General features: G+C 69.5%; 58 protein-coding genes (1 of these 58 only partly in view). 27 read left to right on the plus strand and 31 right to left on the minus strand.

The window, feature by feature from the left end; translation table 11 throughout:
- Positions 1–43: 43 nt before the first annotated feature.
- From IPZ69_RS11955 to IPZ69_RS11965, 3 genes are read right to left on the minus strand one after another with little or no spacing between them, the layout of a single operon-like run.
- Positions 44–1,675: a solute symporter family protein gene (locus IPZ69_RS11955; RefSeq protein WP_235454049.1), complete on the minus strand. Its 1,632-nt coding sequence runs from the start codon at positions 1,673–1,675 to the stop codon at positions 44–46.
- A 3-nt stretch (positions 1,676–1,678) separates the two neighbouring features.
- Positions 1,679–2,107 carry a DUF485 domain-containing protein gene (locus tag IPZ69_RS11960; RefSeq protein WP_235454050.1) on the minus strand — a complete coding sequence of 143 codons (429 nt, stop codon included), beginning with the start codon at positions 2,105–2,107 and terminating at the stop codon, positions 1,679–1,681.
- 21 nt (positions 2,108–2,128) lie between these two features.
- Positions 2,129–2,449 carry a hypothetical protein gene (locus IPZ69_RS11965; protein ID WP_235454051.1) on the minus strand — a complete coding sequence of 107 codons (321 nt, stop codon included), beginning with the start codon at positions 2,447–2,449 and terminating at the stop codon, positions 2,129–2,131.
- 396 nt (positions 2,450–2,845) lie between these two features.
- Here IPZ69_RS11965 and IPZ69_RS46925 point away from each other — a divergent pair, with 396 nt between their 5' ends.
- Entirely contained in the window at positions 2,846–5,635 is a 2,790-nt protein-coding gene (locus tag IPZ69_RS46925) for a LuxR C-terminal-related transcriptional regulator (RefSeq protein WP_308407448.1), read from the plus strand.
- A gap of 86 nt (positions 5,636–5,721) precedes the next feature.
- Here the strand turns inward: IPZ69_RS46925 and IPZ69_RS11980 are convergent, their stop codons facing one another.
- From IPZ69_RS11980 to IPZ69_RS12005, 6 genes are all read right to left on the minus strand, one after another.
- Positions 5,722–6,645 (minus strand): SGNH/GDSL hydrolase family protein, encoded by a 924-nt coding sequence (locus IPZ69_RS11980; protein WP_235454052.1) that lies wholly within the window; start codon positions 6,643–6,645, stop codon positions 5,722–5,724.
- Positions 6,646–6,928: 283 nt separating this feature from the next.
- Entirely contained in the window at positions 6,929–7,201 is a 273-nt protein-coding gene (locus tag IPZ69_RS11985; protein ID WP_235454053.1) for a hypothetical protein, read from the minus strand.
- Positions 7,202–7,407: 206 nt separating this feature from the next.
- Entirely contained in the window at positions 7,408–8,067 is a 660-nt protein-coding gene (locus IPZ69_RS11990; RefSeq protein WP_235454054.1) for a response regulator, read from the minus strand.
- 212 nt (positions 8,068–8,279) lie between these two features.
- Entirely contained in the window at positions 8,280–8,690 is a 411-nt protein-coding gene (locus IPZ69_RS11995; RefSeq protein WP_235454055.1) for a hypothetical protein, read from the minus strand.
- 248 nt (positions 8,691–8,938) lie between these two features.
- A complete protein-coding gene (locus tag IPZ69_RS12000) occupies positions 8,939–10,027 on the minus strand; it encodes a polyprenyl synthetase family protein (protein ID WP_235454056.1) in 1,089 nt (362 codons plus the stop codon).
- 721 nt (positions 10,028–10,748) lie between these two features.
- Positions 10,749–11,654: an aminoglycoside phosphotransferase family protein gene (locus IPZ69_RS12005; RefSeq protein WP_235454057.1), complete on the minus strand. Its 906-nt coding sequence runs from the start codon at positions 11,652–11,654 to the stop codon at positions 10,749–10,751.
- A gap of 467 nt (positions 11,655–12,121) precedes the next feature.
- On the opposite strand from IPZ69_RS12005, the gene IPZ69_RS12010 reads away from it, so the two are divergent.
- Positions 12,122–13,156, plus strand: a complete 1,035-nt coding sequence (locus IPZ69_RS12010; RefSeq protein WP_235454058.1) for a sulfotransferase family protein — start codon at positions 12,122–12,124, stop codon at positions 13,154–13,156.
- A gap of 275 nt (positions 13,157–13,431) precedes the next feature.
- Here the strand turns inward: IPZ69_RS12010 and IPZ69_RS12015 are convergent, their stop codons facing one another.
- Complete coding sequence (locus IPZ69_RS12015) at positions 13,432–13,914, minus strand: NUDIX hydrolase (protein WP_308407450.1); 483 nt, start codon at positions 13,912–13,914, stop codon at positions 13,432–13,434.
- A gap of 119 nt (positions 13,915–14,033) precedes the next feature.
- The gene (locus IPZ69_RS12020; protein ID WP_374293263.1) at positions 14,034–15,104 is read right to left on the minus strand and encodes an alpha/beta fold hydrolase; all 1,071 of its coding nucleotides are present in this window, start codon (positions 15,102–15,104) and stop codon (positions 14,034–14,036) included.
- A gap of 410 nt (positions 15,105–15,514) precedes the next feature.
- Here IPZ69_RS12020 and IPZ69_RS12025 point away from each other — a divergent pair, with 410 nt between their 5' ends.
- The gene (locus tag IPZ69_RS12025) at positions 15,515–15,667 is read left to right on the plus strand and encodes a hypothetical protein (protein ID WP_235454061.1); all 153 of its coding nucleotides are present in this window, start codon (positions 15,515–15,517) and stop codon (positions 15,665–15,667) included.
- 79 nt (positions 15,668–15,746) lie between these two features.
- On the opposite strand, the gene IPZ69_RS12030 is transcribed toward IPZ69_RS12025, so the two are convergent.
- The 4 genes from IPZ69_RS12030 to IPZ69_RS12045 form a co-directional block, all read right to left on the minus strand.
- Entirely contained in the window at positions 15,747–16,157 is a 411-nt protein-coding gene (locus IPZ69_RS12030; protein WP_235454062.1) for a hypothetical protein, read from the minus strand.
- A gap of 184 nt (positions 16,158–16,341) precedes the next feature.
- Positions 16,342–17,106 (minus strand): SDR family NAD(P)-dependent oxidoreductase, encoded by a 765-nt coding sequence (locus tag IPZ69_RS12035; protein ID WP_235454063.1) that lies wholly within the window; start codon positions 17,104–17,106, stop codon positions 16,342–16,344.
- Between the two features lie 129 nt (positions 17,107–17,235).
- Positions 17,236–17,844: a TetR/AcrR family transcriptional regulator gene (locus IPZ69_RS12040; protein ID WP_235454064.1), complete on the minus strand. Its 609-nt coding sequence runs from the start codon at positions 17,842–17,844 to the stop codon at positions 17,236–17,238.
- A 75-nt stretch (positions 17,845–17,919) separates the two neighbouring features.
- A complete protein-coding gene (locus IPZ69_RS12045; RefSeq protein WP_235454065.1) occupies positions 17,920–18,507 on the minus strand; it encodes an ArsR/SmtB family transcription factor in 588 nt (195 codons plus the stop codon).
- Between the two features lie 120 nt (positions 18,508–18,627).
- Between IPZ69_RS12045 and IPZ69_RS12055 the strand changes: the two genes are divergently transcribed.
- On the plus strand, positions 18,628–19,575 hold the full coding sequence (locus tag IPZ69_RS12055) for a DUF2218 domain-containing protein (protein WP_308407451.1): 948 nt from the start codon (positions 18,628–18,630) through the stop codon (positions 19,573–19,575).
- Between the two features lie 240 nt (positions 19,576–19,815).
- Here the strand turns inward: IPZ69_RS12055 and IPZ69_RS12060 are convergent, their stop codons facing one another.
- On the minus strand, positions 19,816–20,082 hold the full coding sequence (locus IPZ69_RS12060) for a DUF6959 family protein (protein WP_235454066.1): 267 nt from the start codon (positions 20,080–20,082) through the stop codon (positions 19,816–19,818).
- A gap of 75 nt (positions 20,083–20,157) precedes the next feature.
- Positions 20,158–20,829: a TetR/AcrR family transcriptional regulator gene (locus IPZ69_RS12065; RefSeq protein WP_235454067.1), complete on the minus strand. Its 672-nt coding sequence runs from the start codon at positions 20,827–20,829 to the stop codon at positions 20,158–20,160.
- 59 nt (positions 20,830–20,888) lie between these two features.
- On the opposite strand from IPZ69_RS12065, the gene IPZ69_RS12070 reads away from it, so the two are divergent.
- The 3 genes from IPZ69_RS12070 to IPZ69_RS12080 all read left to right on the plus strand — a co-directional run bounded on the left by IPZ69_RS12070 (position 20,889) and on the right by IPZ69_RS12080 (position 24,260).
- Positions 20,889–22,511 carry an FAD-binding oxidoreductase gene (locus IPZ69_RS12070; RefSeq protein ID WP_235454068.1) on the plus strand — a complete coding sequence of 541 codons (1,623 nt, stop codon included), beginning with the start codon at positions 20,889–20,891 and terminating at the stop codon, positions 22,509–22,511.
- 118 nt (positions 22,512–22,629) lie between these two features.
- The gene (locus IPZ69_RS12075) at positions 22,630–23,808 is read left to right on the plus strand and encodes a PP2C family protein-serine/threonine phosphatase (RefSeq protein ID WP_235454069.1); all 1,179 of its coding nucleotides are present in this window, start codon (positions 22,630–22,632) and stop codon (positions 23,806–23,808) included.
- A gap of 137 nt (positions 23,809–23,945) precedes the next feature.
- Complete coding sequence (locus IPZ69_RS12080) at positions 23,946–24,260, plus strand: hypothetical protein (protein WP_235454070.1); 315 nt, start codon at positions 23,946–23,948, stop codon at positions 24,258–24,260.
- Between the two features lie 33 nt (positions 24,261–24,293).
- Here IPZ69_RS12080 and IPZ69_RS12085 read toward each other — a convergent pair whose 3' ends face one another.
- Positions 24,294–25,328 carry a helix-turn-helix domain-containing protein gene (locus IPZ69_RS12085; RefSeq protein WP_235454071.1) on the minus strand — a complete coding sequence of 345 codons (1,035 nt, stop codon included), beginning with the start codon at positions 25,326–25,328 and terminating at the stop codon, positions 24,294–24,296.
- Between the two features lie 117 nt (positions 25,329–25,445).
- Here IPZ69_RS12085 and IPZ69_RS12090 point away from each other — a divergent pair, with 117 nt between their 5' ends.
- Both IPZ69_RS12090 and IPZ69_RS12095 read left to right on the plus strand, forming a co-directional pair.
- Positions 25,446–26,342, plus strand: a complete 897-nt coding sequence (locus IPZ69_RS12090; RefSeq protein ID WP_235454072.1) for an alpha/beta hydrolase — start codon at positions 25,446–25,448, stop codon at positions 26,340–26,342.
- A 253-nt stretch (positions 26,343–26,595) separates the two neighbouring features.
- The gene (locus IPZ69_RS12095) at positions 26,596–27,702 is read left to right on the plus strand and encodes a serine hydrolase domain-containing protein (RefSeq protein WP_235454157.1); all 1,107 of its coding nucleotides are present in this window, start codon (positions 26,596–26,598) and stop codon (positions 27,700–27,702) included.
- A gap of 245 nt (positions 27,703–27,947) precedes the next feature.
- Here IPZ69_RS12095 and IPZ69_RS12100 read toward each other — a convergent pair whose 3' ends face one another.
- Positions 27,948–28,667 carry a DinB family protein gene (locus IPZ69_RS12100; RefSeq protein WP_235454073.1) on the minus strand — a complete coding sequence of 240 codons (720 nt, stop codon included), beginning with the start codon at positions 28,665–28,667 and terminating at the stop codon, positions 27,948–27,950.
- A 508-nt stretch (positions 28,668–29,175) separates the two neighbouring features.
- Between IPZ69_RS12100 and IPZ69_RS12105 the strand changes: the two genes are divergently transcribed.
- The gene (locus IPZ69_RS12105; protein ID WP_235454074.1) at positions 29,176–29,721 is read left to right on the plus strand and encodes a hypothetical protein; all 546 of its coding nucleotides are present in this window, start codon (positions 29,176–29,178) and stop codon (positions 29,719–29,721) included.
- 100 nt (positions 29,722–29,821) lie between these two features.
- Here IPZ69_RS12105 and IPZ69_RS12110 read toward each other — a convergent pair whose 3' ends face one another.
- The 3 genes from IPZ69_RS12110 to IPZ69_RS12120 all read right to left on the minus strand — a co-directional run bounded on the left by IPZ69_RS12110 (position 29,822) and on the right by IPZ69_RS12120 (position 34,458).
- Positions 29,822–32,050 carry a TIGR03767 family metallophosphoesterase gene (locus tag IPZ69_RS12110; RefSeq protein WP_235454075.1) on the minus strand — a complete coding sequence of 743 codons (2,229 nt, stop codon included), beginning with the start codon at positions 32,048–32,050 and terminating at the stop codon, positions 29,822–29,824.
- Between the two features lie 573 nt (positions 32,051–32,623).
- Positions 32,624–33,286: a response regulator gene (locus IPZ69_RS12115; RefSeq protein ID WP_235454076.1), complete on the minus strand. Its 663-nt coding sequence runs from the start codon at positions 33,284–33,286 to the stop codon at positions 32,624–32,626.
- A complete protein-coding gene (locus IPZ69_RS12120; RefSeq protein ID WP_235454077.1) occupies positions 33,283–34,458 on the minus strand; it encodes a sensor histidine kinase in 1,176 nt (391 codons plus the stop codon). Before IPZ69_RS12120 ends, IPZ69_RS12115 begins: the two co-directional genes overlap by 4 nt.
- 208 nt (positions 34,459–34,666) lie before the next feature.
- On the opposite strand from IPZ69_RS12120, the gene IPZ69_RS12125 reads away from it, so the two are divergent.
- Positions 34,667–35,587 carry an ATP-binding cassette domain-containing protein gene (locus IPZ69_RS12125; protein WP_235454078.1) on the plus strand — a complete coding sequence of 307 codons (921 nt, stop codon included), beginning with the start codon at positions 34,667–34,669 and terminating at the stop codon, positions 35,585–35,587.
- Positions 35,584–36,438, plus strand: a complete 855-nt coding sequence (locus IPZ69_RS12130; protein ID WP_235454079.1) for an ABC transporter permease — start codon at positions 35,584–35,586, stop codon at positions 36,436–36,438. The genes IPZ69_RS12125 and IPZ69_RS12130 overlap by 4 nt, the downstream gene beginning before the upstream one ends.
- A 42-nt stretch (positions 36,439–36,480) precedes the next feature.
- Here IPZ69_RS12130 and IPZ69_RS12135 read toward each other — a convergent pair whose 3' ends face one another.
- Complete coding sequence (locus tag IPZ69_RS12135) at positions 36,481–37,869, minus strand: MFS transporter (protein WP_235454080.1); 1,389 nt, start codon at positions 37,867–37,869, stop codon at positions 36,481–36,483.
- Between the two features lie 98 nt (positions 37,870–37,967).
- Here IPZ69_RS12135 and IPZ69_RS12140 point away from each other — a divergent pair, with 98 nt between their 5' ends.
- The 3 genes from IPZ69_RS12140 (at position 37,968) to IPZ69_RS12150 (ending at position 39,540) form a co-directional block, all read left to right on the plus strand.
- Positions 37,968–38,561, plus strand: a complete 594-nt coding sequence (locus tag IPZ69_RS12140) for a helix-turn-helix domain-containing protein (RefSeq protein ID WP_268834508.1) — start codon at positions 37,968–37,970, stop codon at positions 38,559–38,561.
- Between the two features lie 360 nt (positions 38,562–38,921).
- Entirely contained in the window at positions 38,922–39,092 is a 171-nt protein-coding gene (locus IPZ69_RS12145) for a hypothetical protein (RefSeq protein ID WP_235454081.1), read from the plus strand.
- Between the two features lie 25 nt (positions 39,093–39,117).
- Positions 39,118–39,540 carry an SCO4402 family protein gene (locus IPZ69_RS12150; RefSeq protein WP_235454082.1) on the plus strand — a complete coding sequence of 141 codons (423 nt, stop codon included), beginning with the start codon at positions 39,118–39,120 and terminating at the stop codon, positions 39,538–39,540.
- A 21-nt stretch (positions 39,541–39,561) separates the two neighbouring features.
- On the opposite strand, the gene IPZ69_RS12155 is transcribed toward IPZ69_RS12150, so the two are convergent.
- From IPZ69_RS12155 to IPZ69_RS12175, 5 genes are all read right to left on the minus strand, one after another.
- On the minus strand, positions 39,562–40,038 hold the full coding sequence (locus tag IPZ69_RS12155; protein ID WP_235454083.1) for a MarR family winged helix-turn-helix transcriptional regulator: 477 nt from the start codon (positions 40,036–40,038) through the stop codon (positions 39,562–39,564).
- Positions 40,038–40,268: a hexameric tyrosine-coordinated heme protein gene (locus IPZ69_RS12160; protein WP_235454084.1), complete on the minus strand. Its 231-nt coding sequence runs from the start codon at positions 40,266–40,268 to the stop codon at positions 40,038–40,040. Before IPZ69_RS12160 ends, IPZ69_RS12155 begins: the two co-directional genes overlap by 1 nt.
- Before the next feature lie 139 nt (positions 40,269–40,407).
- On the minus strand, positions 40,408–40,836 hold the full coding sequence (locus IPZ69_RS12165; protein ID WP_235454085.1) for a hypothetical protein: 429 nt from the start codon (positions 40,834–40,836) through the stop codon (positions 40,408–40,410).
- Positions 40,837–40,882: 46 nt separating this feature from the next.
- Positions 40,883–41,251: a cupin domain-containing protein gene (locus IPZ69_RS12170; RefSeq protein WP_235454086.1), complete on the minus strand. Its 369-nt coding sequence runs from the start codon at positions 41,249–41,251 to the stop codon at positions 40,883–40,885.
- Positions 41,252–41,350: 99 nt separating this feature from the next.
- A complete protein-coding gene (locus IPZ69_RS12175) occupies positions 41,351–41,806 on the minus strand; it encodes a group III truncated hemoglobin (protein ID WP_235454087.1) in 456 nt (151 codons plus the stop codon).
- A 117-nt stretch (positions 41,807–41,923) separates the two neighbouring features.
- Here IPZ69_RS12175 and IPZ69_RS12180 point away from each other — a divergent pair, with 117 nt between their 5' ends.
- The 7 genes from IPZ69_RS12180 (at position 41,924) to IPZ69_RS12210 (ending at position 47,017) form a co-directional block, all read left to right on the plus strand.
- Entirely contained in the window at positions 41,924–42,622 is a 699-nt protein-coding gene (locus IPZ69_RS12180; RefSeq protein ID WP_235454088.1) for a helix-turn-helix transcriptional regulator, read from the plus strand.
- Positions 42,623–42,990: 368 nt separating this feature from the next.
- Complete coding sequence (locus tag IPZ69_RS12185; protein WP_235454089.1) at positions 42,991–43,443, plus strand: DUF5707 domain-containing protein; 453 nt, start codon at positions 42,991–42,993, stop codon at positions 43,441–43,443.
- Positions 43,444–43,528: 85 nt separating this feature from the next.
- On the plus strand, positions 43,529–43,762 hold the full coding sequence (locus tag IPZ69_RS12190; protein WP_235454090.1) for a hypothetical protein: 234 nt from the start codon (positions 43,529–43,531) through the stop codon (positions 43,760–43,762).
- Positions 43,763–43,852: 90 nt separating this feature from the next.
- The gene (locus tag IPZ69_RS12195) at positions 43,853–44,461 is read left to right on the plus strand and encodes a TetR/AcrR family transcriptional regulator (protein WP_268834499.1); all 609 of its coding nucleotides are present in this window, start codon (positions 43,853–43,855) and stop codon (positions 44,459–44,461) included.
- Positions 44,458–45,327 (plus strand): phytanoyl-CoA dioxygenase family protein, encoded by an 870-nt coding sequence (locus IPZ69_RS12200; protein WP_235454092.1) that lies wholly within the window; start codon positions 44,458–44,460, stop codon positions 45,325–45,327. Before IPZ69_RS12195 ends, IPZ69_RS12200 begins: the two co-directional genes overlap by 4 nt.
- Before the next feature lie 84 nt (positions 45,328–45,411).
- Positions 45,412–45,954 carry a hypothetical protein gene (locus IPZ69_RS12205; RefSeq protein WP_235454093.1) on the plus strand — a complete coding sequence of 181 codons (543 nt, stop codon included), beginning with the start codon at positions 45,412–45,414 and terminating at the stop codon, positions 45,952–45,954.
- Between the two features lie 91 nt (positions 45,955–46,045).
- Positions 46,046–47,017, plus strand: a complete 972-nt coding sequence (locus IPZ69_RS12210; protein WP_235454094.1) for an RNA-binding protein — start codon at positions 46,046–46,048, stop codon at positions 47,015–47,017.
- A gap of 30 nt (positions 47,018–47,047) precedes the next feature.
- Here IPZ69_RS12210 and IPZ69_RS12215 read toward each other — a convergent pair whose 3' ends face one another.
- A complete protein-coding gene (locus IPZ69_RS12215) occupies positions 47,048–47,755 on the minus strand; it encodes a hypothetical protein (protein ID WP_235454095.1) in 708 nt (235 codons plus the stop codon).
- A 178-nt stretch (positions 47,756–47,933) separates the two neighbouring features.
- Between IPZ69_RS12215 and IPZ69_RS12220 the strand changes: the two genes are divergently transcribed.
- Positions 47,934–48,404 carry a hypothetical protein gene (locus IPZ69_RS12220; RefSeq protein WP_235454096.1) on the plus strand — a complete coding sequence of 157 codons (471 nt, stop codon included), beginning with the start codon at positions 47,934–47,936 and terminating at the stop codon, positions 48,402–48,404.
- Positions 48,405–48,536: 132 nt separating this feature from the next.
- Here IPZ69_RS12220 and IPZ69_RS12225 read toward each other — a convergent pair whose 3' ends face one another.
- Positions 48,537–49,217, minus strand: coding sequence for a DUF4232 domain-containing protein (locus IPZ69_RS12225; protein ID WP_235454097.1), 681 nt, complete (start codon positions 49,215–49,217; stop codon positions 48,537–48,539).
- 187 nt (positions 49,218–49,404) lie between these two features.
- Between IPZ69_RS12225 and IPZ69_RS12230 the strand changes: the two genes are divergently transcribed.
- The 3 genes from IPZ69_RS12230 (at position 49,405) to IPZ69_RS12240 (ending at position 53,738) form a co-directional block, all read left to right on the plus strand.
- A complete protein-coding gene (locus IPZ69_RS12230) occupies positions 49,405–50,370 on the plus strand; it encodes a nitronate monooxygenase (protein ID WP_235454098.1) in 966 nt (321 codons plus the stop codon).
- A gap of 320 nt (positions 50,371–50,690) precedes the next feature.
- On the plus strand, positions 50,691–52,679 hold the full coding sequence (locus IPZ69_RS12235; protein ID WP_268834511.1) for a galactose-binding domain-containing protein: 1,989 nt from the start codon (positions 50,691–50,693) through the stop codon (positions 52,677–52,679).
- 111 nt (positions 52,680–52,790) lie between these two features.
- On the plus strand, positions 52,791–53,738 hold the full coding sequence (locus IPZ69_RS12240; RefSeq protein WP_235454100.1) for a YhjD/YihY/BrkB family envelope integrity protein: 948 nt from the start codon (positions 52,791–52,793) through the stop codon (positions 53,736–53,738).
- Between the two features lie 42 nt (positions 53,739–53,780).
- On the opposite strand, the gene IPZ69_RS12245 is transcribed toward IPZ69_RS12240, so the two are convergent.
- A complete protein-coding gene (locus IPZ69_RS12245) occupies positions 53,781–54,458 on the minus strand; it encodes a GAP family protein (RefSeq protein ID WP_235454101.1) in 678 nt (225 codons plus the stop codon).
- A gap of 366 nt (positions 54,459–54,824) precedes the next feature.
- Here IPZ69_RS12245 and IPZ69_RS12250 point away from each other — a divergent pair, with 366 nt between their 5' ends.
- On the plus strand, positions 54,825–54,981 hold the 5' portion of the coding sequence (locus tag IPZ69_RS12250) for a ferredoxin (RefSeq protein WP_235454102.1). Its footprint extends 71 nt past the window's final position; the window shows 157 of its 228 coding nt (coding positions 1–157); it begins with the start codon at positions 54,825–54,827; the stop codon falls past the right edge of the window.

Raw genomic sequence — 54,981 nt, forward strand, 5'->3', positions numbered from 1 at the left:
TTGGAACGAGCGTGTGTATGGGTCGGGGCGGTCATGGGAGGCCTCACCGCGCCCCGATTCCGGTGAGGGAGCGGACCTGGAGGTCCTTGAACCGGTCCTCGTCGCGCTCTTCGGCGGGCGAGAGCACGGTGCCCAGCCAGCCGAGGACGAAGCCGGCCGGTATGGAGACCAGACCTGGGTTCTCCAGCGGGAACCAGGCGAAGTCGAGGTCCGGCAGCATGGCCGTGGGCCCGCCGGACACCACGGGTGAGAAGATCACCAGGCCGAGCGAGGTGGCCAGGCCGCCGTACACGGCGAACAGTGCTCCCCGGGTGGTGAACTTCCGCCAGAACAAGCTGTACAGCAGCGTCGGCACGTTGGCGGAGGCCGCCACCGCGAAGGCGAGCGCGACGAGTGCCGCCGTGTTCAGCTTGTCCGCGTACAGGCTCAGGACGATGGCGATCGCTCCGATCACCACCGCGGCCCAGCGGGCCACGGCCACTTCGCTGCGCTCGTCGGCCTCCCCCTTGCGCAGGACGTGGGCGTAGAGGTCGTGGGCGAAGGACGCCGACGAAGCCAGGGTGAGTCCCGCGACCACGGCGAGGATGGTGGCGAACGCGACCGCCGAGACGACGGCGAGCAGCACGGCTCCCGTGGTGGAACCCGAGCCGTCGCCCAGGTACTTGGCGAGCATCGGAGCCGCCGTGGTCCCGGCGGGGTTGGAGGCGGCGATCGTCTTGGGACCGATCAGCGCGGCGGCGCCGAAGCCAAGGGCGATGGTCATCAGGTAGAAGGCGCCGATGATGACGATGGCCCAGTTGACCGAGGTACGGGCGGCTCGCGCCGTCGGGACCGTGTAGAAGCGCACGAGGATGTGCGGCAGGCCGGCGGTGCCCAGTACGAGTGCCAGGGCCAGGCTGATGAAGTCGAGCCGGGTGGACAGGTTGGCGCCGTACTTCAGTCCGGGTTCGAGGAAGGCGTGACCGTGTCCGCTGGCGTCCGCCGCCCCGCCCAGCAGAGCCGACAGGCTCCAGCCGAATCGGTGCATCACCAGGACGGACAGCAGAGCGGCACAGGCGATCAGCATGACGGCCTTGATGATCTGCACCCAGGTGGTACCGCGCATGCCGCCGACACAGACGTAGAGAACCATCAGGGCGCCGACGCCAAGGATGATCCATCTCTTCGTACCCTCGCCCGAGGCCCCGAGCAGCAGCGCGACCAGGGACCCGGCGCCGACCATCTGCGCCACCAGATAGACGACGGACACCACGATGGTCGACACTCCGGCCGCGGTACGCACGGGACGCCGGCGCATGCGGAAGGCGAGGACGTCCGCCATGGTGAACCGCCCCACGTTGCGCAGGGGTTCGGCCACGAGCAGCAGGGCGACGAGCCAGGCGACGAGGAAGCCGATGGAGTAGAGGAAGCCGTCGTAGCCGAAGAGCGCGATGGATCCGGTGATACCGAGGAACGAGGCGGCGGACATGTAGTCGCCGGAGATGGCCAGTCCGTTCTGGAAGCCGGTGAAGGAGCTGCCACCCGCGTAGAACTCGGCTGCGCCCCCGCTCCTGCGGCCGGCCCATACCGTCACGGCCAGGGTGGCGGCGACGAAGACCAGGAACAGAACGAGGATCAGGGCTCTGTTCGGCTCGGTGCTGGATGCCGCGAGGGCCGGAAACTCGACGTGGGCCATGGTTCAGGTGCTCCTGGGTCGGGCAGGCAGGGCGGGGTCCGGCTCGATGGCACCGCAGCGGTCCGCGAGCAGCCGGGCGAGAGGGGACATCCGCCGGTCGGCCGCGCGGTTGTAGAGCCAGGCGATCAGGAACGTCGACCCGAACTGCGCGAGCCCGAGGACGAGCGCGAAGTTCACGTTTCCGGCCACCTTGAACGCGATCACGTCCGGGGCGAACGTGCACAGCAGCACGTACCCGAGGTAGAAGGAGAGGAACGCTGCCGTCATCGTGCCCACGAGCCGACGGTGGCGGTGCCGCAGGTCGGTGAATTCACCGAGGTCGTAGAGCGCCCCCGGGGTCGCGTTCAGGGGCGTCTGCCCCGGGTTCGCCTCCGCGGCCGCGTCGGGTGCCTCTTGGTGACCGCGGGCTGGGAATCGTTCGTTGCTCGTCATGTCTTTCCTTGTACGAATCGGTCAGTACGCGCGGCCGTGCGGCGGCTTCCAGGCGACGTCGACGTTCGGCGGCTCGCCGCCCGGCAGCACCGGCGTGTCGGCGGGCTGCGGATTGGTGGAGGCGCACACGGCGCGGCCGTACGGCTCGCATCCGGAGTCGGCCGACCTGACGACCAGCACGTACAGCAGGCACAGGCTGAGCAGGAGCGCGCACGACAGCAACACGATGATCACCGTGCTCGGCGCGACCGGCCGGCGCGGTGCGAACGGCGGCGGGGACGGTACGGCCGTCGTGGCCGGGGGCTGGAGGACCTCGGCGTGCAGGGGCCCATCGGTAGGCATTTCACTCCAAACAGGGAACGGCAAAGGCTCACTGCGCCCGCCCTGACCGGGGGCGCGGCGGCACCGCTCGGCGCTCGACGTGATGCCGCCCGCCCGGGGATTCCCCAGGCACGGGTACACGTCTGCCGGGGCTTTGGCCGCCGCGGGGATGCGCCGCGCGGCTCTCGACGAGCGAAGTGCGCACCCTCATCCGAACACCGGCATACGCGCGCGGGACACCCCACCCCCACCGAAAGATCCACGTCTTTCGGTGGGGTGCCGACAGTCCTCGACATCCCAGGTGAGTACGGTGAATGCGCCACAGGGCCGGCATCCGTGCGGGGCGACCCCCCGACCGGATGGTCGGTCGCCGTCCGTCCGTGCGGCCCTGCAACGGCAGACCGGAAAAGGAGCGGCGTGGTACCCACACTTCTCGGCCGTGCACGCGAGCGGGACACACTGTACGAACTGCTGGAGCGTCCCGGCGGGGCGAGCGTCCTGCTGCGTGGCGGGTTCGGCAGCGGCAAGTCGGGGCTCCTCACGGACCTCGGCGAACGGGCTCGCACCGCCGGATTCGCCGTGCTCAGCGCGTGTTACGAGCCGGATGCGAGCCAGCTCCCTGAGACCGCCCCGTCGCCCGCGATGTGCTCACTGGTGCCGGAGGGTGGCGGGGAACGGGCCGTGGCGTGGGTGCGCTGGCTGGCCTCGGGGGACGCGACGCCGCCCACGGACGGCATGCTCGCCGATGCCCGGTCCGTGCCGACGCAGCGGGTGCTGGTGCTGGTCGACGACCTGCAGTGGGCCGATGCGGTGTCCCTGCGCGGGCTGCGGAACATCGCGCGGGCCGTGGGTGCGCATCCGGTGACGGTCGTCTGCGCGATGGGGCCGGGTGAGTCGGTCGACGAGCCGGCTCTCGGTGCCGTACTGCGGCTCCTGGACCACCACGTCCGGCTCTCGCCGCTCGACGAATCCGCGGTCGCCGACCGGCTGGCCGGGATCCTCGACGCGTCCGAGGACGGAAAGACCACTGGCGAAGTCCTGTCCCCGCTTCTGACGGCAGCGGCCGGAAACCAGTACCTGATCCGGACACTGCTGGCCTCCGTGGACGCGCAGCGGCACGGTGGGAGCGGCCGGCCGGACCGTCCCCCGCTCCACACCACACTGGCTGGTGCGCTCAAGCCGCTGCTCGCGGACGTCGGCGTGGCCGCTCGGGCGGCGTTGCGCAGGATCGGACCCGACGCCGAACGGGTGGCCGCCGTTCTCGCCTCGCTGGGGGGCGCCCAGCTGCCTGAGGTGATAGCCCATGCCGGTGCGATGGACCGGCACACGGTCGAGGACACCCTGCACGCGCTGGCTCAGGCCGATCTCGTCCAGCACGCCGGACCACGGGCTCAGCTGCATCCGCCCCTGCTCGCGGCCGGCCTGGCACAGGGTGTCTCGCCCACCTGCCGCAAGCAGCACCATGCCCGCGCCGCAGAGCTGTTGCTCAGCTGGGGAGCGCCCGCCCGGCAGGTGGCGCCGCACCTGGTCCACGGGCCGACGGGCATGGCGCAGGCCACGGCGATCCTGCGGCGCGCCGCCCAGGCCGCGCTCGACCGCGGAGCACCCGACGAGGCGGTGGTCTACCTGCGGCGCACCCTGAGCGAGGATCTCGACGCTCAGGAGCGCAGTGAGGTTCTGACCCTGATCGGCGCCGCCCGACTCGACTCCGACGTACCGGCCGCCGTACCGGAACTGCGCAGCAGCCTGCGGCTCAGCGCCACACCGCAGGCGCTGGCCCGTTCCGCGCGCAGTCTGACCGGTGCGCTGTTCGCCATGGACCGCTACGGCGAAGCCCTGACGATGCTGGACGGAACGATCCAGCGGCTTCGTACCGAGGATGCCGCGGCCGCCCTTCGGCTGGAGCTGGACTACCTGCTCGTCAGTCTCGGTGAGGCGTCCTCGGCGGTGCGGGCGTGGCCGCGGCTGATGGAGTTGCGCCTCCAGGACGCCGAGGACGACGCGGGGCGAAGGGCGCTGGCGGCGCTGCTCAGCTTCCGTGGAGCCGCGCTCGGGGAAGGTGCAGAGGACGTCATCGAGTTGGCCCGTGTCGGGCTGAGCAGGGGCATGGCGCCGGTGGGCGACGAGTCCATCGTCTACCCCTGCGCGGTGTTGGCGCTGGGCGCCGCGGGCAGGCCGGACCTGACGTTCGAGTACGCCGACGCGGCCGTGGCGGAGACACACGCGAGGGCCTCCGCGCTGAACTACGCGCAGGCGCTCAGCATGCGGGCCAACGCCCATTGCCGACGTGGGGCGTTCACAGACGCCCAGACTGATGCGAGGCGCGCACTCGCCGCGTTCCGGGACATCGGTGTCGACCATCGGGAGAGCCACAGTGTCTTCACGGTCGCCACCCTGGCCGAGGCCTTCGTCCGCCAGGGACAGACACAGAAGGCCGAGGACCTCTTCGACGACTGCGACCTGAGCGGGCCGCTCGGATTTCACACGATCTACGACTACCCACTGCTCGTCAGAGGCTGGGTGCACGCGGCGGACAACCGCTTCGAGCGGGCGCTGGCGGACTTCCTGCACCTTGGCGAGCGCCTCAACGCGCGCGGCATGCCGGGTCCTGGGTTCTACCCGTGGCGGTCGGAGGCCGCACTGGTGCACCTGCTCCTCGGCGATCGGCAGTCCGCTCTCACGCTGGCCGACGAGGAACTGCGGCTGGCGCGGGCGTGGGGGGTCGCGGAGATGACGGCGGTGGCGCTGCGTGGCCGAGCGCTGGTGGTGGGCCAGGAGGAGGGCCTGGAACTGCTCGACGAGGCGGCGCGGCTGCTGCGGGGCAACTTCGCGCGGTTCCGGTACGCGCAGATCCAGGCGGACCGGGGGACGTTGGCCGTGCGGTACGGGCGACCGGAGGACGCGCGTGCCGCGCTCCAGGAGGCCGTCAGTGTCGCCCACGAGTGCGGGGCCGAGCCGATCGCGCAGCAGGCGCGGGCCGGACTGCGGGAACTCGGCGACCGTCCCCGCACTCCGACGTTCCGGGGACGGGAGGCGCTGACGCCCGCGCAGCGCCAGGTGGCGGAGCTCGCCGCGCAGGGCATGACCAACACCGAGATCGCCTCCCACCTGTTCGTGGGCCTGCGCACGGTGGAGATGCACCTGTCGAAGGTCTACGCGAAGCTGGCCGTGAGTGGACGCCACGCTCTGGAGCAGGCTCTGCGCTGACTCCGCGGAACGAGGTCCGTGCGGATGTGACCGGGAGCGCCCAGGAGGTGGCGCGCCCGGTCACACGCCTTTACGGCAGGTGAGGGTCAGCCCCGTCGTGCGGCGGGACGTACGGCCTCGTCGCGTGCCCCGTGGCAGGACTTGAGCGCCCGCTCCACGGCCTCGGCCATGGCCTGCTCACCCCGCGCGGTCGGGTGCCCCGCATTGGCCGGGACCGCCGGGGCCAGATTCTCGATCCACCGCTCGCCGGCCGGACGGCACATGTCGTGGCCGACCGTCGAGGTGTAGGTGTCCACGTACACGGCCCCGCCCAGTTCGGCGCGGCGGGCGAGCATCGTGTTGAGCGCCTTGGCCGTGTCCCGGAGGTACCCGAAGTCCCCGGCGGCGAAGGGAGCGGCGGGACTGGTGCAGCCCGTCCCGTCGTCGGGGAAGATCGAGGGGTATCCGACGAGGAGCACCTTGGCGTGCGGGGCACGCCGGTGGACGGTGGCGAGGACCGCGTCGACCTTCGGAGCCGTCGTGGCTATGCCCTCCAGCAGGCGGTCTCCCCCGCCTTCGGTGTAGTGACCGCGGCACGGCGTGCCCGTCGGATCGGTACGGCTCAGCGTCGCGCAAGTCGTCAGCACCGCGGAGAAGCCGACCCCGTCGTTGCCGCCGATGCTGACGGTCACCAGCTCGGTGTCCCGGTTCAGTGCGTCGTACTGCGCGGGTCTTCCGTCCTTTGCGAGGGCCAGCGAGGCCGCGGTGGCGCCGGCGCAGGTGACATCCGTCAGACGGGCGTGGCGCTGCCGGGCCACGAGGGAGGGGTAGTTCTGACTGGAACGCCCGCATCCGGGGTCGGTCTGTTCGGGGACGCCGGGCGCGGACGCGTACGAGTCACCGAGGGCGACGTAGTTCCGGCCACCGGCCGATGCGGGGGCGGCCGACGCGACGGAGGCCGGTGCGACGGCGGCGAGGCAGGCCAGTGCCACGGCGCCGAGGTGACGCGCGGAGGCGACGGGCCGTTTCACCGCGCCTGGGAAGCCGGCAGGCTCAGGGCGAGTGTCCGGGCGCTGTCGGGGCGCTCGGTCAGGGCTTCCGGCGGCGCGACGGCCGGCACGGGGGTCGTAGAACACTCGGTGTGAACCTCGCACAGGTGTGATGGAACGTGGTGAGCGGCCTGGACCAGTTCGGACACCGTCAGCAGGGCGATCAGCCCCAGGAACAACAGCGCCGAGCGGTCGGCGAGCGCACTCGATCGCTCGCCGTGCCGCCGCGTGGGAACGGGACACCGCGACAGCGCGGCAGCAGGACTCAACGCGAGCCCAACTGTTCGCGCGGCTTTGCCTGTTCGCGCGGCTGTTCCTGTTCGCGGGGCTGTGCGGTCTCCGTCGCCGGTGCCGACGGTTGTCCCGAGCCCGAGTTGAGCGAGCCGTCGCGTGCCCAGGACATGACCACCGTCGCCGACGCCACGACACAGGGTTCGGAGCACAGCTCCCAGTCGCAGTCGCAGGCAGTGGCGTCCCAGGGCGGCACCGGGGCTTCCAGTTCGGGGAAGGGCCAGGTGAACGGTCGCTTTCGGGTCACGGGAATCTCCAGGTGTGAACCAGGCCCACGAGACCGGGACAACCGCGGGAACCGCGACAGTCGATGACTCGGGCCGTCCGCGTTCGCGGACGGCCCGAGTCAAGCCGCAACGAAAGTGATCAGAATCCGTCTGGAGAACCAGCTTTAGCGCAACGATTGACACAGGGGTGTCTGTGGCCGGCAGAGGCGTCGAGCGGGGGGTGTGATCAGGAAGGAACGGCCGGCGGGGTGAGCCCCGCGGTGTGGGCGAGGATCGCGGCCTGGACGCGGTTGGCGCAGCCCAGGAGGCGCAGCATCCGACTGACGTGCACCTTGATCTGGGACTCGGAGAGTTGCATGCGCGCACCGATCTCGGCGTTCGACAGCCCCTGGGCCAGCAGGGCCAGGATCGTGCGCTGTTCCTGCGGCAGGGGCTTCAGGCGCTCCCGGGCGTGGACGGCCTCATGCGGGACGGTGAACTGTTCCATCAGTGTCCGCGTCATGGAGGGGGAGATGATCGCCTCCCCGCGGGCGACGACCTTGATGGCGTCGATGAGTTCGTGGGGACGGACGTCCTTGAGGAGAAAGCCGTCGACTCCGGCCTTGAGCGCGGAGTACAGGTACTCGTCCCGGGAGAACGACGTGAGGACGACGACGCGGGGCGGCTGGGGCAGACGCCGCAGGGCCAGTGCGGCTGTGAGCCCGTCCATGGCCGGCATCTGCACATCGGTGAGGACCACGTCGGGCTGGTGGGCGAGCACGGCGGCGACGGCCTGCTCGCCGTCCGCGACGGCCGCCACCACGGTGATGGCCTCGTCCGTCTCCAGGATGAGCCGCACGCTCTCCCGGATCAGCTCCTCGTCGTCCGCGATGACTACCGTGATCATTGGAGTTCTACCCTCACCGGCATGCAGGAGTACCACCCACGGGCTCTGGTGCCGTCCGGCGCCGGCAGGGTCGAGTGGTGGCGACTGAGCACCCTGGGGCCGACGAGAGTCAGCGCTCGCACCTTTGCCGAGAACGTGACTGATTGTCAATGCGGGAGGCCGGTGCGCGGCTGGGCGCCGCCCCGGGGTCAGCCGCCTCGGCGTCCACGGCGTCAGCCTTCGCGTGCGCGGCGTCGCCCGCCGAGCAGTGCGACAGCGGCAGCGATCAGCACCGCGGCCAGGGAAATCCACCCGCCGATGTCCTGAGCGACGCCCTTGCCGTGATGATCCCACTCCGGCTCGCCGGGGCCGGGGGCGGTCATGGCTGGGTCCCCCGCACCAGGATCACCATGCCCGGGACTCCCCATGCTCAAGGTGATGTGGTCCAGGGCTCCGGCCCTGCCCGCGACCGGAACCTGGCCGTCGAAGGCAACAAGGCCCAGGCCGACGCCGGCGTCGGCTCGGCCCGGGGCGACGGCGTACGAGAGGGTGGCGTCGTGCGCCGATGGCCGCCACTCACCACCGGCCCCCAGCGCTACGCCCGCCAGTACCGTCATGGCTGCCGCTGCCAGTCTTCTGCGCATGAGTGGTGTACCTCCTCAGCGCGGTGCCGGGGCGGGTACAAAGGTGCCCGGCTCGGTACGCGCCAGCGCCCTCGCCCGGGGATGTCGTCGAGTCTCTCGTGTGCTCATCTCGTGGCAGCCCCTTCGGCGTTGACTTGCGCAGGCATCACGCCAGCACGTGTGCGGGCGGGTGGTGCCGAGTCAATGGCGAACGCCGGTTGCGTGCATCGGCCTCAGGGATGAGCGGGGAAATACTTTCGTTGCCGCTGTCAGGCGACACGGGCGAGCGAGGAGCCCGCGATGTCCCGAAGGCGGTCGGACACCCCCCGGGGCATTCGTGTGGCGTCCAGCGCGCTCAGCGCTTCGCCCTTCAGGGCGCCGATGCGTTCCTCGACCGCTGCCCGCGCCCCGGTGGCCTCCATGAGACGGCGTGCTTCGTCCTGGTCCTCCGCGTCCGTGATGCCCGCCCGCAGCAACTCCAGCAGGCGAGCGGCCTGTGTGGCATTGCCGAGGGACACGGCGAGCGCGGCGAGAACGGTGCATTTCCCGTCACGCAGGTCGTCGCTGTGCGACTTGCCCGTCTGCGCCGGATCCCCGAAGACGCCGAGCAGATCGTCCCGGAGCTGGAATGCGATCCCCAGGGGGACAGCGAAGTCGCTCAGCCCGCCCAGCAGTTCGTCATCGGCGTCCGCCAGGGCCGCGCCGAGCCGCAGCGGCGCCTCGACGGTGTAACGGGCCGTCTTGAAATGAGCGATGTAGAGCGCCTCCTCGGCGCGGAAGGAGCCCTGGTGCGCGGCGAGCAGGTCCTGGTACTGACCGTAGACCGTGGCAGTGCGCATCGCGTCCAGCTCCATGTAGCCGCGCCGCAGCTGACCGGGGGTCATGCCGGCGCCGCGGAAGAGCTCGTCGGACCAGGTGAAAGCGAGGTTGCCCAAGAGGATCGCGGCGTTGACGCCCAGCCGCTCGTCGAACCGTCCCGCTCCGTCGCTCGCGCCGTTCCGCGCCAAGGCGCGATGAGCGGTCGGCGCACCACGGCGCAGCTCGCTGTCGTCCATGACGTCATCGATCAGCAGCGCGCAGGCGTGGAAGAGCTCCAACGACGCCGCCGCCCGGATCACATAGGCAGGCACATTACGGCGGCCCGCGGCATGCCAGCCCATGACGCACAGCAGGGAACGCAGGCGCTTTCCGCCGCGCAGGGCATACGTCGCGAGCACCGGCCACAGTTCCTCCGGCAAGGCCGGTTCACCGTCCCGACCGAGTGCCCGTTCGGCCAGGAAGGTATGCAGAATGCGCTCCACCTCGGAGTGCACCAGCTGCTCGGGAGCGGGGACGACGGTTTCCACCGGGGTCGGCACGATAGGGATCCTTCATGAATCGATCAGCACGGCGCGCCCTGCACCACACCGAAGCAGGGACAGCGTTGCGCAGGGGGGAACCCTCGTATGCCACCACAATCGGACAGCCGCGCGGCGCGATGGCGGCCCCAGTCCCCAAACCGTTCGGTGCCGAAAGAACCAGCGGATCGGGCGGATCGGGCGGGTCGGTTCCGAGTCGGCCGGGCTGGCCGGGCCGGGTCGGGCCGGCGCTGAGCTCGGCAAAAGCCGCCCGCCTCAACTCCCCCGTGGCGGGCGGCTCGTGCCTTCGGTGTGCAGAGTTCGAAGTCGGCGGCAGCGCACTGTAGGCGTCCTGGGCCGCTGGACGACACCGGCACCACACCGGCGGCGGGATTCGAACCCGCGTTACCCGCTTGAGAGGCGAAGTAGCCACAACCTGCGCACCTGCACAGCCAGGACAGTAGCCGGGACCGGGACCGCGACGCACGCGAGTTTCCCGGGGCCGGTTTCGCCCCGGCGCACCGGCCGCCACCACCCCGGCCTGCGCCATCAAGCAGGACTGGCCCGCCGCTACGGGGGAAAGCGGCGGGCCAGCTCCATCCAAGGTGCCACACATCGGCATGCCACGCACCGCCTTCCGTCGCGCAGTCCGAAAGCGGTCGGCGCGGAGCCGTCTCGGGGGCGGTGAGGTGAGCCGGCGAACAGCACCGGCCCGGCATCAACGGCACCGCAGGATCGTCACCTAGGCGCGTTCCGTGAGCAGCTCCGCCAGCCGGTCCGCGAACGCGATGAGCCAGTCCAGCCCAGGCCCACCGCGGGCCCTCCGAAAGCCGTGCCGACGGCCCCAGAACGCGGCCTGGACGGCGTGGAACTGGGCCCAACGCTCGACGCGTACGCGATCGATTTCCGCCGCCTCGGCGAACATGTCCAGGACGCGGTGGACAGCCTTGGGCAGATCGTCCGCTTCCAGGAGTGTCAGCGCGCGTGACTTGAGCAGTGTGCCGCCGTCGTAGGCCGGATCCCCCACGTACCCCTTGGGGTCGACGGCCAACCACGGCTCACGGTCGGCGCGCAGGATGTTTCCGGCGTGGAGGTCGCCGTGGATGAGGATGTCCGGCTGGACGCGACCCAGTTCGCGGACGGTCGCCACGGCCGCGTCCACCACACGCCCCGGCACAGAGTGGGGAAGCGCTACGGCATCCTTGCGCAGGTCCTCCTCCCAGGCATCGGCCCGCTCCCGCAGCCGGGGCAGACCAGGCGGGGCGGGAATGGCCAGTCGGCGACCGACTCGCCCCGCGACCGCCGCCACCTCATCACCGTCCTCGACCTCCGCCAGCATCGCGAACCGTTCGTCGACACGCTCGTGCAGCAGCACGGCTCCGCGCCCGCCCCAGGCCGCGAAAGCGTCCGGTTCATGAACGTTGCCCGGGTGGGGAAACGACACCTTCACCACAGCGCTCGACTCGTCCCGCCGTCGCACCGGAACGATGACCCCGACTCCCCCGTGCATGACCGCGCCGTCGAACTCACATCCCCAGCGCTCCAGCAACTCGTCGACGAGCCCGGGCAGTTCGGCGATCCACTCCGCCCCGGACTCCCCCTCACGCTCGACGGTGCTCCGCGCCAAAGCCTCCGGTACCTCGATCATCCAGGCACCCTATGCGCCGACCCGACACAGCTGCCGCGCGCGCCCCAACGAGTCCATGACTGCCCTCAGACACCCCCCCGAACCCTTCCGCTCGAAGATCGCCGTCCAACAGGAAAGGCATCACCACCATGGCGCTCCTGGCCGAGTACAGCTGCAAGGCCACCCCAGGCCGCCGCATCGGGCAGCCGCTGACTACTACGACACGACCCTCGCGCGGCTCGCCGAGGGAGCGCCCGACGGCTGGCTGACTGAAGCCTGGGACAAGTGCCCGGTCGCCGAGCGCAACGTCCTGGGCCTCGCCTACCTCCAAGAACCCGAGCCCATCGACGATGAAGGCATCAGACGGCACCCTTGTCACACGCCCTGCGGAACTTGCGCCAGACCCCGTTTGAGGCCGTCGTGGTCCTGGATAGTGCTCCGGTAGCCGGAGCTTGGTCCTGGGTGTCACGAAGTCGCGGAGGGTGTCTGTGCGTTCCTTGACCTTCGTCATCGGTACGGGGCGTAGCGGCTCGACCGCGCTGTCACGCATCCTCAACGCCCACCCGGACGTACTGAGCCTCAACGAGTTCATGGCCTCCGTGGGCGACGCCGCCTTCCCCGAAGGGACGGTGACCGGTGAGGAGTTCTGGCAGACGCTCTTCCGGCCCGCCCCGCACTTCGAGCGGATGATCCGTAGCGGACTGCCGCTGCCGGAGTTCCTCTACACACGCCGCCCCGGAAGGTACGCGACGGAGACCACCGGCGTTCCCGCGCTCTCCCTGATGGTGTTGCCGCACCTCACCGACGACCCGGACGGGCTCCTCGACGAGCTCCAAGCAGTGGTGGCCCAGTGGCCCGAGGGCACCGCCGCCGAACACCATCAGGCACTCTATGACCTGCTCTGCGCGCGGTTCGATCGGACGGCCGTCGTGGAACGCTCCGGCTACTCGACAGGCTGGGCGCCAAAGCTACGAGCGACGTTCCCAGACGCGAGGTTCGTGCACATGTTCAGAGACGGACCGGATTGCGCCCTGTCCATGAGCCGTCATCCCGGATACCGCACGATCTCCCTGCTGCGCGAGATCAAGGCACGAGCAGGCATCGCCAGCTTCGCCGACCTGACCGAAGAGCACGTACGCTCGCTGCCCGCGGATCTGTCCCCACTGCTCGAAGACCGCTTCGATCCTGCGCTCGTACGAGACCGGGACCTCCCCCTGCGGACGTTCGGCACCCTGTGGTCCGAACTGGTCACCGACGGCACGGAGTTCCTCAGCCAACTCCCCACCGATCAGCGCACCACGCTCGCCTACGAGGACCTCCTCGACAATCCCGCCGCGGAACTGACCCGCCTGGCCGAGTTCATCGGCGTCGCCCCTCTCCCTCAGTGGCTCCTGACCGCATCCGCACAACTCGACCACAGCCGACGCGGCTCCGCCCGTAAGCTGTCGCCCGCTGAACTCGATGAACTGACAAAGACCTGCGCCCCGGGCACCCGCGTATTGGAGTCAGGACCCAGCCGGTAGCGCCGGTAGCAATCGCATGGGACCCGGACTCGCTCCACGTTCCGCCAGGTGCCAGGTGCCGGACCGTGGGCCGCTCGAATCGGGTGGTAAGTACCGTCCCAGGACGCGAGCCGAACTGCGGGCGCGTCGGACAGCTGCCGCGAGGGACGGTCTGCCGCTCTCCGAGACGTTGTCCCGACCGGACCCTCTGACCCGGCCGACCGTCTGACCTGACAACTCACCGTGTCAGGCGGAGACAGCCGACGAGGGCCTCGTCGAAGCCGGCGATCACCCGTTCAGCGATGGACACCACTGCGTCCGGCGCGCAAATCCGCCAGGGCGTCCGCGTGCTGCTGGTTGGTCAGGGCCTGCGGTGGGTCATCAAGAGGGAAGTAGCGCACTTCGAGTGTCTCGGCATCGATCGATGTCCCGGCAAGGTCGGCACCTGGCATGGCCCCGCCGATCGGCGTGCCGCGGAAGAAGACCGTGATGGGCTGGGCTCTGTCTCCGTTCGGATAGGTGTGCCAGTACTTGGTGTACACACCAAGCAGCCCGGTGACCCGTACGTCGAGCCCGGTTTCCTCCCGGACCTCGCGGACCGCGGCCTCCTCGGCAGACTCCCCGAGTTCGACGGCGCCGCCGGGGAAGCCCCACGCGCCGTCGTCCCTCCGGCGCTGCAGGAGCACCCGGCCTTCGTCAACGACACAGACCGCGGCGAAGGCGAGCTGGATCGGGGCGGAGCCGACGCGTGCACGAAGCCAACCTATGTAATCGGACACGGCGTTGATCCTCCCAGACCGTCCGTCAGGGGGTTGGTCGTGGTCGGTCGCGAGGCCCCGGCGACGCCAACGCGTGCGCCCAGGCCCGCGCTGCTCTGCCCTGCCCTGCCCTCATGCGGTCAGAACCTATCGACGTCTACGACAGCCCCCGCGAAGGCATGCGGAGCCTCCTGCGGAACGTTGTGTCCCACGTCCAGTGTCCGGTGCGCGTATTTCCCCGTGAACTTCTTGCGATAGGCCGAACCGTTCCCCGGAGGCGTGAACGGATCATGTGCTCCGTCGATGGTGATCGTCGGCACCGCGATCACCGGCGCCGCCGCCAGGCGCTTTTCCAGGGCGTCGTACTGACGCTCACCCTTCGCGAGACCCAGCCGCCAGCGGTAATTGTCGATCACGATACCGACGTAATCCGGGTTGCCGAAAGCAGCGGCCGTGCGATCGAAGGTCGCTTCGTCGAATTTCCATGTCGGGGAGTTGAATCGCCACACCAGGTTGGCCAAATCCCGCCGGTACTTCTCAAGGCCGAGCACTCCTCTTTCGGTGGCGAAATAGTATTGATACCACCATGCCCATTCGTTCTTCGGCGGCGACGGCATCTTGTTGGCTTCGACATTCGCGATCAGATACCCGGTTACGGAGATCAGTGCTTTGCAGCGCTCCGGCCAGAGAGCCGCGATGATGTCGCCCGTCCGCGAGCCCCAGTCGTAGCCTGCGAGGATCGGCCTATCGATCTTGAGGGCGTCCATCAGAGCGATGACATCGACAGCGAACGCCGACTGCTGGGCGTTCCTGGGCGTCTTGCTTGAAAGGAATCGGGTTGTGCCATGGCCGCGCAGGTAGGGGACGATCACCCTGTACTCTTTCGCGGCGAGCAATGGCGCGACCTCGATGTAGCTGTGAATGTCGTAGGGCCAGCCATGCAGAAGCAGGACCGCCTGCCCGTTCGCAGGTCCGGCCTCAACGTATCCCACGCTCAGATCACCGGCATTGATCTGCTTCACGGGACCGAAGGACGTACGTATCGCACTGTCAACCGTGGGATCGACCCCAGGTGTCCTCGATGTGGACCGTGCTTGCGCGCCATCCCTCTCGCCATCCCCCTCGCTATTCCTGGCACCGAACCGGGCCGCCGCCACAGCCGCGGCAGCGGCGCCAAGGAAGTGACGACGACTGTGCGTGGGTCCGGACATTTCCATCGGTCAATCTCCTTGTGCGATGCGGCACGATGCGGCATGAGCACAGGTCGCGAATAACGCGACATCGAGTGGATCGACTTGGAAGTCGCGTCCGGCTGGTATCCGCGCCCGGCGGAACTTCTCGGGCAAAGATCCGCTGGCAGGTCCTCTACGCCAGGATGGTGGAAGCGGCCTCGACGTCGCGTCGGAGGTTGTCCTCTCTCCCAGCCTGACGTCCGGGCTGGACCAGCGCACGCCGAGCCCCGGAGGCGGTCGCCGATGCAGGCACGCCCCCCGACCGAGGCTTCAGCAGGCCGGCGCGGTCGTCCGGCTGTGGCCGGACGGGGCAGACGTAGAAGGAGCTCCCTCCGGACCTCCCATCGAGATCCTGGCGGGCGACCGACCTGCCCGGGATCCTGAATACCGTGCAGGACGAACCGCAGGGCTTCCCCTCCCTCACCAGGCAGTGGGCCGCCCGCCACGTTCCGACTCTCACCATGGACCCGGCAGCCAAGCTCGACGAAGACCTGGCCGGCGGCTCACCGCTGCCGGGCCCCTGCGGCCGACATGTGCCGTGACCGGCCACAGGAGCTGAGGCAGATCCCCTCTGGAACGAGGTCTGCAGGGGCCACGGCGTGGGAGAACTCGCCCGGTGTGTCAGGAGGGCGGGCAGCCGAACCAGTGCACCGTGCCCTTGTTGGAGGTGTAGCCCAGGCACCTGACGCTTCTGTCGTGCACGGTCACGGTCCGGGCGACCCCGCCGTCCACGTATTCATTCTTGTAGTGGGTCTGCACCAGCGTGTCGATCTCGATCCTGTACCAGCGGCGCTTAGTGTCGGGCATGCTGCAGTTGTGGCCGATCACGTCGGTGCCGGGCCCGCTGTTCCACATGCTGCGTTCAGCGCGGTCGCAGTGCGCCCGGCTGACGGCGTTGGCAGTGCCGGCCCCGGTGCCGAGCAAGACCGTCGCGCCCGTGGCCACCGCCACGGTAGCGCCGAGCATGCGTTTCAGAGTGAGGTTCATCGATTGGTCCTCCTGCAAGCCGTGGTGATTGGCGTGAGTCGCCATGCCACCTTGGAGTGATCGTCACATCAATCCCGGAAGCCCGGCCCGTCGGCCGACGGTGCATTCCCCCGACACGGTGACGTCGGTGATGCCAATGCAGCATGCCGCGGTCACACCCTGCGGCCGGACCCGAGCGAGCGATCCCCTCGCACTCGTTCCGTGCCCCTCGGCTCGTGCCGGGAAGTCGTCAGCGCGCGACGACCGCTGCCGTGGTGCGTCCGCCGTCGACGTCGAGAACGATGCCGTGGACGAAGGCGGCTTCATCGCCGGCCAGGTAGACCGCGGCGTGCGCGATCTCCTCAGGCCTGCCCATCCGCCCTGCCGGAGTCCCGTTCATCATCGCCTCGCCCGGGTGCACCTCATCAGGGGCGGGCTCCAGCACCACCCCGGGTGAGATCGCGTTCACGCGCACCCCCTGCGGGCCGAACTCAGCCGCCCAGGCGCGTGTCAGGGTCTCGACCGCGCCCTTGGTGGAGCTGTAGAGCGCACCGATCGGAATGCCCAGGCGAGCGATCCACGAGCCCAGGTTGATGATCACCCCGCCGCCGGCCTCCGCCATGGCGGGCGCGATCGCGGCGGTGAGGAAGAAGGGCGCCTTGACGTTCACGGCGTAGACCTCGTCGAAGGTCTTCTCGTCGGTCGTGGCGGTGGAGTCGCCGGGGTAGACGCCCGCGTTGTTGACCAGGATGTCGATACGTCCGCCCAGGGTGGAGGTGGCTTGCGCGGCCAGTGCTCGTGAAGCCTCGGCGCTGCCGTCGAGCCGCGCCTGCACGAAGTCGGCGCGGCCGCCGCGTGAGCGGATGCCGTTCACGACCTCGGTGCCGCGCTCCTCGCTGCGCCCGGAGACCACGACATGGGCGCCCTCGGCGGCGAACGCCTCCACGATCGCCCGACCGATGTTGCTGGTGGCCCCGGTCACCAGTGCCGTCCTGCCTTGCAGTCGCCCGGCCATGTGCTGCTCCCTGCTGCATCGCCGACGCGTCCGGCGCGTCGCGTTCTGTGGACACCGGGAAACGTAGGGGGCAGAAAATGGACCAGCAAGTCCAATCTGGCGAGCGGCGCGTACGTGGGGCGGGGGGCCTCAGCCCGTCGCGACGGCAGGGCCACCCAGGTCATGGATGCCCTGGTCGAGGGCGGCCCTGAGGTGGGCCGACTCGCCGGTCGCCAGGAGGATCGACACTCCGCCCTGGATGCCCGCGAGCAGGGCGGCCGCACGCCGGTCGACGTCGAGACCGGCCGGTACGAGTCCGGCGGCCTGAAGGGACCGGATGCCGATGGCCAGGCTCTCCTGCCAGCGGCGCATCAACTCGACCACGATCGCGCGGGCCCCGGGCGTGGAGCGGCCGACCTGTAGGAACAGCGACCCCAGTGGGCACTGGTCGCCCTGCTCCTCGTAGCGCGCGACCACGACGTCGCGCCACGCCCACCACGATTCCCAGGAATCCAGCCGTCCGAGATGGGGCTGCTGGTCCTCCAGCACCTGGTCGGCCTCGAACTGCGCGACAGCGAGCAGCAACTCGTCCTTGCCCGACGGGAAGTAGTGGAACAGCTGACTCTTGCTCGTCCGAGTGCGCGCCATGACGTCGTCCAGGGTCGCGACGGCGACGCCCTTGTCGCGCAGCACCGCGGCGGCACCTTCGACGATTCGGGTCCGGGTGGCCCGGCCCTTGGCTGTCAGCTCTCTGCCCACGACGCCACCTTGGAATGGACTATTCGGTCCAGTCTAAGACTTCTGGCCCGGCTGACGTCGGCCCCCGGCCGACCGTCAGCTCCGCTCGTCCGGCGGCAGGCTGGGCACGTCGGCGCGGAAGAAGCTCACCAGCAGACCGTACGGCTGACCGTGCGCGGGGTCCGTCGGCTGCGGCTCGGCGGCCATCGCGCGCAGCCGGGCCTCCAGTGCGTGCGCCTCGGCGTCGGTGAGCCACAGGTGGCGCAGTGCGGCGTGGGAGGCCTGGCCGGGCCCGCTCGGCAGCATCTCGCCCAGCGCGGCGTTGATCAGGAACTCCGGGCCGACCACCGCGTCCTCGTGGAGCCGGAAGCTTTGGCTGACCAGCGCGAAGTACTGCTCGGTGCCGCCGCGCACCTGGCGGGTCTCGGCCAGCCGGACCAGGCCGGCCTCGCGCAGCACGCGCACGTGGTAGCCGATGGTGCCCTTGCTCATCCCCAGCGCGTCGGAGAGTTGGCGCAGCGTCGCGGGGCGCTGGCGCAGCACGTTGACCATACGGTGACGCAGCGGATGGCCGAGGGCCTTGAACTGCTCGGGCGAGCGCAGCACAAGGTGGCCCTGCTCGTCGCGGGGTTCCTGGTCCTGGTCGGTGTCGCTGCCGCGTGCGGGTGGCTGTTCCTCTGCCATGGAGAGAAGTGTCCAGGAATCTAAACGCTTTTGACAACTCCGCCGTCCCGACCGCAGAATCCTCACGTCGAGAAAGTGGCGAAGATTTTCGCCGCTTACCCGGGAGACCCAAGGAGTCCCATGCCCCTCGCCACTGCCCATGTCGTCACCGACCGCCCCGCCCGCTACCTCAAGCAGCTCGTCTCGCACATGGGCCACAAGGCCGGCACCACCCTCACCCCCGACGGCCGGGGCACGATCACGGTTGCCGCCGGAACCTGCAACCTCACGGCCTCTCCGGATCGCCTGGAACTGACGGCCACCGCGGTCGACGCCGAATCGCTGGCCCGCGTCGAGGACGTGATCACCCGTCACCTGGTGCGCTTCGCCACCCAGGAGGAACTCGTCGTCGAGTGGACCGCCCCGATCGACGGCGCCGAGCTGGAGCCTGTCGCCCCCGTCGTCGGCGACTACCTGCTCAGCCACCACACCCCGGCCGACGACATCCTCACGGAGCTGGCCGTCGCCACCCGCACGGCCACCGGCGAAGCCGCCCAGATGCAGGTGTCCGCCGACGAGGGCACGCTGCTCACCATGCTGACGCGGCTGACCGGCGCCCGCTTCGCGGTCGAGGTCGGCGTCTTCACCGGATTCTCGACCCTCTGCATCGCCCGTGGCCTGGCCGACGACGGCCGGCTGCTCGCCTGCGACATCAGCGAGGAGTGGGCCGCGATCGGCCGACCCTACTGGGAGCGTGCGGGCGTGGCCGACCGCATCGACCTGCGCATAGCCCCCGCACTGGAGACACTGCGCGCGCTCGACACCGAACCGGTCATCGACATCGCGTTCATCGACGCCGACAAGGTCAACTACCCCGCGTACTACGAGGAGATCGTGGCCCGGTTGCGCCCCGGTGGGCTGGTGGTGCTGGACAACGTCTTCCTCGGCGGCCGCGTTTTCGACCCCGCGTACCAGGAGGAGCGCTACCTGGCCATGCGGCGTCTGAACGACCTGATCACCGCCGACGAACGGGTGGACTCGGTGATGCTGCCGGTGCGCGACGGGGTGACCATCGCCCGGCGCCGCTGACACTCCGCCCGCAGGCGACCAGCCGGATCCCACACAGCCAACTCGTCGGCGGCCTGCCCCGGCAGCACGCCAGGCCCTGCCTCTCCGAGAGGCAGCGGCACGGCCTGGCCACACGCCGCGAGCTCCGGCAGGAGCGGCTCGATGCGTATGCGGCGACTCGACGTGTATGCGGACTGCGCCGGTGCCCTCGTCGACCGCCGGCGAGCGTCTCCGACCCGCTCGGCACGTGGGCCGAGACGCTCAGTACGGCCGCCGAATGTTGTGCTCGTCCAACACGGTTGCGTACCGCACCAGGAGCATATCCAGGCTCGCGAGGACAGAGCCGGCGAACTCTCGGGCCTCGTCCAGGTCACCTCGTTCGCAGGCGTCCAGCACGTCGGCCACGTCGCCGCGAAGGATGTGCAGGGAGTCCCCCTGCAGCAGAACCCCGGGGAACCGTCGGCCGGGCAGCCGAACCACCGCGTCGTTGCCACCGTCAGTGAACAGTTCGGCTTCTATGCGCTCCATCGGGCCATCCAACGCGATCTCACCACCTGACCTCAACTCCGGTGGACGCAGGCGCTCTTGCCGTAACCCTCCCCTTCAGGCAACGACACGGGCAGCCGACAGGAGGCGGGCGCAGCGTGCGCTCATGTCCTGGGCCGAGAGCTCGGGATGGGAGATCCACCAGCCGACCAGTGAGCTGACCGTGCCCGTCCACAGGTGCTTGAGCGCGTCCGCGTCCAGGTCATCGTCGTTGCCCTGGACGCGCAGCAGGGCGGCGGTGCCGGTGGCGGCCAGTTCGTCGATCGCCTCGCGATGGCGCTTGGCCGTGTGCCAGGGCTCGGAATCAGGTGGCAGGGTGCGGTCGTACAGCACGAACCAAGCGTGCCGTCGGCCTTCCAGCGCCTGGAAGAGGGCGGTGAGCACGGCGAGGGGCAGCCCGCCCTCCGGTGAGTCCTTCGCCATGGCCTGCTCGATCGCCTCGAGCAGGTGCGGGCCGATGTGGTCGACGCACGCCGCGTAGAGGCCGTCCTTGGAACCGAAGTACGTGTAGAGCAGCGGCTTCGTCACGCCCACGCGCCGGGCTATCTCGGCCATGGACGCCTTGGCGTGGCCGTGCCTGCCGAACTCCTCCAGGGCGGCGGCGAGGATCTGCTGTTCCCGGTGGGCCCGCGGAACGCCCTTGGTGCCCGCGGTGCGGGTCCGGGGCTGGTTGCGTTCCCGTTCGCCGCCCGCCGGATCCGGCGTGGTCGAGGCTCTTGCGGTCGTCATGGCGAAACTATACGTTGCGGTAAATTACCAAGGGGTAAATTACTGGAGGGTCAATTACCGTGGCAGACAGCAGCACGGCCAAGGCGTCATCGACCGATACCGCCCCGCGCCGCTCCTGGTGGGGCTGGGGCGCCGAGGACAAGGCACTGTCCGACGCCGAATGCACCGCGCTCGGGCAGCTGCTGCCCGGGGCGGCGGACACCCCCCTGCCTGTACCTGACGTGTCCGCGCTCGCCCTGCCGAAGGTCCGCGTGGAACCGCCCCCGGCACTCGCGCCTCTGATGTCGGCCGCACCCAGGGACCGCGCCTCACACACCTACGGCAAGGCCTACCGCGACGTGATGCGCTCCCTCGCCGGAGACCTCGCGGCGGCACCCGACCAGGTCGCCCGCCCCCGCACCGAGCAGGACGTCACGGACCTCCTCGACTGGGCGGCGAGCGCCGAGGTGGCCGTCGTACCGTACGGCGCGGGCAGTTCGGTCGTCGGTGGCGTCGAGTGCCGGGCCGACCAGCACCGCGGTGCCGTGTCTCTGGACCTGTCGGCGATGGACCAGGTGCTGGAGATCGACAGGGTCAGCCGGGCCGCGCGGATCCAGGCCGGAGTCCTCGGCCCCGCTCTGGAGGACCAGCTGCGGCACCACGGACTCACCCTGCGCCACTTCCCGCAGAGCTTCGAGTTCTCGACGCTGGGCGGGTGGCTCGCCACGCGGGCGGGAGGCCACTACGCCACGCTGTACACCCACATCGACGACCTCGTGGAATCGCTGCGTGTGGTGACACCGGCCGGCGTCAGCCAGTCGTTGCGGGTGCCGGGTTCCGGTGCGGGCCCCTCCCCCGACCGGTTGTTCCTGGGCTCCGAGGGCACGCTCGGCGTGATCACCGAGGCTTGGATGCGGCTCCAGGAGCGCCCGCGCCACAAGGCGTCGGCGACGGTGCTGTTCGATGACGTCCACGCCGCCATGGACGCGGTGCGCGCCGTCGCACAGTCGGGCCTGCACCCGGCGAACTGCCGGCTCCTCGACCCCGGGGAGGCCGGCCTGGCCGGCATCACACAGAACGGCGAAAGCGTCCTCGTCCTGGGCATGGAATCGGCGCACTCCCCCGTCGAGGAACGCCTGGCCGAACTCGTCACGCTCGCCCGCGATCATGGCGGCACACCCGCGGTCAGCGAATCCGCCGGCCCGGACACCGCCGCGGACACCTGGCGCTCGGCGTTCCTGCGCATGCCCTACCTGCGTGACGCGCTCGCCCGTATGAGCGTGATCAGTGAGACCTTCGAAACGGCCTGCACCTGGGACCGCGCACCGGCGGTCTACGAGTCGGTACGGAGTCGGCTGGCCGACGTGGTGAAAGAGGTGACGGGCACGACCGGCACCATCAACTGCCGCTTCACCCACGTCTATCCCGACGGCCCCGCGCCGTACTTCACCGTGATCACACCGGGCAGGCGCGGCTCCGAAGTGGCGATGTGGGACGAGATCAAGGCCGGGGCCATGGACATCCTCCACGATCACGGCGCGACCGTCACCCATCATCACGCCGTCGGCCGGGACCACCGGCCCGGCTACGACCGCCAGCGTCCGGAACCCTTCGCCCTCGCGCTGCGCGCCTCGAAACAGGCGCTCGACCCGGCCGGGATCCTCAACCCGGGCGTACTCCTGGACCCCGCCCCGGCGCGCTGACACCGCGCTCACGGGCGTAGGTGCGCTGACGGAGCGTAGCGAGCGGTATCTCCACTCCTTGTGGGGACAAAAGGCCCTTGAGTGGAAGACCGGACTTCAAGTGAGTCAGGCTGTAGCCATGGGGTCGCTCTACCGTTCGTCCGGCGCGTCAGGAGCAGGCGGTCATGGCCGGGTCCTCTTCAGGCTCGGGCAGTGCGTGCCGTTCATGATCGTGCTGTTCGCGCTGCTGATCGAGCTCTCGCCCGCGCATGATGTGGTGACCGGCCCCATCCTCGCCGCGACACCGGCTCTGGCTTCGCTGACCTGGGGCCCGAAAGGCATTGTCTCGGCGGCGGTCGGGGCCGGTGCTGTCACCGTGACGACGGCCACCCTCCACCACAGCTGGGGTGGCCAGGTCTACAGCAACCTTCTGTCCCTCCTGATGGTGTCGGTGGCCAGCGTCGCCGTGAGTAATGCCATGCGTACGCGCAGACGCATCCAGCTCGACCAGGTTCGCCGGGTCGCCGAGGCGGCTCAACAAGTCGTCCTGCGCGAAGTGCCGGACCGGCTGGGGCCGGTGCAGATGGCCGGCATGTATCTGGCGGCGGAGGCGGGGGCGCAGATCGGCGGCGATCTGTACGAGGCGACGCAGACCCGGTACGGGGTCCGGATGATCGTGGGCGATGTCCGCGGGAAGGGGCTGCCCGCCGTGCGCCTGGCCGCGGCCGTGCTGGGCGCGTTCCGGGAGGCAGCGCACTACGAGGATGATCTGGCGGAAGTGATGAACCGCTGCGCGGCCGCACTGCGCCGGGAGCGCGCCGTGCCGCATGCGGCCCATCGGGGCCCCGGGGAAGATCTCGCCGAGGATTTCGTCACGGCGCTCGTCGTCGAGGTCTCCGACGACTTCGTGGTCCGGGTCGTCAATCGCGGCCATCCACCCCCGCTGCTACTGCGCGAGGGCAAGGTGGAGGCCCTGATGCCCTCCTCCCCACTACCGCCTCTCGGCCTCGAAGACTTCGTCCCCGCTCTTTCCAGCGAGCCGGAGAGCTATCCGTTCACACCCGGTGACCGTCTGCTGTTGCACACCGACGGGGTGATCGAAGCCCGCAGCCCCGACAACGAATTCTTCGCCCTGGCCGACGCCATGGAGGCGGTGTACCCGTGCACTCCGCCGCAGTTCCTGTCGCGTCTGCATCAGGGCTTGGTCCGTCACACCGGGGGCCGTCTGGCGGACGATGCGGCGATGCTCATCGTCGAGCGGCTCGAAGACGAAGAGAGTCTGGTGGGCGAGGCGGCCGACTCCCCGGGGGCCGTCTGATCCGTCGGCCCTGACCGCCCTCGGCCGGCTACAGCCGCCTGCGACGCGGCATTCGGTAGGGTCGGCAGGCGGGCGGAACGCGACTCCCTGCTCTGCCGACGCAGCCGCCTCATCCCACACGACAGAGGAGCCCGTTCATGACTCCCGATGAAGTCTTCGACGACATCGCGGCCGACCTCGCCCACCAGGGCGCGACCGCCGGTGCGATGTTCGGCAAGCGCGCCCTCAAGGCCCACGGCAAGGCCTTCGCCTGCCTCAAGGACGACTACCTCGCGTTCAAACTCGGGGACGGAACCCCCACTCACACCGCGGCCCTCGCCCTCTCCGATGCCGAACTCTTCGACCCTTCCGGCAAGCACCGTCCCTTCAAGGACTGGGTCGCCGTTCCCCACACCCACGCGGCGAAGTGGCCTGAACTGGCCGAAGCCGCGCTGAACAGCCTCGCCTCATGACCCCTTGCCATCATGGGGGAAGCCGGATCGTACTCACTCGTCGAGCAGCCGCCATGCGGTGAGGGCGAGCCTGGCCCGGGTCAGTCCGGTGGGTTCGGTGAGTTCGAAGTCCAGGGTCCTCGCGATCTGTTCGAGACGGCGGGCGACGCTGCTGTGGTGCAGGTGGAGCAGGTCGGCGGCCCGGCGCAGGGAGCCGGTGGCGCAGTAGGTGTCCAGCGTCTCCATGTCCTCGGGGCTGTCGGCGATTCGGGCGATCGCGATCACGTCGGCGTTGTCGCGTGAGATGTCCCGCGGAACCTCGGCCAGGAGAGCCAGCGCGCCCAAGTCCCCGTAGCGGACGACGGGTTCGCGCGGGGTCGTGAAGCGGAGCGCGGTGCGGGCCTGCGGCCAGGATCGGTCGGGGCTGCCGGCGGCACCGATGCCCGCGCGTAGGTCCGCCGGGAACCGGGTCGGATCGATGGTGGTGGCCAGGATGACGCCCACGCCGGCGAGCGGTGCCGCCTTCACCGGGCGGGCCGGGCAGACCAGGCCGCCGATCCGGTCCAGCGGGAGCCGCGAGCGTACGGCGACGACGTGGACCGGCAGTTCGGCGGCGAAGCCCAGGAGTCGCAACGCCCTTGCTCTGGCCGCCTCGTCGCTGTCGGCGCTGATCGCCAGTTCGACGAGGGCGGGGTCGGCCATGGTGGTGCGGGCCGGGCCGTACCGCTCGACGGCCGCCGCCGCGGCGATGGCGAGCCGGTCGAGAAGGACTTCGTCGAGCGGGTTGGGCGGTCCGGGGCGTTCGAGCCAGACCGTGCCGATCTCCTCGTCGTCCAGAGTGATCGGCGCCGTGGTGGACGCGGGTGCCTGCGGGGCGGAGGCTTCGGTGCCCTGGGGTGTGGCCCGGGTCGTCCGCCCCGTGCCGTGGAGTCGTATCCCGGCGATGCATTCGGCCAGGCCCGCCGAGGCGCGGGCGAGCGCGGGGAGGTCCACGCGTCGGCGCATCAGAGTGTCGTAGAACGCGACGATCCGGATCGCACCGTCGACGTATGGATCGAGTCCCGACAGCCGTACGGCCAGTGCCTCCATGGCAGAAGGATAAGAGGGGAGGCCGCGGGGCAGGGGCGCCGATCGGCGCGCGATCGGGGCGCGATGCGCGACGGTTGGCGGGTGATCCCTTGGGAGCCGGCCGTGAGGATGGTCGTCATGGATCCCGAACTCGAAGCATTCATACCGTTGTTCCCGCGCACCGATCTGACCGATCCGTTCCTCGCCCGCAAGAAGTTCGCCGAGTTGGCCGCGGCCGTGCCGGCACCGGACATCGCGGAGATGGAGGTCGAGGACCGCACGGTGTCCGCCGACCCGGACGTGCCGGTGCGGATCTATCGGCCGTACCAGGCGCAGGGGGCCATCGTCTGGCTGCACGGCGGCGGATTCGTCATGGGGGACGTGGACACCGAGCACCCGTGGGCCGCTCGGATCGCCGAGGCCTCCGGCGCGGTGGTGATCTCGGTGGGCTACCGCCTGGCCCCCGAGCATCGATTCCCGGCCGCCCTGGACGACGCCTACGCCGTACTGAACTGGACCGCCGAGCATGCGGCCGAACTCGGTGTCGATCCGGCCCGGATCGCGGTCGGGGGTCACAGTGCCGGCGGTGGGATCGCGGCCGCGGTGGCGTTGCGGTCACGTGACGAGCAGGGCCCAGCGATCCGCTTCCAACTGCTCAATCAGCCAGGGCTCGACGACCGACAGGAGACGTGGTCGGCGCGGAACTTCACCGACACGCCCTGGTTCACCCGCGACAAGGCCACCAGAGCGTGGCGGCACTACCTGGGCTCCCGGCCCGCCACACCGTACGCCGCCCCCGCGCGGGCCGACGATCTGTCCGGCCTGCCACCCGCCTACATCGCCACCGCGGAGTTCTGTCCGAACCGCGACGAGGACATCGCCTACGCCCTGCGCCTGCTCCAGGCGGGCGTGTCGGTCGAACTGCACCAGTGGCCCGGCACCTTCCACGGATCGCAGGCCATCCTCTCCGCCGAGGTCTCCCAGCGGCAGAACGCCGAACTCGGCGCAGTTCTGCGTCGCGCACTCGCGAAGTGAGCAGCCGCGCTGTCGCCAACTGAGCGACGGAAGTGGACAAGCACGGGGGGAGCCCCCGTCGCACTCACTCATTGATCACGAAGGGACGGACGTCTTGAAGATCCGACTTGCCTTGAGCGCAAGCATTGCCGCGCTGAGCGTCTGCGCGGGCACGGTGGCGGCAGTACCCGCGCCCGACGAGACGAGGGCCGCGGTGCCGGCCGCGGACACGAGCCCGTCGACCGCATTCGATCCCGCCGAACTGAAGTCCGCCATGGACGCGGTCCACCGGGCGGGGATGCCCGGGGTGTACGCCGAGGTGCGCGATGGCGGCCGGACATGGCGCGCCGCCGCCGGGGTCGCCGATGTCGGGACCGGTCGTCCCGTCACGCCCGACATGCGGCAGCGCATCGGCAGCATCACCAAGACCTTCACCGCCGCCGCCGTCATGCAGCAGGTCGAGCAGGGCCGGATCCGGCTCGATGCGCCGATCGGCCACTACCTGCCGCGGCTGGTGCCGGGAGAGCGCGGCAGGAAGATCACGGTTCGGATGCTGCTCAACCACACCAGTGGCATCCCGGACTACATCCCCTACGCGTTCCCGTCGCTGCCCAAGAGCCTGGACGACAACCGGTTCAGGCAGTTCCGCCCGGCCGAGCTGATCGAGTTGGCCCTCACGGCGCCGCCCGTCGGCGAACCCGGAGGCCCTGAAGGGGTGTACTCCAACACCAACTACGCGATCCTCGCCCAACTCCTTGAGCGGGTGACCGGTACCTCGGCCGAGCGGTACATCACCCGGAACGTCATCGAGCGTGCCGGCCTGCGGCACACCGGGTTTCCGACCGGGCCGCGTATCAAGGGACCGCACTCGCGGATGTACGAGGCTCTGTACGGCTTGATCGACCCGCCCCGCGACTACAGCGTCTACAACATGTCCTGGGTGACGGCGACGGCTTCCCTGGTGTCAACCATGGAGGATCTCAACCGCTTCTACGGCGAACTGCTCGACGGCAGGATCGTCAACCAGTCGTCCCTGGCGCAGATGCAGCGCACCGTCCCCGTCCGTGCCCTGGACGGAACGACGATCGACTACGGCCTCGGACTGCAGAAGGTCGGCATCCCGGGTTGCGGCACCTTCTGGGGCAACGAGGGCACTGTCTGGGGAGCCGGAACGGTGTCCCTGACCCGGGCCGACGGCAAGCGGCAGATGTCCGTCGCGTTCAACCTCATCAGGTGGAACAAGCGGGACTCCTCGGGGACGCCGCGGCACCATCCGCTCAACGACGCGCTGCCGAAGTTGTACGAGCAGGCGATGTGCGGTGGCGGTGACGGCGGCGCCCAGGCCGAAAATGCCTCGCCGGTCTCGGGGTTGATCCCGTAGCTGCCTCGCTGACGGACCTAGGGCCTGTCGTCACATTCCCGTCGTCGCCCGAAGGGCGGCCCTGCGGCGTCTGGTGCGTGCTCTGGGGGTCCCCCCGGCCGAAGGCTGGGGGAGTGCCGGGCGGAAGTCCTCGTACTGGACGTACTTGGGCTTTCGCCCGGTGCGGTGAGTGGGGGTCCCCCCTGCTCGAAGAGCTTGGGGGAGTGCCAGGCGTCGCGGGGCAGACGGGAATTTGACGACAGGCCCTAGGCGCGAGCGGTGAGGCGGGTCCGCCAGAGGTCGCGGAGCAGCGCGATCTCGGCCATGTGGTGGATGAATTCGAGGTTGGTCCCCCAGAGCACGTCGAGGTACGGATCGTCGGGGTCGGAGCCGTACGGGTACTGCGAGAAGCCGATCGTTTCGAGCTGCTCGTCGGTAACGGTGGCGACGCTGTCGCGCCAGCGGTCGATCACCGCCCAGAACCGCTCGATCGCCACGGGCGCGTCGGGAGTGAAGTCGACCAGCTGTTTCGGCTCCTGCCGCCGGTCTCCGAAGGTCCACTCCCATTGGCCCGCGAAGCCGACGTGCAGGTGCCCGAGCCGCCACGCGATCGTGGTGACCGGGGTCTCGTCGGGCTCGGGCGGGCTGCTATGGTTGAGGATCTGCTCGACCCGCTCGACGCTCACGCTCCAGTCCTCGGCGATCTTGGCGACCGACATGCCGTCGGCGGCCTGCCGGGCCACCTCCGCGTACTCGCTTGCCGGGATCTCCGGTGCGCCTTGATCGAGCAGCCAGTCACCCGGCCCGAAGGCCCTCGGCGTGGTCGCCTCGCCCCGGCGCCGGATCGACCAGCAGTCGGGGACCGGCTCCCAGAGGAACTCCTCGTCGCTGAGCCCGGTCAGTCGGACCTCGGCTCTCTCCCTGGCGTAGTCGAACTGTTCGAGCAGCATGCCCAAACGGTCGGTCCGCGTGCGCTCAGTCCCCATGTCCGGCTCCGTTTCGCGGTGACGTACCTCGCTGAGTCCAGGCGGAGGCTAGCGGCTCGCTCTCACTGGGCGCGACAGATTTCCGCGCGCGGCTGTCACGCCGTGATCGACACAAACGCAGTCCGACTCGCAGCCGCAGCGGCCCGCCGCCTGCGGGAGGCCGACTGCCGCACCATGGAACCCGGCCTCACCGCCGCCGAGTTCAGGCGCATTGAAGCCGAGTACGGCATCGACGAGTTCGCGGACGACCACCGTGCCTTCCTCTCGGCCGGCCTGCCCGTCAGCTCGCCGTCCGAAGAGGGCGCCACCTGGGAAAAGCCCTGGCCGGACAGCGCAACGGCTAGCCCGAAGACCTCCGTCACCACCTCGCCTGGCCGACCGAGCGACTGCTGCCGAATGTCGAGCGCGGCTACTGGCACGCCTCATCAGGCACCCGCCTCGCCGAACCGGAGGCCGCCAAGGCCGCGGCGGAGACCTCGCCGACTACATCAGCCATGAGTTCGGGGGAATGGCACGGATAGACCGCGATATGTCTGCATGGTGGAGCCTGCTCGCCGCCCCCGCCGGAGCGGTCGCGACCACGCTGATCGGTGTCTTCGCGGGCAGTGCGGTCAGCAGGAGAGCGCAGGACAGACACTGGGTCCGAGAGCAGGTCGCGGCTACGTGCGCCCGTGTCCTCCGCGAATCGTCAGGGGTGCTCGTGAGCCTCAGCGAGGCGGAATCCGGTCGCCCCAGCTCCATCCCCCAAGGCGTCGTCCACGGGACCGGCATTGACTGGCGGCCATGGAACGAGGCCCTGAGCATGGTGAACCTCGTCGCCGACAAGGCCATCGCGGAGGCCGCTCACACCCTTGACGAGGAGATATGGCGGCTTCACGCCAAGGTCAGACGCGGCCTGACTCCGGAAGAGAACTGGTTCGTTCTGCGTGCCCGCGTGGAATCGGCGCAGAACAACTTCATCGTCACCGCACGCCGCCGACTCTCGCTCGCCGGAGATCCACTTGAGCGATTCTCCGGACGACCCGCTCCGGACGACCCGATCTGGACCTCGTGAGCTGCCGCAGCGAACAGGGCAGAGGGCACTGGTCTGTCAAGGGCACCTTCGACCGCCTCCGTCGAGGGGGCGGTCGAGCGTGCTGCGGTGCCCGGTGATGTCAGGGTGCCAGGAGCGCCTGCCAGGTGGGCGGGGTCACCAGGCCGTCGGTCGTGAGTCCGCGGCTGGTCTGGAACGAGCGTAGGGCTGAAGCGGTGAGGGGGCCGAAGACGCCGTCCACGGTCAACGCCGCGCCGTGCGCCTTCAACTGGCTCTGCGTCGCCGACACCGCCGGGCCGGTGCTGCCCTGCTGCACCGTCATGGCGAGCGCCTGCCAGGTCGACGCGGCGGCGATGCCGTCGGCCGTCAGGGCGATCCGGGTCTGGAAGGACCTCAGGGCAGTGGCCGTGGCGGGGCCGAAGACGCCGTCCACGGTCAGGGCCGCACCGCGAGCGTTCAGCAGGTACTGCAGGGTCCTGACCTTCTCACCGCTCTGACCCTGCTGGACCTGCGGCCAGCCGACGCCGGGAAGCAGCGTGCCACCGCCGGACGGGATGGTGAAGGGCGCCGGAATGAGCAGCTGGGTGTTGCGCACGTCGGGGGTGCCGCGGCGCTTGTCGATGCCCCGGCCCACTTCTTGCAGGTCGTTGGCGGACAGCTCGCGCGCCACGGAGGCCAGCGCCGCCGGGGTGCTGGTGTCCCCGCCCGCCGACAACGGCGCGTCGGCGTCGACCATGGTGGTGAAGATGGACAGCAGGCCGTCGCCCTCGGCGATCTCCAGGAGCCGGCTCTGGACGGGCCAGTCGATGTGCGAGGCGGTGTTCACCTCCCAGAAGCCGTGGCCGAGGGTGGAGGGGAAGGCGGGACGGTGGGCCGTGATGTTGTTGGCGTGGGTATGGCCGTCGACCATCAGCACCACGTTCGGGAAGCGCAGCAGCAGGTCGCGCAGGTCCGCGCCGCTGTAGGGGTGGTCGCCGTCCGTGTTGCCCATCGAGTCGATCGTGTGGTGGCAGAAGACGACGAACACCTTGTCGGTGACGCCGGGCTGGGTGACGACCGTCCGGGGCTTGGTGCCGTCGGAGTCGTCGAGCTCGTACCGGGAGCTGTTGGCCTTCAACTGGCTCTGGAGCCAGTTCCATTGGTCCTGGCCGAGCGAGCCGTCGGCTCCCCCGCTCCCGTTGGTGGTGTCCAGGACTAGGCACTTGACGAGGTCGTTCGCCCCGGACGGTATCGCGTAGTACGCCTTGTCGCTGCCCGAAGTGAACCCGTGCCCGGAGGGAAGTCCGCTGGTGTTGAAGTGCTCGGAGATGAACTCCTGCCGCGAGAGCAGCCGGCGCGCCGAGTCCGAGGTCACCGTGGCGGTCTTCAGGGTGAACTCGCCGGTGATGATGTCCTTGAGGAACTCGATGTAGTACGAGGGGTCCGTGTAGTTGAAGACGTCCGGAACGCCGGTGACCTGCGTGAGCTTGGTCGACCCTGTGGCGATCTTCTTCAGCGGGTCGAAGGGCAGCACGTCGGGCGGGACGTTTCCCTGCACCAGCGCGTCGTGGTTGCCGTAGGCGGCGTACCACGGCATGCCGAGGCCGCTGGCGGTGTACGGCCTGCGGGCGGCCGCCAGCAGACCGGGGAGCACCGGGAAGCCGTTGAGGTCGTTGTGGTCCGGCGGGTTCTGACGCGCCTCGGGGTGCCAGTAGTTGACGTCGGGACCGAGGACACCGCTCGACACACTCTCGTCCTTGGCGAGGTTGCCGGAGTCGGGTCGGACGGTGCTGCCGTCGAGCAGGTTGATGTACCAACGGGTCTCGTTGTACTGGCAGTTGTCGACCGCGTCGCCGGTGACGACGGTGAAGGTCAGCGGGGCGCCGGTGCGCGGGCCCCGGCCGACCGCCCTGATGGCCCGGCACATGGCGTCGGTGGAGTGCGTGGAGAGGAACTCGTGGGCCCGATAGGCGGATGCGGTCGGGTACGAGTTGTAGTGCGGGGGCCCGAAGTCCGCGAGCCGGTCGAGGCACTCCACGCGCAGCGGTGACTGGTCGTCGATGATGTGCAGGTCCGTCATCTGGGCGAAGGCGGCCAGCGAGCGGGTGATCTGAGGAGCGGCGACGTTGGCGAGGTCCCGGCGGACGATGTGCGGCTCGCCGGGAGCGGCGACGATGCCGTGGTAGCCCTCGCCGAGATCCGGACCGCGCTGCACGGTCACGTCCAGAGTCGTCAGGCCGAAGGTCGATCCGGTGGTCGGGGCCACCTGGGTCGCGGCGCTGGCGGCGACTCGCAGTCCGCCGACATCGATGGCCGCCGCCACCACGCTTGCCGCGGCTGCTGCGAAGAGTCTTCGCCGGGAGATTTCCATGTCGCGTCCTGTTCGATCGGTGGGGTGTGGGGGTGGTGCGATACGGAGGGGCGCGGTGAGGTGCGGGTTCCGTCCCGCGGGGCCGGGGAGGGCCTGAGGCGGGGCGGCTTCTGGACGAGAAGGGGGTGTTGCAGCGGCGGATGCGGCGATCGAGGCCGGCGACTATGGCGGACGGCGCCCTTGCGGGCGGTGGGGCCCGGATCTGCCGTAGGGAGGCTGACAGTTGAGGAATCGGCCCTCGGATGTTCCGGGCGCGCGCCAACCGCGCATGCCCGACGCTGCCGACGCTGCCGACGCTGCCGACCTAGGAACAGGCCAATTCGACACCGGTTTCCCCCTGGGTGATGCGGAATTGAGTGTCAGTCACCTACGTGGCCAGGGCGGGTCGTCGGCCGAAAGCCTCGCCAAGAGTGGGGCATGGGAGCCCGGTGCGGCAAGAGTTGGGACAGTGACTCATCCACTGAGCCAGTCGTCCACTGAGCCGACCTGCGGATTCCCCGCTCAGAGCAAGGGACTTGACGTAAGGAAGGTCGCACCGCGCAGGCCGCTCACGGCATTCCGGCGTCGGCGTGCTCAGCGCGGCGGCTTGGCCAGCCCCACCTCATAGGCGGTGATCACGAGCTGAACCCGGTCCCGGGCGCCCAGTTTGGTGAACAGCCGTGACACGTGCGACTTCGCGGTGGCCACCGTGATGAAGAGGTCCCCCGCGATCTCGCTGTTGGACCGGCCCTGTCCGACCAGGGCCAGCACTTCCCATTCCCGCTCGGTGAGGCCCTCGATCGGCCGTGGGGAGCGCTCGGGGGCAGCCGTGGGGCGTCCGACGAAGTCCGCGATCAGACGGCGCGTGACGCTCGGCGCGATCAGTGCGTCACCGGCAGCCACCACGCGGATCGCCGCGAGGATGTCGTCCAGGGCCATGTCCTTGACCACGAAGCCGCTCGCGCCGGCCCGCAGGGCGCCGTACACGTTGTCGTCCTCGTCGAACGTGGTCAGCACGAGGACACGGGTCACCGCCGGTCCGGTCGTGATCCGGCGAGTGGCCTCGATCCCGTCCATGCCGGGCATCCTGATGTCCATCACCACGACGTCGGGGCTGACTTCTTTGACCAGCTGGACGGCCTCGGCGCCGGTGGCGGCCTCACCGACGACCTCCAGGTCGGGGTGGTCGGCCATGAGCACGCGCAGACCGGACCGTACCAACGGCTGGTCGTCGGCGAGTACGACTCGGACGGTCACCGGGCCTCCCCCGGCGCGCCGACGGGCTTGGGCAGCGGCAGGCGCGCCACCACTCGGAAGCCGCCCCCGGGACGCGGCCCGGCGCTGAGGTGTCCGTGCAGCAGGTCGACCCGCTCCCGCATGCCGACGAGGCCGAAACCGTGGGCCGAGCCGTTCTCGGTGACGCCGCGACCGTCGTCGACGACCTCGACCGACAACTCCTCGTCCCTGTGGTCGACGGTCACCCGGCAGTGCCCGGTGCCCGCGTGGCGGACCACGTTGGTCAGCGCCTCCTGCACGATCCGGTAGGCGCACAGTTCGATGTCGGCCGGGAGGGGCCGCCGTTCGCCGCTGAAGCGCACGTCGACGCGTACCCCCGCGTCCGCGGTCGCCGCCGCGAGCCGCTCGATGTCCGTCAGACCCGGCGCGGGTGCGAGAGTCGCGTTGCCCGATGCCGCTGGCTCCGGTTCGGCCTGACGCAGCGCCACCAGTGTGCGTCGCAGGCTCGACAAGGTCTCTCTGCTGGTCTCCTCGATGACTCGCAACGCCTCGCGGGCCTCCGCGGGTTGGGTCTGGATGACCCGGTTGCCCACCCCGGCCTGGATGGCGATGATGCCGACGCTGTGCGCGATCATGTCGTGCAACTCCCTTGCGATCTCCAGCCGTTCGGCGGTCACGGCCTTGGCCACCTCCTGCGCGCGCAGCGCCAGGGTGTGCTCACGGCGCTCGCGAATGAGCAGGCCGACCATGCAGCATGCGGCCGTCGCCAGAAGTGTGATCACGCTGTTGACCGTCAGATTGTCCCCGTGCGCGAAGCCACCGATCAACAGGAGCTGCGCGGTGAGGGACACGACCACGGCGCCGGTCGAAGCTCGTCGCGTGCGGGTGGCGACGATGAAGCCCAGGACGAGGTCCACCGCCAGGAACGACAGGAACTCGCCCTGATACGCCCCCGCCAGGCTCACACGCGTATCCCGGAGCGGAATCACGACCACGGCGGAGGCACCCAAGAGCGTCATGGTGAGAGCCAGCAGCGGCATCCGTCGCAGCAGCCCGGCCAGCAGGCTCGCGGCGAGCAGCGCCCCGACGGACTGGACCGCGCCCGATGCCCGCGGCGCGCCGCCCAGCAGCAGAACCATCGCCAAGGGGTACAGGACGCCCCCGGCCCAGGCCGTGGCCAGGGTCCTCGTCACGGCCGGTGCGCCGCTTCGGGAGGGAGCCGGCGCTACGAATCCGCCGGCAGGTGACGGGAGAGGCGATCTTGCGTCCATGCCGCGAGAGTAGCCAGCCCCTGTTCACGGGGCATCGGCCTCGGGGTCTACGCCCACGGGCCAACCCTGCGGCCCGATTGCCGCCCGCGGCCCGATGCCGGGTCGGTGGCTTCCCGACAGTGTTGACCGGGTGATCGAAGTCAGCGAACTCACCAAGCGTTACGGCAGCAAGACCGCCGTCGACCATCTGTCCTTCACCGTGCGGCCCGGCCAGGTCACCGGATTCCTCGGCCCCAATGGAGCAGGCAAGACCACCACCCTGCGGATGATGCTCGGCCTGGACGCACCCACCGCCGGCGCCGCCACCGTCAACGACGTTCCTTTCCACAGCCACCGCCGTGGACTGCGCCACGTCGGCGCCCTCCTGGACGCCACCCAGGTCCACGGCGGGCGCAGCGCCGCGGCCCATCTGTCCGCCCTGGCCCGCAGCAACGGCATCGCACCGAGCCGGGTGAAGGAGGTGTTGCGGGAGGTGGGGCTGGCGGATGCGGCGAACCGCCGTATCGGGGGGTTCTCGCTCGGTATGAAGCAGCGGCTCGGCATTGCCACCGCCCTGCTCGGCGACCCGCCCGTGTTGATGTTCGACGAGCCGATCAACGGCATGGACCCGGAGGGCGTTCTCTGGGTACGCCGTCTGTTCCGACGGCTGGCCGCCGAAGGGCGCACCGTCTTTCTCTCCAGCCACCTGATGTCGGAAATGGAGAACACCGCCGACCAACTCGTCGTCATCGGCCGGGGCCGGCTCATCGCCGCGGAGTCGGTGGCGGACTTCGCGGCCCGCAGTACGCGCCGCAGCGTCGTGGTGGGCAGCCCACGGGCTGCCGCGCTGGCAACGCTGCTGACCGCCGCGGGCGCATCGGTCCAGCCGCAGGATCCCCTCAACACCGAGCGGCTCACCGTCGCCGGGCTCGCGGCGGACCGGATCGGCGCGCTCGCCTTCGACAACCACATCATGCTGACCGAACTGACCACCCGGACCGCCTCGTTGGAGGAGGCATTCATGGAACTCACCGCCGACAGCGTCGAATACCTGGCAGGACAAGCCCGATGACCATAGCCACCTCCGTCCCTACGACCACCTCTGCCGCGCCCGTCGCCGCGCCGCCCGCCCGCTTCCGCGACGTCCTGGCCGCCGAGTGGATCAAGATGCGGTCCCTGCGCTCCACCCCGTGGACCATCGCACTCACCACCCTGTTCGTCATCGGGTCCGCGGTTGCGGCGGCGGTGGCGGACTACAACAACCTCGCGGGCTCCCACACGAGCCTGCGACAGCCCCCCGACTTCCTGCCGTTCGACGCCTTTCCGCCGTCCGGCTACATGACGCTGATGCTCGTCGCCGGCAGCATGGGCGCCATCACCGTCGTCAGCGAGTACAGCAGCGGCCTGATCCGCACCACCACCGTGGCCGTCCCGGCCCGCGGCACCGTCGTACTGGCGAAAGCGGTGGTCACGGCCGGCGTGTGGACAGTCGTCGGCACGGTCGTCTCCATCGGCTCCTTCCTGGTCTCCCAGGCCATCCTGGACGGGCGGCACGCAGGAGTCTCGATCACCCATCCCGGAGTGTTCCGGGGGCTGGCCGCGTCCGCGCTGCTGGCCCCGGTCTGTGCCCTGGTCGGCCTCGGGCTCGGCGTCCTGATCCGGCACAGCGCCGCGACCATGGTCACCAGCGCCTTCACGCTGCTGATGCTGCCCACGCTCTTCGAGCAGAGCAAGCGCTGGTCCGCCGACGTCAACCATGCGATGCTCATCACCGTTTGGAGGCGCCTGGTGCAGAACTGGCAGCCCGATCCCACATCGCGCATGTACACCGCCACGGTCACCGGTTCCTGGATCGTCTACGCGGTCTGGCCGCTCGCCGCGGTCGTACTCGCGGTCGTCGTCGTACGGCGGCGCGACGTGTGAACGCGCGGCATGGGGAGCGCCGAAGACTGCGCAACGCCGTCTTCAGCCCTTCGACCGCGACGCACGGGCCATGAGCAGCAGGAGCAGCCCGCAGCCGGCGACCAGGAACCACCCCGGGCGGGAGGCTTGTGCGAGCCCCACCGGGCCGGTGTGCGCGACCAGGCCGCCGGCGATGGCTATCCCGAGCGCGGAGCCCAACTGCCGTGCCGTGGACGTGATCGCTCCGGCCACACCGGCGCGGGCCGGAGGCAGGCCACTGACCGCGGTGTTGGTGATCGGCGCGTTGGCGAAACCGAAACCGATCCCGATGAGGAAGTAGGCGAACAGGAGCAGCGGCACGCCCGTGTGCCGGTCGAGCCCGATCAGACACAGGCCGCCTGCCGTGATGAAGCCGCCGGCCAGGCTCAGCGGCAGCCGCGGTCCGACACGACCGACCAGACGGCCGGACCAGGGTGCGCAGACGGTCGCTCCGAGAGCCATGGGCAGGGTCGCCACCCCGGCGGCAAGTGGCGTGAACCCTCGGCCCTGTTGCAGGTAGAGGGTGTTGAGCAGCAGTGTCACGTTCAAGGCGACGAAGACCGCCACGGCGCCCAGGAACGCACCGCTGAACACCGGACTCCGGAACAGGCGCAGATCCATCAACGGCTCGTCCCGGCGGGCCTCGACCCCTACGAATCCGACCGTCGCCGCGGACGCGACCGCGTAAGCGACCAGAGCCGCAGGTGACGTCCAGCCGATGCGCGGCCCCTCGATGAGGACGCCGACCCAGACCCCGATGACCGCGGTCAGCAGGACCTGACCCGGCACGTCGAGGCGCCGCGCCCGCGGACCCCGGGACTCGGGCACGAACACCGCGCTGAGCACCAGGGCGATCACGATGACCGGGGCATTGACCCAGAACAGGGAACGCCAGCCGAACACCCCGACGAGCGCACCGCCGGTGACCGGGCCCAAGGCCATGCTGAGCCCGAACACCGACGCCCAGACGCCGATCGCCTGCGCTCGCTCCTTCGGATCGGTCATCACGTTCACCACGATCGCGAGCGCCACCGGACTGAGCATCGAGGCGCCGACGCCCTGAACGGCACGGGCCGCCACGAGCGCGTCCACCGAAGGTGCCGCCGCGCAGACCAGCGAGGCCGCGCCGAACACCAGCAAGCCGCACTGAAACACCCGGCGGCGCCCGAAACGGTCCGCCAGCGCACCGGAGGAGATCAGCAGGCCGGCCAGGACGATGGTGTACGCGTCGACCGTCCACTCAAGACTGCGTGTCCCGACATCGAGGCCGCGCCCGATGGCGGGCAGACCTACGTTGACGATGGTGGTGTCCAGCCCCACCAGGAACATGCTCAGGCAGCAGACGGCCAGCACCGTCCAGCGTCTGCGCGCGCTCAGGGCTGCCTGAGCAGGGGGAGTCGTCGTTGTGGTCACGGTCTACCTCTCACATCCGGGAGTACCAGCCCGGCAAGGCTCAGACAGGGCGACCGCCCCCGACCAGCGTTTTTGCGAAGGCCGCAAAAGGCTCCACACTGGACCGCGTGGACACGGAACTGGAGCAGATCCTCGACGGCATCGGGCCCCGGCTGCGCACGATGCGCCAGGACAGAGGGCTCACGCTGGAGGCGCTGGCGTCCACGGCCGGTATCTCGGTGAGCACGCTGTCCCGCCTGGAATCAGGCAAGCGGCGCCCGACGCTGGACCTGCTCATCCCCCTCGCGCGAGCGCACCGGGTCGCACTCGACCAACTCGTGGCGGCTCCGGCCACCGGTGATCCCAGGGTGCATCTCACGCCCTTGCGCAAGAACGACGGAAGCATCCTCGTGCCCCTGACCCAGTACCCGGGCCGGGTGCAGGTGTTCAAGCACGTACTGGCGCCCCGCGAGCCGAAGTTGGTGACCCACGAGGGCTACGAGTGGCTGTACGTCCTCGCCGGCGAGCTGCGTCTCATCCTGGGCGACCACGAGTCCACGCTGCACCCCGGTGAAGTGGCCGAGTTCGACACGAGGGAACCGCACTGGTTCGGTCCGGCGAGCACGAGCGCGGTGGAGATCCTGCATCTGTTCGGGCCACGAGGCGACCAGGCCGTCGTCCGCGCGAGGCCTTCGGCCCCGACCTCTCCCTGACGACCGTCGGCTCGGCGACGCGGAACACCAGGGCGGGAGGGACTCCTTGCGCGAATGCGGCGGTGGTCGCCTGGGCCTGAGCCAGGGCCTTTGCATTCGGCACAGGATCGTATGCGATGCAGGGGTCGAAGTGAGACGAATCCCGCACCGGCATCGGTGTTTGAAGCATGTGGCCATGACGAGGCATTTGGCCCCCGCGGGCCCGCCGCCCCGGGACCGGCGGGCCGGCTCCTCGCAAGGAGCCGACGCGGGGTAAGCGGAACATACGCCTCCGAAAGTCGAAACGGAAGCCCCATTTCCCCTTGACCCTCAACCTTCGCAGACGCAACCTGAACCCCACGCGCCGCAAGGGAGCACAGCATGAGTCGAGCCACCGCCACACACCGCGTCGTCGAGTACTGGACGGACCAGGGCACCCACGTGATCTTTCCAGTCGAGCGAAGCGAAGAAGTCGACGGCATGAGCGACGCGCAGCTGATCTCGATGTACGGGGATCCCGAGGACGGGGCTGTCACCCGCATCGTCCACTAGATCATTCCACCGCTAGTCTCGGCCCGTGAGCGAAGACGGCCGACTCATAGCGAACTTCAGAGTCAACCTCGTACCGGCGGTGCTGTCTCTGGCCAATCCGCCGTGGCAGCGGGACGTGTGGCTGGACCCGTCGACCTTCGAGAACCTGGACCACATCTTCCACGTGCTCTTCGACGACTTCTGCGATGCCGACGCCCCCGAGTCCTACCTCGGCACCAGCTTGCGGACCGAGGAAGAGGTCGCTCTCATGCGGGAGCTGGGCGCCGCGCTCATCGCCGCGCAGTCCGAGGCACCCAGCGACACCGACGCGGAGTACCTTCAGGCAACGGTATGGCCCGAAGTGGTCGCGGTCGCCGGACGTCTCGCTCAGGTCATGGTCTCGAACGACTTGGCGGAACTCGTTGCCCTGCACGACGCGGAGCCCACTGCCGGGTCCCCGCCCGAGTAAGGGCCAGGCAGCGGCGCGCGGTCACTGCGGCGCCGCCGTCGGTGCCGAAGGGTGTGCCGACGAGGCCGCGAGACTGCGAAGTACCTGCTCGCACAGCATCCGCAGCTGGTGTTCCTCCGCCGGGGACAGGCCCACCTGGCACAGCATGGCCTGAGGGATGTCGATGGCCTCGCGCTGCAGTCGCCACCCCTCCTCGGTGACGGTCAGCACCAGACGCCGCTCGTCGTCCACGGCCCGGGCCCGGCTCACCAGGCCCTTGCCCTCAAGTCGCTTGATCACCGGGGTCAGTGTCGGCGGATCCAGGCGTGTGTGGTCCGCCAGGGTGCGCAGATCCACCCCGTCGCGCTCCCACAGGGCCATCATCGCTATGTACTGGGTGTAGGTCAGGCCCAGCGGGTCCAGCAGCGGCCGGTAGGCCCGGGTCACGGCGTTGGCCGTGCTGTAGAGGGCGAAGCAGGGCTGCTCCGTCAGGTGTGCGACCGATATGTCCCCTGCCATCAGCGCCAGTACCCGTTGGCCGCGGCGATGGTGGCGAACTCCAGGGCGACCACCTGGGCCACCGAGATCAGACCGGTCGCGTGCTCCTCCGCGTACTGCGGCCGAAGGTGCTCGCGCACCGCGTCGTCCGGCTGCGTGGCCTTCACCGTCAGGCGGGCGAGCTTGATGGCCAGCGCGCGGCCCTCATCAGGGGTTGCGGTGATCAGCGTGTTGCCGGGAACGAGTTCCATCGCCATTACCTCCGCAGGAGTGAGTCGACGCCCCAATCATTAGCGCGCTAATGAACTGGGTCAAGGATCGCCCCTCGCCTGTCGGCCGCCACACCACGAGCCCGCGCCATGGGGCCCCACGGTCACGCGGCATGCCGGTCTACCCGGTCAGCACGCTGACGCCCAGCACGAGCAGGGCGAAGACCTTGGCGAGCTCCAAGGTCACGTAGTAGAGGTGACCGCGGGAGCGCGGCAGGCTCTCTCCGGCCAGTACCCGGTCGGTCCTCCGGTTGAGGCGGGGCCGTACGATCCCGAGCTGCGCCGCGAGCAGCACCGCCGCCACCGCGGCGGCCCCCGCGGCGACAGCCGACGCGCCACTGGCGACGACCGCGGCGATCACCGCGACGCAGAGCACGATCTCGATGAGGTTCAGGGCCCGGAAGACCAGGCGGCCGATCCCGAGCCCGAGTGGGATGGTCACCCCGGGGGCTCGGAACTTCAGCGGTGCCTCGACGAAGGAGACGGCGAGGACCATCCCCAGCCAGACGAAGGTCACGGCACCGGCCGTCACCGTGGCGGTGGTGTTCATGGCTCCTGTGGCCCTTCTGCGTGCTCTGCGGCCGCTGTCGACTCCTTCACGTGGTGGGCCAGCCTGCCAGGGACCGGGTGAAGTCGGGCGGGCTGGCCATGGCCATGACGGATGCCGGTTCGGTTCCCGGGTTGGCGAGGCTGACGCGCTCGCCGACGGCGATGTGAGCGGTCATCCCGGGCGACAGGGTCCGGGCAAGCCCGTCGTGCCGGAGCTCGACCGACCCGGCGAGCGGGATCAGCACTATCTCCGAAGGCCCGTGATCGTGTTCGGGCATGCCGCCACCGGCCGGGATCTCGACGTGGAAGACACCGACGTGCCCGGAGGCGTCGGCAGGGGTGAGCAGGGCCACAGTGGGTCCGCCGGGGACGGGGGCGCGGTGCCGTGCGGTGCCGGCGACCTCGGTGATGTTCATGGGGTCCTCCTTCGAGGCTTATCCAGGTGCAGCCAATTTATCTCATAAATATGAGACGTGCCAGCGCAGGCTCTGGGACCAGGTGTGGCGATGCGGGGATCAGGTGCGGCGCGGACGACGGTGGATCGTCACGAACTCGCTGCCGCTCCCGCCATTGAGCCGCTTGTCCAGCGACCAGGCGATCCGGCGAGCCTGTTCCTTGGCGAGCTCGGCCTTCTCTCCCGAGTGGAGCAGATCGACTGTCTGCGTCCAGAGGGCGAGCCAGCGCGCGAAGTGGGCACCTCCGAGCGAGGCCTGGGAGTGCAGTTCGGCGTGGACCGTGAAGGCGTTCCTGCGGTACAGGCCCGCGCGGAAGAGCACCGTCTCCCAGAAGTCGCACATCACCGGAAGGTGTTCGGCGAGATCCATCCGTGCGATGTCGATGAAGACCGGGCCCAGGAGCGGATCGGCGAAGGCCGCCCCGTAGAACTGGGCGACCAGCCGCTCGACGTCCTCACGGCCTCTGATGTCAGGGTTACCGGGATCCTGGTGATCCGGCGTGTATTTCTGATACATATCAGCGATGGTACGCGCAGGCGACCTCCAAGCTCAGGGGGTGGAGCCCCTACCCTCACCTACCACCACCCCCGACCGCCTCTTGGTTTCTACGAAAAATCTGTCATAATTCGCCCTATGGTCGATTCAAGTGCCGGCAGGCCGAGCCGAGGCCTCACCAACGACACCCGACAGGCTGTCCTCGACCTGTTGCGCCGGTCCGGCAAGCCCGTCACCGTGCAGGAGATCTCCGCCGAGCTGGGTTTGCACACCAACACGGTCCGGTTCCATCTGAACCGCCTGATGCAGGACAACCACATCTGGGAAGAGCAGGCGAGCGCGGTCGGTCCTGGCCGCCCGAGCATGGTGTACACGGCCGCCCAGCCGGTACGCGACGAGGCCGGCGACGGTTACCGATTCCTCGCCGAGATCCTGGCGAGCCAGCTCGCGTCCACCGCCCCGGAACCCGAGACGGCGTCGATCGCGGCCGGCCAGGAGTGGGGGCGCTTCCTCACCGAGCGGCGCGCCCCGTTCGCCCGCGCCGGCAGGGACGAAGCGATCGGGCAGATGGAGTCCATGCTCGCCGGCATGGGCTTTGATCCCGAGGTGGACGAGGAGGGCAGTCGGATCCTCCTGCGCAACTGCCCCTTCCGTAAGGTCGCCGACGAACTGCCGGGCGTCGTCTGCTCCATTCACCTGGGACTCATGCGCGGAGCCCTCGCGGAGATCGGGGCGCCGGTCGAGGTCACCGAACTCCAGCGCTTCAACGCTCCGCGTCCCTGTGTCGCGAGCCTGAGCGGTCCCGAGGAGCGGGCCGAGCGTGACGCTCCGGCGTGACGCAGGCCGGAGCGCCCTCCTCGGCGGGTTCAATCCATCGTCGTATCACCAGGATTCGGCCTGCAGGTACAGCCTGATCACCTCCACGAAGAACCAGATGGAGAACCCCAGACAGGCAAACCACAGTCCCCACAGGACCCAGCGGGCCTCGCGTCGTATGCGCATGAGCTGATCATCCCTCCTGCCACCGGAGTGCGCGCGCCGTGGGCGCCCTGCGTTGGTCCGCTCGTTGATCCAAGTGCAAGCACCTAGGCCGAGTTGAGTACCTGTGCTCAAGCCCGGGGTGCCTCGCCGTTGCGAGTATCGATGCAGCGGCGCAGCCAAGAGCGCCGGCTTCAACCCGCTGAGAAAGTTACGGAGAATCCGCCATGTCCCGACGTATCGCTCTGTCCGTCGCCGCTGGTGTCGTCGTCCTCGGAGGCGCCGGAGCCTTCGCCTTCGCCTACGCCGGGGACCAGCCCCCCGCCCTGGCGCACAGCACCGCCCGTTACACCGCCCCCGACAGCGGCCGGGACGGCTCGCTCACCTTCACCACCGAGGTCACGGCGTCCTCCGGCGTCAAGAGCCTGAAGGTTCTGGCCTGGCCGGCGAACTCCTCCTTCGCCAAGAAGGGGCTGACGGCGAAGGACATGGCCAGTGCGGAGTCGGCCACCTGCAAGCCGGGCGGCGACGACACCGTACGCTGCACCTACACGACCAAGGTGTCCGGCGCCGAGGCCGCTTCGTCCCCGCACGGCTCCTGGCACGTCGCCGTCCTCGCCACCGCCAAGGACGGCAGGACCACCCTGGACACCAAGGCCGCGGACTTCAAGGTCAACTGAACAGACAGCACGCACGGCTGAGGGCGCGGGCCGCACGAGAACGCGGGAGTTCCCCCGCCCTTCCTGCCGCGAAAGGAGCAATGCCGTGACAGCGGACGGCGAGCGGTGGCCGATGACGGTCGACGGCCAGGAGTTCGAGGTCGTACAGCCGCAAGACAGCCCGGGGACCTACCACTTCACCTGGCTGACCGGGCCCGATCCGCAGTACGGGTTCGGCTTCCGCACCAATCCCCCGGCGCAGGCCGATACGGCCCAACTCGAAGAGGCCGTACGGGACTTCCTCTCCCAGGTCGACCCTGTCACCGGGTACATCGAGTAACCAGGTCCCCCACCTATCAGGGGCATGCGCCCTCGGAACGAGCTGAAGAGCTCTTGATATTGAGTTGAGCTCAACTTACGATCCGGTGCCATGGAAGAGCGATGGTCCCCCCGCGGTTCGGCGGCTCGGCAGCGCATACTTCAGGCGGCCGCCGAAGAGTTGGTCATGACCGGAGACATCGAGGTGTCCAATGTGGCGCGGCGTGCCGGGGTGAGCGTCGGCCTGCCCTATCGGTACTTCGGCACCCGCAGCGGCCTCGTGAGCGCTGTCGTCTCCGATTTCTACGACCGGCTGGACGAGGCAGTGACCAACCGGGAGTTCGACGGGGACACTTGGTACGACAGGGAACGGGCACGGGTCTCCGCGTGGGTGGCCCATCTGTACGAGGATCCGCTCGCCCCCGTCGTACTCACCCGGCTGGGTGGCGACGTCGAGACGGCGGGCATCGAGACGCGACGCCTGCACACGGCCATCGAGCTCGGCGCCCGCAACATCGCACGCGGACAGCGCGACGGCGGTCTACTCCCCGACCGGGACCCCGAGTTGCTCGTGGCAGCGATCCTGGGCGGCGTCCACACAGCCGTCGCCGTCGCCCTGACCAGGACGCCTCGCCCCGACCTCGCACGAGTCACGGCCGAGTTGTGGGCCTTCGTCGCCGGAGCCGCCGGTGCCACGAACCATTCGGGGAGGACGGCATGACCGAGCGGAACGCACACCCCGAGGTGCGCAACCTGGAGGATCTGGCCGGCGATCTCGCCCGCACACACCGCGCCACCAACGACAGCGACCATGGCCACGGCGTCGAGCCCGCGCAGATCCAGGCCGACCTGGCCGCCCTGGAACGCGACGGCTACGTCATCCTGACCGACCTGCTCAGCCGCGAAGAATGCGACGGCCTTCGCGACGAACTCACGCCGCTGCTCGGCCAGTCAGGGCGCAACGCCTTCGAGGGCCACCGCACCCAGCGGATCTACAGCGTTCTCAACAAGACCCGTCGCGTGGACCGCCTCGTGGGTCACCCACGCGTCCTGGCCCTGCTCGACCGGCTGCTGCTGCCCAACTATCTGCTGTCCCAGCTCCAGGTCATCAACATCCGGCCCGGCGAGGACGCCCAGCTGCTGCACCCCGACGACGGCTTCTATCCCGTGCCCCGCCCCCGGCCGGAGCTTTCGGTGGCCACTGTCTGGGCGATCGACGAGTTCACCGCCGACAACGGCGCGACCGTCCTCATACCCGGAAGTCACCGCTGGCCGGACGGCCGAACCCCCACCGACACGGACCCTCGCCCGACCGCCGTCATGCCCGCCGGCTCCTGCGTGGTGTTCGTCGGCACCCTCTGGCACGGCGGCGGCGCCAATCGCAGCGCCGCACCACGTCTGGCGGCCACCGCCCAGTACTGTCAGCCCTGGCTGCGGACGCAGGAGGCCTTCACCCTCTCCACCGACCGGGACGTCGTCCGTGAGGTCTCGGAGGACCTCCGCCGGATGCTCGGTTACAGCATCCATCCGCCTTTCGTCGGCATGGTCGACGGCATGCACCCCAAACGCCTTCTGGACCGCCCCTGACCCATCTGTTGTCGGCGCCGGAGTCAGGACCACCGAATCAGGCCTGCCGACATCACTGTCAGTGCCGACGGTTACAGTCCGAACATGCTCGTGGCACGCCCTGTCGAAGAAGCCGAAGGTCCCTACGACGCCGGGTACCTCCCCCGGTTGCAGATGTCGTTCCATCCCGTCGAGGGGCCCGTCACCGAGCCCGTGGCCAAGCTGGGCGGTGACCCCGTCTGGCTGGCCGAACCCTGCTGGCCCGTACATCCCGAAACACAGGAACCGCTGGACTTCATCGGGCAGTTCCCCGTGCCCGCGGAGCCCGGCGAGGAACAGCGGATGGCCTACCTCTTCCTCTCCTACGACGACTACGAGAGCGGCGGCGCGGACGCGGAGGACGGCGAAGCCGTACTCCTCATCCAGCCCGGCGGCCGCATACCGGCGCTCGCCGCCATCGGTCCGGCCGGGACCAAGGGGCGCTCGCTGTGGCGGTTCGGCCCCGACGACGAGCAGGTGCCGGTGGGCCGGGGTCGAGGCGCCGTGGCGCTTCTTCTTCTGCCTCATGGGCACCGACAGCAACCACGCGTACTTCCTGAACTTCGCCCATGGCGCCGGCTACGCCTACCTCAGCCCGGACCGTCTTGAGGGCCGCTTCACATGGGAGGCGGCGTAGGACCGCGCGGGCGGCGTACCACCGGTGCCACCGTCCCGGTGGAGCATGCCGGAGGATGGGAAGGTGCAGCTTCCCCACATCTTCCGCGTCACCAAGTACGACCCCGCCGACCGCGACGATAACGGGTCCTACATCGGTACCGAGGACACGGTGAGCGATCACGGCCAGGTCGAGGGGGCCTATCTTCAAGCGGTCGAGGCGTTCGCCGTGGAGGTCGGCATCGACCGACTGTCCGTACGCGAACCGGGGATTCCGTCCCTCGTGCACTTCGGTGTCGAGCCGCTCCAGGACGGCTTTGGGCTCGACGGGCTCTTTCCGAACGGCCTCACCGGCTTCCACGACGGAGCGGAGGTGCCGCTCGGTGTCGCGCTGGAGCTGGTGCGAGTCATGCTGCGCGAGAGCGGCGCCTGGTGCCGGCTGGAGGCCGAGGGCGCGTTCGCCGTACACGTCGGATGGGACCAGTACCTCTACATCGGCAGCGGCCGACTCTGCGAGGGGGCGCTGGCCCGAACCCGAGAGCTCGGGCTGTTCGCGGAACGCCTGGATGCCTCCCCGTACGCCGTGGAGACTGATCCGGAGGGCGTCCAGCGGCCCGGCGACGACGACTTCTGGGCCTGTCTGCGCGCGGCCGTCGCCACCGGCCGCGCCGGAACCCTGGAGGAGACGTACATCGACGGCGTCACACGATGGCACCGCCTCTCCCCCGACACCGTCGACACGGTTCGCGCCGGGCTCGCTCCCCGTGTCCGTCTGGCCGTGTGGCCGGGCCTGTCCGACGACGTGGACGCGGTCCTCGCCGCATTCCCCGCCGAGGGACTCGTCGAATGTGTCTGGCAGGACACCGCCGGCCGACTCCACAGCGCTGTCGCCGACGAGGACGACTTCCCGCGGCTGGCCGCCCGGATCTCCGGTGCCGATGTCGCTGCCGCGGCGCTCCTGTCCATGTATGCCGATGAGCGTGTGCCTCTGTTCACCGCTGTCATGCCTGATGCCGACGGAGTGGTACGAGCCCGCTGGCAGACCGAACCCAGCTGACTGGTCCCTGTCTCTATCAACCTGCGGTTGTCAGCTCGCCGGAGGGACGTGGCGCGCTGCTACCAGTTTGGCCGCCGTTCGAAGCCTCATGAAGTACGAGACGCAGTACTGTTCGTTGATCAGCGGTACGATCTTGTCGAGGTCGGCGACGCAGGCCCAGAGGATGGCAACGCCGCTGTCGTCGAGTCCGGCTTTCAGTTCTCTCTGCACGAGGCCGGCGACATCGGCGTCCAGGAGGATCAGTTCCACGCCCTCGATGTCCACACCGCGGAAGCTTGCCGGGAACGGTGCGAGCCGGTGCTCCTCCCACAGCCGAGTGAGCCGGTCAGCGGCATCTGCATCGTCAGCCGCCGATGGTGAACGAAGCAGCGCAGCAACGGCGTCGAAGACGGCACGCACCAGGTCGATGGCCCTGACCGGGCTGAGGGCGGCACTAGTTACGGCACCCTGCGTAAGCCTGTCGCGCAGAAGTCGGCCGCAGTCGAGTTCGGCGGCGAGCTCGGCCGGGATGAGTCCTGTGTCGGTGGCCTGCTCGATCAGGTCCTGGAGTGGTTCGTTGACGGCCAGGCGCTCGACGAGGGCGTGCTCCAAGGCGAACAGGGAGTGCGTGACGGCGACGGTGGCGAACTCGTACCGGTAGTAGGAGTGCCGGATGAGCTCGCGGGCGGTTTCCAACGCGCTCATGACGTACGTCGACGCGTCGCCGGGCACGACCAGGCCGGCAACCAGGGCGTGCATGCCCGCAACGTCGAGAACGACGTCGCGGGTGCGCGGGTCCGGCACTGGTACAGGGGGCAGTGGGCCTGGCGACGGCGGGGTGTTCACCGGTGCAGTCTGGTCGCCGGAAGCGTGAGTGTGCCATCGGATTAGCCGGTGGTGGTTCCTGGTGACCGGAGGATGCCGGGATACTGCTGGGATGCTGTTGACCTGGATCGCCGAAGTGGCGGACGAGCCACTGGTACTGGATCCGGCTGACCGGCGGGTGGAGCGGGAGACCAACACCTGGCGGTTGGGCGCGAAGGACGAGGACAGGCGGGCCTTGTCGGTGTCAGAGGTGGTCGCTGCCTTCGAGCAGACCGCCGAAGGCATCCGGCTCCGTATCCGGGACATGGACTTCTCCGGGGTGGCGACGTTCTACGTGTGGCACGACGAGCAGGCCGGGCAACTCCGGTGCTCAACCGGGTCGGTGGCCGCGGACGAGCTGCCCTTCGGCGGAGCCTATGCGCCGACTGCCGACCTCGGTCCTGTCATTGATGGCTTCCTGAGCGACCGGGAGCCGGGTGTCATTCCCTGGTCAGACCTTGAAGACGCGGATGATCAGTCAACGCAGGAGACGGCAACTCCCTTTCCGGTGTGGGTTCGCAGCGTCGGCCCGCGCCGAGAATGACCGATCCGGACGGCGCCGGCACGAACGCCCGCTGGAAGGAGCAGTGGCCGGAGCTCACGGTTCCGCGATGGGCCGGCTGACGGCCCGTCGCTCGGTGAACCCGGCCCGTCCGTTCCGGCGGCCGACGCCCCGTCAGGAAGCCTTGAAGGCGGAGAGTCGTACGTCCTTCCCGCACACGTTGAAGGAGCCCGGCGCCCCGCTGTCCTTGGTCACCTTGACGGTGCGGGACACGTCCTTCGGCAGGGCGATCTCGACCTTGGATGCCTGTACCGCGCAGACCTCCCGGCCCGACGGGCTGCCGTCGAAGTTCAGGTCGGTGTAGGCCACCGACGCCCGCGCCTTGGCACCGGGCTTGACGTCGACGGCGTCCGTGCCGCCGGCCGTGTTGTCCGTCTGGACGGGGTCGGCCTTGTCCTGGTCGTCCTTGGCCGTCAGCGTGACCGCGCCGACGATCGTGCAGGTCGTCTTCGAGGTGTTGGTGACCTCGATGGTGCCCTGTGCCGGTCGCTGCTCGCCGGCGTGCCGCGCGGCCTGGACGAAGCGGAGTTGGGTGTTCTTCGTCGTGCACGCCGACACGTCACCGCCGCCGTTGTTGCCGGCCGTGGTCGGGATCGCGGTCTGCCCGCCGGTCGCGGTTCCGTTCGAGCCGGTCTCCTTCGACGTCGGGGCGGCCGAGTCGGACTCGGAAGACGCGGACGTGGAGGTGGAAGCGCTCGCGGACGCCTTGCTGTCGTCGTCGCTGTTCCCGCAGCCCGTCAGGGCCAGCGCCGACAGGGCGAAGACGGCAGCGGTGGTGGAGACACGGGCGCGCATGTGCATGGAGGTCCTTCCCCTCAACAAGCTGTGGTCACGTCGCAGGACGGCACATCCATGACCGGGGTTCCCGTCCCCACAGGACGCTCACGACCTTCACGCGACCGTGATCAACGAAGGGTGCCCAAGGAACTCGCCAAACCGAATTCGCTGCGACCGGCATGGCGGGTGGGAGAGGATTGCGCTCATGGGGCTGTCAACGGCGTTCACGGAACTGTTCGGTGTGGAGCATCCGATCGCCCTGGCCCCGATGGGCGGTTCGGCCGGTGGCGCACTGACGGCGGCCGTTTCGCGCGGCGGCGGCCTGGGGCTGCTGGGCAGCGGGAACGGCGACCGGGACTGGCTGGCCCGCGAACTACCCTTGCTGGCCGAGGAAGGCGCCGGGAAGCCTTGGGGTATCGGCTTCCAGACGTGGGCAGTCGACGACGACGCGATCGCGCGGGCGCTGGAGCACGACCCGTCGGCGGTGATGCTGTCCTTCGGCGACCCCGGTCCCTTCGTGGAGCGCGTCCGCAGCGCGGGTACGGCGCTGATCCTTCAGGTCACCGACCTGGAGGAGGCCCGCAGGGCGGTGGATCTGGGCGCCGATGTGATCGTGGCTCAGGGCACCGAAGCCGGCGGGCACGGCGCCCGGCGCGGACGGTCCACGCTGCCGTTCGTGCCCGTCGTGGTGGACCTGGCGGCGCCGGTGCCGGTGCTGGCGGCGGGCGGGATCGCCGACGGCCGCGGCGTGGCGGCCGCCCTGGCCCTGGGGGCCGCTGGAGCACTGCTCGGAACCCGCTTCCAGGCCACGGCCGAAGCCCTCGTCGCCGACTCGACCGCCAGGGCGATCGTCGAGGGGCGCGGTGAGGACACCGAGCGCAACCGGGTGCTGGACATCGCCCGCGGCTCGCGGTGGCCGGCGCGGTACACCGCGCGCACCCTCGCCCACCCGTTCCTCGACGGATGGCGCGGCCGGGAGAGCGAACTCTCGGCCGACCCCGATGCCCAACAGGCGTACCAGGACGCCGTGGTACGCGGCGAGATCCCCGCGTTGCCGCAGTGGGCGAGCGAGGCCGTCGACCTCATCGACGACCTGCCGTCCGCCGCCGATCTGGTCGGCACCCTGGCCGCCCAGGCGGAGCAGGCGCTGGCCCGAGCCGGCAGGCGCTGACCACGATCGCCGGGAAGCTGGGAGCACGGCCGGACCGCGGCCCTTCGCTGAACCAGCCGCCGTGTGCGCCTCACCGCTTGTGAGACTGATCGTAATCAGCTGCGGCAAGACCCTTGACGTTGAAGGCCGTACTGGCGATCCTCATGGCCGAACTGTTTGTGAAGGACATGACAATCCGGACCTTTGTGGACCCCGGACGACCCTTGTCCGTCGACCGCCATCCCCCCGACCAAGGGACGTGGGTTGTGACCGTGAGCAGAAATCCGTACCGACGCCACAGGCACGTCGCCTCCGTGTCGTTGCTCCTCCTCGTGCTGGCCATGATCCTGGGCCCCACGCCGAGTACGGCGGCGTCGAACGACTGGTGGAATCCCACTTCACGCCCCGTTCCCGACTCCGACATCAATGTCACCGGCGAGCCGTTCACCGGCACCAACGCCAAGGGCGAGGTGCGGGGATTCGTCGACGCGCACGACCACATGTTCGCCAACGAAGGCTTCGGCGGACGTCTGATCTGCGGCAAGACCTTCTCCGAGGCGGGCATCGCCGACGCGCTCAAGGACTGCCCCGAGCACTACCCCGACGGCTCGCTGGCCATCTTCGACTTCATCACCAAGGGCGGCGACGGCCGACACGACCCGGTCGGCTGGCCCACCTTCAAGGACTGGCCCGCGCACGATTCACTGACCCACCAGCAGAACTACTACGCCTGGGTGGAACGCGCCTGGCGCGGCGGTCAGCGGGTGCTCGTCAACGACCTCGTCACCAACGGCGTGATCTGCTCGGTGTACTTCTTCAAGGACCGCAGCTGCGACGAGATGACGTCCATCCGGCTGCAGGCGAAGCTGACGTACGACCTCCAGGCCTACATCGACAAGATGTACGGCGGCCCGGGCAAGGGCTGGTTCCGCATCGTCACCGACAGCACGCAGGCCCGCCATGTCATCGAACAGGGCAAGCTGGCGGTCATACTCGGCGTCGAGACCTCCGAGCCCTTCGGCTGCAAGCAGATCCTGGACATCGCGCAGTGCGACAAGCACGACATCGACGCGGGCCTGGACGAGCTGTACTCACTCGGCGTGCGCAGCATGTTCCTCTGCCACAAGTTCGACAACGCGCTGTGCGGAGTGCGCTTCGACTCGGGCGGCCTCGGAACGGCGATCAACGTCGGGCAGTTCCTGTCGACCGGCACCTTCTGGAAGACCGAGAAGTGCACGGGCCCCCAGCACGACAACCCCATCGGCAACGCGGCGGCCCCCGGCGCCGAGGCGAAGCTCCCGGCGGGCGTGGCGGTTCCCTCGTACGCCTCCGACGCACAGTGCAATGTCCGCGGGCTCACCGACCTGGGTGAGTACGCCGTCCGCGGCATGATGAAGCGCAAGATGATGCTGGAGATCGACCACATGAGCGTCAAGGCCGCCGGCCGCGCGCTCGACATATTCGAGTCCGACTCCTACCCCGGCGTGATCTCCTCGCACAGCTGGATGGACCTCAACTGGACCGAGCGGGTCTACGGCCTCGGCGGCTTCATCGCCCAGTACATGCACGGCTCCGAGGGCTTCAGCGCCGAGGCCAAGCGCACGGACGCGCTCCGCGACAAGTACCACGTCGGGTACGGCTACGGTACGGACATGAACGGCGTCGGCGGCTGGCCCGGGCCCCGTGGCGCGGACACCCCCAACCCCGTCAAGTACCCCTTCCGCAGCGTCGACGGCGGCTCCCTCATCGACCGGCAGACGACCGGCAAGCGCACCTGGGACCTCAACACCGACGGAGCCGCGCACTACGGCCTGGTGCCGGACTGGATCGAGGACATCCGGCTCGTCGGCGGCCAGGACGTGGTGGACGACCTCTTCCGGGGTGCCGAGTCCTACCTGCACACCTGGGGAGCGACCGAGCAGCACCAGGCGGGAGTCAACCTCGCCCAGGGGGCGCCGGCCACGGCCAGCTCGGCCGAGTGGAACCCGTTCACCAGTTATGCGCCGGGCCGCGCGGTGGACGGCCGGCGGGACACCCGCTGGGCCAGCGACTGGAGCGACGGCCAGTGGCTGCAGCTCGACCTGGGCTCGACCCACCGCGTCGGACAGGTCACGCTCGACTGGGAGCGCGCGTACGGGAAGTCGTACCACATCGACCTCTCGACGGACGGCGTGAACTGGCAGACCGTCTGGTCGACCACCGCCGGTGACGGCGGACTCGACACGGCGCGGTTCGCCGGCACACCGGCCCGCTACGTCCGCGTCACGGGCACGGAACGCGGGACCCAGTGGGGATATTCGCTCTACGAGGTGGGTGTGCACAGCGGCTGACGGCGGCTCCGCCCACCCTTGCCCCCGTCGCGGCCCGGCCGCGGCGGGGGCTTCGTCCGACGTGCTCCGGAGGGCCCTGTCCCCCACTCTGGGGAGAGGAAGGAGCACGACATGCCCAGTAGCGGGAGGGTGCCGCCGGGGGGCATGATCCACCCGCAGCGCCAGGCCGCCGACGTGTCCCGTCGACAGAGGTGGACACATCGGCTGGTGACCTCCGCCCGGGACGCGCACGCCCGCGCGACGACCCGGTTTCCGGTGATCACCCACCTCCTGGACCGCATGGTCTCGGTGAACATCTTCGACTCCGCCACTCGCCTCGCGGCGCAGTGTTTCCTGACCGCGGTTCCGCTGCTCTTCGTGGTCGGCGCGTACGCCCCGCCCGCGGTCCGGCAGCAGCTCATCACGTCCGTCCGTACGGTCTTCGGGATCACCGGTGCCGCGAACGCCCAGCTCGTACAGGCGCTCACTCCCACGACGGGCAATCTGCGGCAGGCGACCGGCGTGGTGGGCGGGCTCATGGTGCTGCTCTCGGCCACCGCGATGAGCAGGGCGATGCAGCGGCTGTGCAAACGGGCCTGGGAGATTCCCCGGGCGGGGACCAGAATCGCCCCCTGGCGGTGGCTGGCCTGGCTCGTGTTGTGGTTGGGGGCACTGCTGGTACAAGGCCCGATGCGCGACGGGTTCGGTGTCGGGGCCTGGCTGGGGATCCCGGTCACGCTGGTGGGTCTGACGGGGCTGTGGTGGTGGACCCAGCACCTGCTGCTCGGCGGCCTGATCGGCTGGAAACCCCTGTTGCCCGGCGCGGTGATCACAGCGGTCGCCCTCACCGCGCTGACCGTGACCGCACGGTTGTATCTGCCCCGGGCACTCAACCACGCCCTCGCCGAGTACGGCTCCCTCGGCTCGGTGTTCATCATGCTGTCGTGGTTGATCGTGGTGTGTGTCGCCGTCGCGATCAGCATCAGCGCGGGCGCCGTGGCGGCGCAGCAACCGACGCTGGCCCGTCGCCTCGGCAGTCCGCCCCCACTTCGGGACCGGGCCGCGACCGCGCACGCGTGACACCACTGGCCGCGACACCTTCGGCGGCCGAAGCCGACATGATCAGGAAACCAGTACGTCGATGCCGTCCCCGAGCAGCTTCAGCCCGAACACGAAGAACAGCACCGCCATGATGGCCATGTTGTGCCGCGCGGCCCATTCCTTCCAGTTCCCCAGCATGTTCTTCGCCCGCTCACCCAGCACCAGGAAGACCGCCAGCGGCGTCAGCAGCCCGAGGGAAGCGATGACGACGAAGATCGCCAGCGCGGCGATCTGCTCCGCGACCGGCAGGCCGGACGAGCTGATGGACGCTGCCGCGGCAATCGTCAGCGGGGCGTTCTTCAGGTTCCCGGCCGACAGCAGGAGGGCGAGGAGGAAGATCTTGACCGGTGTGAAGTGGTCGATCGCGGCCATCCATCGAGGCAACTGTGCCTGCGTGGCCTCGACAGGGCGATGACGCCACAGCCTCGCGGCGAAGACAACCAGGGCCAACCCCAGGGCGAGCTTGAGAGCCCCCACCCAGTCAGCCGGCTTCCCGTGGCTGTCGGCGCTCTCGTGGCCGCCGATCAGCAGCATCACGACGCCCAGGCCAGACAGACCCACCACCCAGCCGGTGGCGAACACCAACCCGTTCAGGCGTGCGCGAGGCGTCGCCAGCACGATGATGATGGCGACGATCGGGAGCGGACTGACCGCGACACCGGCCGCCAAGCCCAGCACATCACCCAGCACCTTGCCCATGCGCGCCTCCGGCACATCGAAGAACCGCACCGATCGCAGCCGCCATCCCGACCGGCACCACGAGACGGGAGCGACCCGCACACCGGGTCACTCCAGCCACATCACTTCTACAGAATCGACGAAGTACGCGGTCCCCGCCGCATGGGCACGCGGCGCCCGGGTGAATGGCGGCCGGGGTGCGGGTGAAGTGCCCCCGGGATACGCTTTTGGCAGCAAGATCAGGTTCTCTGGGCGGAATTACAGACGCCGGTCGCCTCATTCGTGACGATCAATTCTTTTCTTTCTGTGGAGACCCGACGAGCGCGGTGCACCGCACGCCCTCGCACTTCGCAGGGTCCGCAGTTCGCAGTCCCCGTGGAGGTCGGGATGAGAATTGTCGTTGATCTTTCCCGATGTGAAGGGTATGCGCAGTGCGCTTTCCTGGCTCCGGACGCATTCCGGATGCACGGCGAGGAAGCGCTGATGTACGACCCGAACCCCGACGACGCCCAGCGCGAGCAGGTGCTGCGGGCCGCGGCGGCCT

The organism is Streptomyces olivochromogenes (assembly GCF_021538895.1).
In the GTDB taxonomy this organism is placed as follows: domain Bacteria; phylum Actinomycetota; class Actinomycetes; order Streptomycetales; family Streptomycetaceae; genus Streptomyces; species Streptomyces olivochromogenes_A.

What these genes read in the sequence shown, in the direction of transcription:
- IPZ69_RS11955 (WP_235454049.1), bottom strand. Translation starts at nt 1,675, where the DNA reads ATGGCCCACGTCGAGTTTCCGGCCCTCGCGGCATCCAGCACCGAGCCG.
- IPZ69_RS11960 (WP_235454050.1), bottom strand. Translation starts at nt 2,107, where the DNA reads ATGACGAGCAACGAACGATTCCCAGCCCGCGGTCACCAAGAGGCACCC.
- IPZ69_RS11965 (WP_235454051.1), bottom strand. Translation starts at nt 2,449, where the DNA reads ATGCCTACCGATGGGCCCCTGCACGCCGAGGTCCTCCAGCCCCCGGCC.
- IPZ69_RS11990 (WP_235454054.1), bottom strand. Translation starts at nt 8,067, where the DNA reads ATGATCACGGTAGTCATCGCGGACGACGAGGAGCTGATCCGGGAGAGC.
- IPZ69_RS11995 (WP_235454055.1), bottom strand. Translation starts at nt 8,690, where the DNA reads ATGCGCAGAAGACTGGCAGCGGCAGCCATGACGGTACTGGCGGGCGTA.
- IPZ69_RS12005 (WP_235454057.1), bottom strand. Translation starts at nt 11,654, where the DNA reads ATGATCGAGGTACCGGAGGCTTTGGCGCGGAGCACCGTCGAGCGTGAG.
- IPZ69_RS12020 (WP_374293263.1), bottom strand. Translation starts at nt 15,104, where the DNA reads ATGTCCGGACCCACGCACAGTCGTCGTCACTTCCTTGGCGCCGCTGCC.
- IPZ69_RS12030 (WP_235454062.1), bottom strand. Translation starts at nt 16,157, where the DNA reads ATGGCGACTCACGCCAATCACCACGGCTTGCAGGAGGACCAATCGATG.
- IPZ69_RS12035 (WP_235454063.1), bottom strand. Translation starts at nt 17,106, where the DNA reads ATGGCCGGGCGACTGCAAGGCAGGACGGCACTGGTGACCGGGGCCACC.
- IPZ69_RS12045 (WP_235454065.1), bottom strand. Translation starts at nt 18,507, where the DNA reads ATGGCAGAGGAACAGCCACCCGCACGCGGCAGCGACACCGACCAGGAC.
- IPZ69_RS12055 (WP_308407451.1), top strand. Translation starts at nt 18,628, where the DNA reads ATGCCCCTCGCCACTGCCCATGTCGTCACCGACCGCCCCGCCCGCTAC.
- IPZ69_RS12060 (WP_235454066.1), bottom strand. Translation starts at nt 20,082, where the DNA reads ATGGAGCGCATAGAAGCCGAACTGTTCACTGACGGTGGCAACGACGCG.
- IPZ69_RS12065 (WP_235454067.1), bottom strand. Translation starts at nt 20,829, where the DNA reads ATGACGACCGCAAGAGCCTCGACCACGCCGGATCCGGCGGGCGGCGAA.
- IPZ69_RS12075 (WP_235454069.1), top strand. Translation starts at nt 22,630, where the DNA reads ATGGGGTCGCTCTACCGTTCGTCCGGCGCGTCAGGAGCAGGCGGTCAT.
- IPZ69_RS12080 (WP_235454070.1), top strand. Translation starts at nt 23,946, where the DNA reads ATGACTCCCGATGAAGTCTTCGACGACATCGCGGCCGACCTCGCCCAC.
- IPZ69_RS12085 (WP_235454071.1), bottom strand. Translation starts at nt 25,328, where the DNA reads ATGGAGGCACTGGCCGTACGGCTGTCGGGACTCGATCCATACGTCGAC.
- IPZ69_RS12090 (WP_235454072.1), top strand. Translation starts at nt 25,446, where the DNA reads ATGGATCCCGAACTCGAAGCATTCATACCGTTGTTCCCGCGCACCGAT.
- IPZ69_RS12095 (WP_235454157.1), top strand. Translation starts at nt 26,596, where the DNA reads ATGGACGCGGTCCACCGGGCGGGGATGCCCGGGGTGTACGCCGAGGTG.
- IPZ69_RS12100 (WP_235454073.1), bottom strand. Translation starts at nt 28,667, where the DNA reads ATGGGGACTGAGCGCACGCGGACCGACCGTTTGGGCATGCTGCTCGAA.
- IPZ69_RS12105 (WP_235454074.1), top strand. Translation starts at nt 29,176, where the DNA reads ATGGCACGGATAGACCGCGATATGTCTGCATGGTGGAGCCTGCTCGCC.
- IPZ69_RS12110 (WP_235454075.1), bottom strand. Translation starts at nt 32,050, where the DNA reads ATGGAAATCTCCCGGCGAAGACTCTTCGCAGCAGCCGCGGCAAGCGTG.
- IPZ69_RS12130 (WP_235454079.1), top strand. Translation starts at nt 35,584, where the DNA reads ATGACCATAGCCACCTCCGTCCCTACGACCACCTCTGCCGCGCCCGTC.
- IPZ69_RS12145 (WP_235454081.1), top strand. Translation starts at nt 38,922, where the DNA reads ATGAGTCGAGCCACCGCCACACACCGCGTCGTCGAGTACTGGACGGAC.
- IPZ69_RS12155 (WP_235454083.1), bottom strand. Translation starts at nt 40,038, where the DNA reads ATGGCAGGGGACATATCGGTCGCACACCTGACGGAGCAGCCCTGCTTC.
- IPZ69_RS12160 (WP_235454084.1), bottom strand. Translation starts at nt 40,268, where the DNA reads ATGGAACTCGTTCCCGGCAACACGCTGATCACCGCAACCCCTGATGAG.
- IPZ69_RS12165 (WP_235454085.1), bottom strand. Translation starts at nt 40,836, where the DNA reads ATGAACACCACCGCCACGGTGACGGCCGGTGCCGTGACCTTCGTCTGG.
- IPZ69_RS12170 (WP_235454086.1), bottom strand. Translation starts at nt 41,251, where the DNA reads ATGAACATCACCGAGGTCGCCGGCACCGCACGGCACCGCGCCCCCGTC.
- IPZ69_RS12175 (WP_235454087.1), bottom strand. Translation starts at nt 41,806, where the DNA reads ATGTATCAGAAATACACGCCGGATCACCAGGATCCCGGTAACCCTGAC.
- IPZ69_RS12180 (WP_235454088.1), top strand. Translation starts at nt 41,924, where the DNA reads ATGGTCGATTCAAGTGCCGGCAGGCCGAGCCGAGGCCTCACCAACGAC.
- IPZ69_RS12185 (WP_235454089.1), top strand. Translation starts at nt 42,991, where the DNA reads ATGTCCCGACGTATCGCTCTGTCCGTCGCCGCTGGTGTCGTCGTCCTC.
- IPZ69_RS12195 (WP_268834499.1), top strand. Translation starts at nt 43,853, where the DNA reads ATGGAAGAGCGATGGTCCCCCCGCGGTTCGGCGGCTCGGCAGCGCATA.
- IPZ69_RS12200 (WP_235454092.1), top strand. Translation starts at nt 44,458, where the DNA reads ATGACCGAGCGGAACGCACACCCCGAGGTGCGCAACCTGGAGGATCTG.
- IPZ69_RS12205 (WP_235454093.1), top strand. Translation starts at nt 45,412, where the DNA reads ATGCTCGTGGCACGCCCTGTCGAAGAAGCCGAAGGTCCCTACGACGCC.
- IPZ69_RS12215 (WP_235454095.1), bottom strand. Translation starts at nt 47,755, where the DNA reads ATGCACGCCCTGGTTGCCGGCCTGGTCGTGCCCGGCGACGCGTCGACG.
- IPZ69_RS12220 (WP_235454096.1), top strand. Translation starts at nt 47,934, where the DNA reads ATGCTGTTGACCTGGATCGCCGAAGTGGCGGACGAGCCACTGGTACTG.
- IPZ69_RS12225 (WP_235454097.1), bottom strand. Translation starts at nt 49,217, where the DNA reads ATGCGCGCCCGTGTCTCCACCACCGCTGCCGTCTTCGCCCTGTCGGCG.
- IPZ69_RS12230 (WP_235454098.1), top strand. Translation starts at nt 49,405, where the DNA reads ATGGGGCTGTCAACGGCGTTCACGGAACTGTTCGGTGTGGAGCATCCG.
- IPZ69_RS12235 (WP_268834511.1), top strand. Translation starts at nt 50,691, where the DNA reads ATGATCCTGGGCCCCACGCCGAGTACGGCGGCGTCGAACGACTGGTGG.
- IPZ69_RS12240 (WP_235454100.1), top strand. Translation starts at nt 52,791, where the DNA reads ATGCCCAGTAGCGGGAGGGTGCCGCCGGGGGGCATGATCCACCCGCAG.
- IPZ69_RS12245 (WP_235454101.1), bottom strand. Translation starts at nt 54,458, where the DNA reads ATGGGCAAGGTGCTGGGTGATGTGCTGGGCTTGGCGGCCGGTGTCGCG.